The following is a 40,975-nucleotide window of genomic DNA, read 5'->3' as shown; positions in this document are numbered from 1 at the left end:
CTGCCATTTTAAAAGATGATTTCAAGGGGGTGGTGCTTTTAAAAGGCGTTGTGGGGAGCGGTAAAACGACTTTGGTTCAAGCGTGCTTGAAACGCTTGGGTTTAGACATTCAAGCGACTTCACCCACCTTTAGCTTGATGCATGCTTATAGCGAGAGCGTGTTCCATTACGATTTTTACATGCGCGATTTAGAGGCTTGCTTGGAGCTTGGCATGTTAGAGTGCTTGTTAGAAAAGGGGATCCATTTTGTGGAATGGGGCGATGAAAAATTAGAAAAAATTTTAAAAAAATACGATTTAGCTATTAAGGTTGTGGAAATTAAAACCGAATCAACCAGCCGTTTTTATACAATAAAGATCGCTTAAAGGGTCGTTTGGATGGATATTTTAAAAGCAGAGCATTTAAACAAACAGATTAAAAAAACCAAAATCGTTTCAGATGTTTCTTTAGAAGTGAAAAGTGGCGAAGTGGTGGGGCTTTTAGGGCCTAATGGGGCGGGTAAAACCACCACCTTTTATATGATATGTGGGCTTTTAGAGCCTAGCGGGGGGAGCGTTTATTTAAACGATGTGGATTTGGCTAAATACCCCTTACACAAGCGCTCTAACTTAGGCATAGGCTACTTGCCCCAAGAATCCAGCATTTTTAAAGAATTGAGCGTGGAAGAAAATCTAGCCCTAGCAGGGGAGAGCACTTTTAAAAACTCTAAAGAGAGCGAAGAAAAAATGGAAAGCTTGCTAGACGCTTTTAATATCCAAGCCATAAGAGAGCGCAAGGGCATGAGCTTGAGCGGGGGAGAAAGAAGGCGCGTAGAAATCGCTAGGGCTTTAATGAAAAACCCTAAATTCGTGCTATTAGATGAGCCTTTTGCGGGCGTGGATCCGATTGCGGTGATTGACATTCAAAAAATCATTCAAAGCTTGATTGAATTAAACATCGGCGTGTTGATCACTGATCACAATGTGCGAGAGACTTTGAGCGTGTGCCACAGGGCGTATGTGATTAAAAGCGGCACGCTTTTAGCGAGCGGGAACGCTAATGAAATTTATGAAAACGCTTTGGTGCGTAAGTATTATTTAGGGGAAAATTTTAAGGTATAAACATGGCGGTTTTACGTGCAAATCTTAGCCCTAAAAACAAATTAAACGCCACCTTAAAAGGGTGGCTCCCCATTTTACAAAGCGAGCTTGAAGATTTAGAAGAAGTGTTGAAACAAAATGCCCTGGATAACCCCTTAATCAAAATTGAAAACAAACGCATCAAAAATTTTAGCGATCGTTTTAGCGCTAAAAACAGCAGCGATCATTTAGAAAATTTCGCAACCGCCTCTAAAAGCCTTTTTGAAACATTAGAAGCTCAAATCATTCCCCCCCTCTTTCCTACTGAAACCTCTCAAAAAATCGCTATGGATATTATCAGCGGGTTAAATAGTGAAGGGTATTTTGAAGAAAATATTGAAGAAAGGGCTAGAATTTTAGGGGTAGAGAGCGAAGTTTATGAAAAAGTGCGCAAGCGTTTTAGTTACCTTAATCCCGCTGGCATTGGCGCTAAAGACGTGAAAGAGAGCTTTTTATTCCAGTTAGAGAGTAGGGAATTAGACGATAATGAGCTTTATGAAGAAGCGCGAAAAATTATTTTAAATTTAGAAAAACACCATGAATTTTCTAAAGATTTTTATTACGAAAAGGCTTTAAAGATTTTGAAATCCTTTAAAAACCCCCCAGCCATTGAGTTTTTAGAAAAAGAAATAGAAGTCATTCCTGAACTTTTTATTGTAGAAGTGGATGATGAAATCATCGTGCGTTTGAATGATGAGAGCTACCCGACGATCAGTTTGGAAGAAAATCGCTTTGAGAATAGCGGCTATTTAAAAGAAAAATTAAAAGAGGCTAAAGATTTGATTGATGCACTAAATTTGAGAAAAGCCACGATTTATAAAATCGGTCTCATGCTTTTAGAGTATCAATACGATTTTTTTAAGGGTAAAAAATTGCGCCCTTTAAAACTATTAGATTTAGCCAATGAGTTTAACCACTCTGTAAGCACGATTTCAAGGGCTATTTCTAATAAATATTTGGCATGCGAAAGGGGGGTTTTCCCTATTAAGTATTTCTTTAGCACCGCCTTAGACAATAGCGAGACTTCAAACGCTGTGATTAAAGACTATCTTTTAGAATTGATCAAAAATGAAGACAAAAAAGAGCCTTTGAGCGACGCTAAGATTTTAGAACTCATTGAAGAAAAATTCCATTTGAAAATGGTAAGAAGAACGATCACCAAATACCGCCAACTGCTCAACATCGCTTCTTCAAGCGAAAGGAAAAAGCTCTATTTGATGCGTGCTTGAAAAACACCAATCAAACGATTTTGCTCTCATTGAGCGTAAATGATAAAATTAAAATACTTTTAAGCATTTTTTTATATTTTATAACCAATACGCTATTCAATAGATCTATAAATCACTTAAAATCCCTAAACAATTTCCCTAAATCCAAATCAAGCAGTTCTGTTTGGGATCGCAATTCTAAAAGGTTTTGAGCCCCTTTAATCAAATCGTTACTAGAAATCCCATGAGAAAGAGAGATTTGAGCTTCTAAAAACGCGCTCAAATGATCGCACACCTTCAAAAGCTCCCCGCAAACCCCAAGATATTCATCGCTGTTATAAAGCGTGAACAATTCTTCAGCGTCTTTAGTGAAAACGATTTTGTGGGACTTGTCTTTGTAGCGGTTTTTAAACTCGTTTTCGGTGAAATATTTCAAATCTTCTTGAACGCCCAAAGAAACAAAAGAATAGACTTTGTTTTGCATTTCCTTTTTTTCAATCTCTTTAATGCAGTTATCAAGCCCCGCAACGCTTTGTTTGATGGGCGTGATAATGTCTCGGGTTAAAATCTCGGGCAAATCATGGAAAAGCCCGCCCAAAAAATGATTGATCCGCATGCTTTTACAAGCTTTTAAATCAAAGCTCAATAAATACCCCATAATCGCCACGCATAAGGTATGCCCTAGGACACTCGTTTGCGGCACTCTTGGGGTTTGGCTCCAGCGCTTTTGGAAACGCAACTGCCCAAACATGCTCACCAATTTTTTCAGATCTTCTTTTTCCCCAAAAAGCCCTTCAAACAAATGCTCGTTATTGTGGAGTTGCTTGTCAATTTTATCTTTAATTTCTTTCACGCCATACATGTTGGGGTTAAAATGATAAATAATATCAAACTCCCACTTAGACGCATAAAAATGCGCGCTCTCTAAAATTTGAGTTTCTAAAATTTGGGGCCTGTGGCTTAAATACTCTTTTAATTCCTCTAAAGAAAAATACGCGCTGATTTCATCTTGCAAACTTTGCGCGACATAGGAGGCTAATTCTTGACTGTGCGTTTGTTGGAGGGCGTAAAAAATAGGGGGTTTAATATCGGTTAAAACCAAGCGTTCTAAAAATTCAAAGCAAAAATACTTGATTAAAAGATCTAAATCCAAGTCATTACCCCTGTCTTTTAAATCTTTAGCGAGCAAATACGCAATCATCGCTTTATGGGCTTGCTTGTCTAATTCCACAAATTCCAAAGGGCATGCCTGGTCATTCCAACGCCTAATAGATGCGCCCACAAACACACGCCTCAAAAATTTAGTTTTGAGTTTAGGGGCTTTTAGGGGTTTAATAGGATGAGCCGCATACATAACTTTCCTTTTTATACTATTTTGAATATTAAAGCTATGATCTTAGATTGAAAAACCTTAACGCACCACTATCAATACTAACTTAAATCTTATTATACGGAAAAAAAGACAAAAATAAGGCTTTTATTTAAAAAAATATTTATTTATTTCTATCAATTCATTTCACGCTCAAAACACCCACCCGTAATTAAAAAACACCTTAAAATGGCTAGCCCCTTCATTGAAAACAAGAGAGTTTGTGTAACCATCACCGCTAGAAACAATGCTGGCTTTTCTTTGGATTAAAGGAATGCTAATCCCTACAGAATATTTAGAATGCTTATAGCGGTAGTTCAATCCAGTAGTCGCATCTAAATTGCCGCTTCCTTTGACTTTATTGAGCGCATAATAGCTGTTATACAGGCCCCTTAACCCCCCAAAGATACCAAAAGATGAAGAAAAGTTCCTTCTGGTTTGGATGCCTGTAGGGTTATTTTTATTGGAGTAAGTGGTGATGAAATCCACTAACAAATCTATCCCCCCACCATAGCTTAGTTGCTGGACTTTCTCGCTGCTCGCTTTAGCGTAATTGTATTTGATGATGCCATAATAAGCCAACCCTATGAAATCATTGAAGTAGTTTTGATAGCCTATTTTCACATTAACGCCCAATAAAGGGGATCTGAAGCGTTGCGAACTCTTTGAATGGTGATAAGAAGTCGTTGTTGTCGTGGAAGTGGTCGTCAGGGTTTTTTGAATGGTGCCAATCACAGAATTAGCCATATCTTGCGTGTTCAAACTAGCGTTTAGGTTGTAGTTTGTTTGGCTATTGAGATTAGCGAAATTGATCGGTAAAGCGTTTTGATTGATGAGCTGCTGCCAAACCGCTGCTGTTACCCCTAGAAAGCCAGCTGGGACATCCGCGCAATTGTGGTAGATAGAATTAGGGTAGTTGCTAGGGAAAGCGCTTTGACCTTGACCCCCATAAAGCGAACACACATTATAGGGGAGGCCATCAGAATCTTTTGGCTTGCCATTATTATCTTTTTCCACTTGACCATCTTTCATCACCGGCACTCTTTGATAAGTCATGTTCCCATTGTGGGTGTAGCCCTTGGTGTGGCTGAATTCATGCAAGATGGCTCTTAAATCCTCTAAATTGATAGTCTTAAGGTTGTTGCCAAAGAGTTTTTGGGGGTTTAGAGCCGAAGCGACTACGGCTAATTGACCGTAATTCTTGCCATCATCATTATTTGTGGGAGTAGTATTAGAACCTAGCCCATCAACCCCAGCTCCATTCAAAAGACTCACATCAAGATCCGTTTTGCCTCTGAAATTATTGACGATGCTTTGTTTGTTTAACACATAACTTTTATTTTGAGGATTGACAAGCCCGTTTGTCCCAGGATTTACGCATTCGTTCTCTTTGCTCGTATCGCATTCCCCTCCTCCGCCTTTATTAGTGAATTCAAAAGGAGCGTTTAAAATCGCATCACCCCAAGACTGAGAGTCTAAGACAGCGATCATGTTCAACATTAAATTAGTGAATTCTTCGGCGGTTTTAGCGGTGAATTTTTCCGTCTTATCTTTGGCGCTTTCAAAATTATTTGTATCGCTGTATTTCATGACCAAATTGGTGTTGATTTTACTGAGCGTTTCAAACACCCTTTGCGTGTTAGGATCAGAATGTGGCGTGCTCAAGATTTCGAAAGTGGGGAAAGTGAAGCTAGGCTCACGCTTGGTTTCACTAACACTGCTAGTTGTTTTATTTTTCCTGCGTTCAGCTTCTTTTTCATAGTACTTCTTCTGCTCCTCCATAATATTATCAAAAACCTGTTTGGTTTCATTGAATTGTTGGTAAGATAAAACGATTTTAGATTGCTTAGGGAGCGTTTCAATCACGCCCAGATCGATCACATTGCCTTGAGCGTCTGTAAAACTAAGCTTAACATTATTTAAATTATAAGGCAAAAAGTTTTCTATCGTTAAATGACCACTCAAATCCAAACTCGCCCTAACAGGTCTTAAAGAGGAAAACGATAATTTGGATATATCCGCATCCTTAAACAGATTAGTTGCTCTTTGTAAAATGGAGTTTAGTGGTAAATAATTGTAATTGTTCATGGTGGTTTTTGTGGTCGTTTGAGTCGTGGTGTGTCTTTTTTCTTGCGTTTGAACGCCTTCTAACAGCCCGGTTTCAAACCCGGCTTCTATGAAAAAGCCGTTTTTCTCATTCGCTTCTAAAGCGCTGAACAATAAAAATGGAATGAATAGTTTTCTCATGGTTATCTCTTTTTGGTTTATAGTGTCTTTATTATACAATTCAAGGGGGTTGTTTGTTTGTTTTTTGGAATTTAAAGTTTTTACAAGAGATTAAAATTTCATATTGAAACAAAATTTTAAAAACAAGCGTTTGTTTTGGGGCTAATTTAGCATGAATTAGGTTGTGTTAATGAAAGTTTGATAGTTAAAATCTTTAACTCCCCCTTAATTTTTCTCAAAAGCGCTTTACTTAGCGCACTTCTTTATATCAATATTCCAGTCAGCACCGGATTTAATTTGATATTTTTGCGCGAAATTACCCATATTTAGCGCCACAGAAACATTCAACAAGCTGTTTAGATAGACCAACGGCTGGCCTTCTAAAACACCGCCAAAGCTCGCAACATACGGCATTTTCCCTTCGTATTTTTTCTTGGAACCTTTAGAAATAGTTACACACAATATATCGTTGCGTTTGATTTTTGCTTGATTAAGCAGTTTATCACTGATATTGCTCCAAACATTGCCGTATTGGATATCAAGAACTGGGATATTACCCTTCACCTCCCCTTTTGTCGCTTTCGCTTTTTGGTAAGGAATTTCAACAACTTTTGCGGGAAGCTCTGGCCCGACCTGCTCGAATGTGATCGCCCCAGAAGCCAAGCGCGCCCCAGTGTAAGCATACACATCACGACCATGGAAAGTATAGGATTTTTCAGAACCTTTCAAGCGGTTAGCTTTTTCATCAATTTCACGCACGCTATCAATCCCCAAAGTTTGCGCCACCAAAGTCAGCGTGCCGTTATCCGGCGAGACGAAATACTGGCCGTTTTTAGTTTTCAATACCACCGATTTACGCTTAGTGCCTACGCCCGGATCAACTACGCTCACAAAGACCGAACCTTGCGGCCAATAACTAGCGGTCTGATACAAGCGGTAAGCGCCTTCCCAGATGTTATACGGGGGGATTTCGTGCGTTAAATCAAAGATTTTAAGATTGGAATTAACGCTGAAAGCGACGCCTTTCATCGCCGAGACAGCCCCATCTTTTAGGCTAAAATCGGTTTGTAAAATCAAAGCGTTATCTGCATGAACAGACGATAACCCTATGCACGCTGATAAAAACAACGCTGAAATCGTTTTTTTCATCTATGCTATTTCCCAAATAACAAAAGTGGAGTGGATCGTTTTCTCATGGTTATCCTTTGTTGGCTTAAAGTGTTTTTATTATACAATTTAAGGGGATTGTTTGTTGGTTTTTCAAAATTTAAAGTTTTTACAAGGGATTAAAATTTCGTATTGAAACAAAATTTTAAAAACAAGCGTTTGTTTTAGGGCTAATTTAGCAGTAATTAGGCTCTCTTAAGGGGATAGGGGGTTTTTCACTTAAAACGCAATATCGCCAATATTTTCACTATTCTCTATATAGTATTTAAAACGCTCTTTTTCTAATTCGTTTTTCAGGATTTGTTGTTCTTCTAAAAGCAGGCGTTTTTGATCTTCTAGGGTGTTGATTTTACGGCTAATATAATAGATATTATTGCTTAAATAGATTTTAGGCGCTAACAGAGCTAAAAACGCACCCCCAAAAACCAATACCCCTATTAAAGCCATTAAAGAAAGACCATGCGGATTTTCATTTGCAGTTCCAGAAAATAATTCTTTCTTTTCGTTCTCTTCTATGCGCACAAAGCGTTCTTTTTCATTTGAAGAATGGTTTTTTATACTCATGGCTTACTCATATGACTTATTTAAGGTTTGAATTGAAACACCCTCATTTTAGCGCTTCGTGAACGCCTGTTGTTTTTAATTTCTTCTGGGCTTGGGGTGATGGGCTTTTTGGTTAAAATTTCGCCTAAAGCGTGATTGTTAGAGCAGGCACATTGGAAACTTAAAGGATCGCAAATGCAATTTTTAGCGTAATCTTTAAAAGCGTTTTTCACTAATTTATCTTCTAAAGAATGAAAAGAAATCACGCACAAAATCGCTCCCTTAAGGTTTCTAGCGCATTGTAAAAACTCTTTTAACTCTTCTAATTCGCTATTGACTTCTATGCGAACGGCTTGAAACACCAAAGTCGCTGGATGGATTTTTTTATTTTTAGAAAGAGAGCTTAAAAAATCGCTCAAATCCTTAGCGTCTTTAAAGGGTTTTTTAGCGCGCCTTTCTGCAATTTTATGGGCGATTTTTTTGTATTCTTTGATTTCGCCATAATCTCTAAAGATTTTTTCTAACGCCATTACAGAATAAGAGTTGATGACTTTTTGAGCGTTCAAATCGCTCTCTAAATCCATGCGCATATCCAGAGTGTGCGAGTGGAAATTAAACCCTCTGCTATCATCATCAAGTTGCAAAGAGCTCACCCCTAAATCCACTAAAACCCCTTTAATTTCCTTGTTATGCGTTTCTAGGGCTTCTTTAAAGCGTTTGGCAAACCCCCCGCTTAAGAAATTGTAACGCCCTTCAAAGGCTTTCAATCGTTCTTTAGCGATTTCTTGAGCGAACTTATCTTTATCAATGCCAATGAGTTTCAGGTGCGGTTTTTGGGATAGAAGGGCTTTAGAATGCCCTCCTAACCCTAAAGTGCAATCAATCAAAACCCCTTCTTCTAAAGGCGTGAACGCTTGCAAAACTTCTTGCAACAAAACGCTTTGGTGCAAACCCTCTATCTCTTGCAAACAATCCCCTTAAAACCCCTAGATGAATTTTCCAAATACCCACTCAATGGTATTGGTTTTGTTGGTTACGCTCAAAAGTTTCTTTATAATCAATCTTAGCTTTTTAAGATGCGAAAACCCAAACTAAAATCCTTTTTATAAAGACTAGAAAGGGCTTAAAGATACCCCCTTTTAAAGGGTTTAAAAAGTGTAGTTATACCCTAAATAAAGCGAATAATCCCGTTTCAAATGGTAATAAAGATTGGTAGCGTTAGGACCCGCACTCAAAAACTTGTTAATGAGTAGCGGCACTCTCACGCCAAACTCTACGCCATTATGCTTATAGATATTGGCTCTCACCCCAAAATTCAACCACACCTGAAAAGCGACGGTGGAAGTGTTGGTGCTATAAGGAGCGTTAGGGTTGCAATAAGTAGGGGTACAAACATCAGGCCCTTTAGCTTCAATGATTTGCTCTTTCCAATAGTTTGCCGCTGAGCTTTTCCAAGTGTTACCACCGATAGCGACCCCACCAAAAATACCAAAAGAAGCGTTGTCTTTATCAATAATATCGGCTAACAAATCGCTCCCCACACCCCAAGAAACCATATCCAACTGGATTTTATTAGGTGCATAAACCTGCTTACCTAAATCGGCATGCCCATAATCAAAAAGCCCATACACTCTAAAACCAAACCACTTGCTTGTCATATCTAACGACTTGAACTGGAAGAACTTCTTATAACCCACATTCAACCCAAGACCATTCAAAGCCCCATTAGCGTATTTAGCATGCCAGTTGATATTGGTGTGTCCTGGATTATACTTATTAGCGGTAAGACCTGGGGGGCAACCTACAACACTCCCTGTGCAATCCCCTGTGTTATAAATATTACTATTCAAACGGGCTTGTCCAAGCTGATAATTAGTCCCTATATAAACACCATCACCTTCGGCTAACAACGAAGAGCTTAAAACTGCGGATAGAAGCCCTAAAGCTACAAACTTTTTCATAAATTCCATTCCTTTACATTCCTATCTTTAAAATTGTCTCATAAAATAATAGCATGTTTATCCTTAATCAAGCAAATATTTTTAACTCTTATGAATAAGAAATGATAATAAAACCATTCTTTTTTGAAGTATAATAGCTCCTTTTAATCCATTTTCTTATTTTAAGGAAACTCTTGCAACATAAAACCATTATGGATAAGATCATTATTCAAGGGGCTAGGGAAAATAATCTCAAAAATATCTTTTTAGAAATCCCTAAAAACCAATTTGTTGTTTTTACCGGATTAAGCGGTTCGGGTAAATCCACTCTGGCGTTTGACACTTTATACGCTGAAGGCCAAAGACGCTATTTAGAGAGTTTGTCCAGCTATGCTAGGCAATTTTTAGACAAAGTGGGTAAGCCTAATGTGGATAAAATTGAAGGCCTAACCCCTGCGATCGCTATTGATCAAAAAACCACTTCTAAAAACCCTAGATCCACTGTGGGGACGATCACTGAGATTTATGATTATTTAAGGTTGCTGTTTGCAAGGGTTGGGGAGCAATTTTGCCCCACATGTTTAGAACCCATTAGTTCTATGAGCGCGAGCGATATTATTTCTCAAATCTGTCATTTAGAAGAAAATTCTAAAATCATCATTCTAGCCCCCATTATTAAAGATAAAAAAGGTTCGTTTAACGATAAATTAGAGAGCTTGCGTTTAAAGGGGTATGTGAGGGCTTTTGTTGATGGGGTGATGGTGCGTTTAGATGAAGAAATCCATTTGCACAAAACCAAAAAACACACCATTGAAGCGGTGGTAGATAGGGTGGTTATTAATAGCGAAAACGCTTCACGGATCGCTAGCGCAGTAGAAAAAGCCCTTAAAGAAAGCTATGGGGAATTAGAAGTGGAAATCTTGCAAGACAACGCCCCAAGCATCAGAAAGCATTACAGCGAGCATAAGGCATGTTTTAAATGCAAGATGAGTTTTGAAGAATTAGAGCCTTTGAGTTTTTCTTTTAATTCGCCTAAAGGGGCGTGCGAGAGCTGTTTGGGTTTGGGGACAAAATTTAGCTTAGACATTAGTAAGATTTTAGATCCTAACACGCCTTTAAATCAAGGAGCGATTAAAGTGATTTTTGGGTATAACCGCAGTTATTACGCTCAAATGTTTGAAGGCTTTTGCGGATATAATGGCATTGACAGCACGCTTTGTTTTAACGAATTGAATAAAGAGCAACAGGACGCTCTTTTGTATGGGAATGGCACTGAAATCAGCTTTCATTTTAAAAACAGCTCTTTAAAACGCCCTTGGAAAGGCATTATCCAAATCGCTTATGACATGTTCAAAGAGCAAAAGGATTTGAGCGATTACATGAGCGAAAAAACCTGTTCTTCGTGCGAGGGGCATCGTTTGAAAGCCTCCAGTTTGAGCGTTCAAGTCGCTGGCTTGAAAATGGCGGATTTTTTAACTAAGCCCATTGAAGAGGTCTATCACTTTTTTAACGATCCCACGCATTTTAGCTATCTTAACGAGCAGGAAAAAAAGATCGCTGAACCCATTTTAAAAGAGATTTTAGAAAGGGTGTTTTTTTTATACGATGTGGGGTTAGGGTATTTGACTTTAGGGAGGGATGCGCGAACGATTAGCGGAGGGGAGAGCCAAAGGATACGAATCGCTAGCCAAATCGGAAGTGGTTTGACAGGGGTCTTGTATGTTTTAGACGAGCCTAGCATTGGTTTGCATGAAAAGGACACGCTCAAACTCATCAACACCCTTAGGAATTTACAAAAAAAGGGGAACACGCTCATTGTCGTAGAGCATGATAAAGAGACGATTAAGCATGCGGATTTTGTTGTGGATATTGGGCCAAAGGCTGGAAGGCATGGGGGTGAAGTGGTTTTTAGCGGGAGCGTAAAAGATTTGTTGCAAAATAACCATTCTACCGCCTTGTATCTCAACGGCACTAAAAAGATTGAGCGCCCTAAATTTGAACCCCCTAAAGAAAAACATTTTTTAGAAATTAAAAATGTCAATATCAATAACATTAAGAATTTGAGCGTTCAAATCCCTTTAAAACAATTGGTGTGCATTACTGGGGTGAGCGGGAGCGGTAAAAGCTCGCTGATTTTACAAACCCTTTTACCCACCGCTCAAACCCTTTTAAACCATGCTAAAAAAATTCAAAGCTTGAATGGGGTGGAGATTGTAGGGTTGGAGCATTTGGATAAAGTGATTTATTTAGACCAAGCCCCCATAGGCAAAACCCCACGAAGCAACCCTGCCACTTATACAGGAGTGATGGATGAGATTAGGATTTTATTTGCCGAGCAAAAAGAAGCTAAAATTTTAGGCTATAGCGCGAGCCGTTTTAGCTTTAATGTTAAAGGGGGGCGGTGCGAGAAATGCCAAGGCGATGGGGATATTAAAATAGAAATGCACTTTTTGCCTGATGTGTTAGTCCAATGCGATAGCTGTAAGGGCGCTAAATACAACCCCCAAACTTTAGAAATCAAGGTGAAAGGCAAATCCATTGCCGATGTGTTGAACATGAGCGTAGAAGAAGCCTATGAATTTTTTGCTAAATTCCCTAAAATCGCTGTGAAGTTAAAAACGCTTATAGATGTGGGCTTAGGCTATATCACTTTAGGGCAAAACGCTACGACTTTAAGTGGGGGGGAGGCTCAAAGGATCAAATTGGCTAAAGAATTGAGTAAAAAAGACACAGGCAAAACCCTTTATATTTTAGATGAGCCTACCACCGGTTTGCATTTTGAAGACGTGAATCACCTTTTACAAGTCTTGCATTCTTTAGTGGCGTTAGGCAATTCCATGCTGGTGATTGAGCATAATTTAGACATTATCAAAAACGCTGACTACATTATAGACATGGGGCCTGATGGGGGGGATAAGGGCGGGAAAGTCATTGCGAGCGGCACGCCTTTAGAGGTGGCAAAAAATTGCGAAAAAACCCAAAGCTATACGGGAAAATTTTTAGCTTTGGAATTGAAATAGCTTGGTTTGTTTGTTAAAACGATGTGAGGCTGAATAAAATAAAGATAGCTAAATATTAGAGATTAGAAACATTAGCGTCATTGTCTTAAAATCACAAGGCTAGTGGCAATAATAGCCACTTGATCATGCAAGAGTTAGCAAAGAAGCCATGCCTTTAAAATCATCGCATGAAAGTTTGAAAGATGAGAAAGCATTAAGGAAAATAGAAACCAAGCCGACACTCTCTAACCATTACAGAAACGGCTATTATCATTAAGTGTTGATCATAAATTATAAAAAATGCTAAAAAACATTTTTTATAATCAATAGTAAAGAGCTTGATTTTAATGGGGCAATAATTTTTGTAGCACGGTCTTAGGGGTTAAAAAATGACTTTTAATTTAAAAAAATAAGAAGATTAAGACCCAACAAGATTTTATTTATTATTGTTTTCCTTCCGCATGATAATCGCTTGAATGGGATCTTTACCGAGAAGGTTGCCAATAAAGGCCCCTTCAACAGCTCGTAAAACACCTGGCTTGTCATTCTAACGGCTGTCTTCTTTGAGTCTTTAAGATATTTGGGGAATTGCATTTTAACTTCTCTATCAATCATAGACCCCCACTTTTTATAGCGGAATTTGATCATAAATTCCGTTCCTTATATCCGCTCTACCTTGTAACTCCTAAACCCAACCCCCAAATACTTCCTCATCAACCACTCAATGTTGTAAGGCCCTCTATCCAAAAAACGCCTGATATTTGCAGAAAACCCTAAACACTCATTAACCACTAATTCCTTAACGATAAACAATCTGCAATTGATAAAATCACCATCCTTATCGTTAAGAACATCAATGATTTTATAAGAGCTACCATTAATAGAACGAGTTAGGTTTCTGTGGTTCTTTATTAGCCTTTAATTCATTAAATTCATCAAAAATATCCGCCATGAAACCATCATCATTTACAGAATGTAAAAAAATCATCCGCTAACATAAAAACTCCCCATTAATTGAACCCCAATCTTTAAACCCTTTTAAGCAAAAATCCCAAATTAAGCGTTTCTGATAAATGCTTTTTCTAATAACTCCATGAAATTATAGTGTGATCACTAAAACTTATTAAACTTATCTGGTTGCAGATGGTTTATAAAGAAGCTCTACAAACTACCTTTCCAAAAACAAATCTTTCTCTTGGATTTCTGATCCTTCGCTTAAAATCGCCGCTCTCTCCACGACGCCTAAAAGCTCTCGCACATTCCCATGCCAAGAGTATTCTAAAAGGCGTTTAGCGGCGTTTTTTGAAAAAGATTTTGGCCCCAAATGATACGCATCGCACACTTCTTTAAGTTTGATTTCAGCAATGGGTAAAATCTCTTCAACCCTCTCCCTCAAAGGCGCGATAGTTATAGGCACAATCTGCAAGCGGAAAAACAGATCCTCTCTGAATTCTTTCGTAGCGATTTTTTCTTTCATGTTAGCGTTGGTAGCGGAAATGAAACGAACATCAATTTTAACGCTCTTATTATCCCCAAGGCGCGTGATTTCTTTTTCTTGAACCACTCTTAAAAGTTTGCTTTGCAATTGAAAGGGCATTTCAGCGATTTCATCTAAAAAGATCGTGCCTTTATTCGCGCTCTCAAAAAGCCCCATTTTAGGAGCTGTGGCGTCCGTGAACGCCCCTTTTTGATACCCAAAAAGCTCGCTTTCTAATAAATGCTCTGGGATTGCGGACATGTTGATCGCTATAAAAGGGTGTTTAGAGCGTTGCGAATGCTCGTGGATAAAATGAGCAAAAACTTCCTTACCCACCCCGCTTTCGCCTAATAGCATGACATTAGCGTCCGTGCTTGCGACTTTTAAGGCTTGCCGTTTGCTCTCTTCTAACGCTTTTGAAGTGGCTAAAAAGCTGTGTTTGTGTGGTTTTTTTAAAGGTTTTTCTAAAGGGTGTTTTTTTTGAAATTCTAAAACTTTTTTAGTGCGATAGATGGATTCTAAAAGCAATTCTGGTTTAAAAGGCTTTTGGAAAAAGTCTTTCACGCCTAAACGAATGGAATCAATGGCTTTATTCAAGGTCGCATTACCGGTAATCACAATGGATTCATACTTGCCTTCTAAAAGGCGTAAAAATTCCAAGCCGTCCATATGGGGCATGTTAATATCCGTGATGACCAAATCAAAGCTTTCATCTAACTTCACTAAAGCGTCTTTAGGGTTTTTAAAACTCACAATCTCTAAATCGTCTTGAAGCTCAAAAAAAAGCTCCAGGCTTTTACGCATGTTAATATCATCTTCTACAATGGCGATTTTCATTCTTCTTCCTTTCTAAAAATATCTAAAAACAGCGCATCTCCCACTAAACTCGCTCTAACGCTTAAGGCTTTGAGGTTAAGAATGCTTGTGGTAGTGGTGCCGTTTTTATAGCTATGATCATAATGCGTGATAGCGACTTGGCTTTTTAAAAGGCAGTCTATGACTCGCTCTTTTTCTTTTTTTAACGCTATTTCTAAAAGGAAGCGTTCTAGTTTGGTTTGGAGCAAGGGGTTTTTCAAATTGGGTAAGTTACGAGTGATGATGGAGCAATGATAGTCTAAAACATAGGGGGCTGTTTTGATGCGGCTAACGATAGGCTTAGAGACAGAATACTCTTCGCCCATCACTCTAGAATCGACGATTTTCAAGCGATACGAAATTAAAAATTCTTGATCTTCTAGGGGGCTTAGGGCATGCAAAGAAACCCCTAAAAAATACAATAAAAAATAACAGAATAAAAAGAAACGCATCACTCAAATAATTGTGCAGGAGGGTTTTCTAAATTTTCTGGCTCTTCTTCTTTAGGGCAAGAATTGACATACATGACTTTATCGGCGGTGTTTATGAGCTTTACCCCACTAGCGTTTCTTCCGGTTTCTCTAATGTCTTTAATGGAAACTCTAATCATTTTCGCGCTCGCAGTAAGGATCATCAAATCTAGGTTCTCATCATCTACGCTGATAACGCCCACTAGATTGCCGGTTTTTTGAGTGAGCTTCATGCCAATGACCCCCTTACCTCCACGAGATTGCTCTCTATACGCTTCGGCTAAAGTTTGCTTGCCAAGCCCGTTTTCACTCACGCTCAAAAGCTTGTTGCCATCATCGTTAATAACGACCGCACCGACAACAAAATCGTTTTCATTCAGCCTAATCCCTATAACCCCACGAGTAGTTCTTCCGATCTCGCGCACATCTTCTAAAGGGAATTTAATGAAAATACCCAAATGCGATGCGATGAGCAAATGCTTAGCGTTTTTATCCACAACTTTTGCACTCACTAATTCATCGCCTTCATCTAAAACAATCGCTCTGATACCACAACTCCTGTTGCTTTCAAATTCGCTCAAATTGGTGCGCTTCACCACGCCATTTTTCGTGAAGAAAGCTAAAGAGCGTTCATCGCTAAAGTCTTTGGTGCTTAGAGTCGCCATGATCTTTTCATCCGGAGCGAGCGAGATTAAATTCACAACGGCTTTACCCATAGCGATCCGGCTCGCTTCTGGAATTTTATAGACTTTCAAATGATACAATTGCCCCTTATTGGTGATAAAGAGCAAAATATCATGCGTGTTAGCCACAAAAAAGTTTTCAATGAAATCGTCTTCATAAGTGCTGCCTGAAAGCTTGCCTTTACCACCACGATTTTGCTTTTCATAAGCTTTTAAATCCACTCTTTTCACATAGCCTTTATAGCTCATGCTCACCACCATAGGCTCATTAGCGATCAAATCTTCTATGTCAATATTTTCATAAGATTCTTGAATTTCAGTGCGCCTTGGAGAAGAAAATTGCTCTTTGACTTCTAAAAGTTCTGTTTTGACAACTTCATTCAAGCGATCTTCGCTCTTTAAAATGCCATTGAGATCATCAATAAGCTCTAGCAGGTTTTGGTATTCTTCTTTGATCTTATCCCTTTCAAGGCCTGTTAAGCGTTGCAAACGCATTTCTAAAATGGCTTTGCTTTGGATTTCGCTCAAAGTGAAACGCTCCATTAAGGCGTTTTTAGCCGCTTCTGGGCTTTGGCTTGTTTTAATGAGCTGCACGATTTCATCAATATTGTCCAAGGCGATCAAATAGCCCTCTAAAATATGCACTCTGGCCTTAGCCTTTTCTAATTCAAAAATCGTGCGTCTTATAATAATGGTTTTTCTGTGGTTTAAGAAAAGGTGCAACAACTCTAAAAGCGTGAAAATCTTAGGCTCTTTATTGTAAATAGCGAGTAGAATGATGCTAAAAGTGGTTTCCATAGTGGTGAGTTTGTAGAGATGGTTTAAGACAATTTCACTCATCGCGTCTCTTTTTAATTCAATCACCACTCTAATGCCCTCTCTATCGCTCTCATCGCGAACTTCGCTAATGCCTTCAATTTGTTTTTCTCGCGCTAAATCGCTGATTTGTTCCACTAATTTGGCTTTATTGGTTTGAAAAGGCATTTCATCTAAAACGATGATTTCTTTATTTTTCGTCTTTTCCACATGCACTTTAGCCCGCACTTTCACGCGCCCTCGCCCCGTTTTATAGGCTTCAACAATCCCCGCCTTGCCATAAATGATCCCACCAGTGGGAAAGTCAGGCCCTTTGACAAATTCCAAAATTTCATCTAATTCAGCGTTAGGGTTTTCTAAGACATGCACTAAAGCGTCTATGATTTCATCAATTCTGTGGGGGGGGATAGAAGTCGCCATTCCTACGGCGATCCCATTAGCCCCATTGACTAAAAGGTTAGGCAGACGGCTTGGTAGAATATCTGGCTCTTTTAAGGTGTCATCATAATTAGGCACAAAATCAATGGTGTCTTTATCAATATCCCTTAAAATTTCTTCACTCGCCTTAGTCATTCTGGCTTCAGTGTAACGCATCGCTGCAGCGTTATCGCCATCAATAGAGCCAAAGTTGCCCTGCCCATCCACCAATTCCAAACGCATGGAAAAATCTTGCGCCATTCTCACTAGCGCATCATAAACCGCGTTATCGCCATGGGGGTGGTATTTACCAATCACATCACCCACGATCCTAGCGCTTTTTTTGTAAGCGACTTTGGAAGTAAGGCCTAATTCATGCATCGCATACAAAATGCGCCTATGCACAGGCTTTAAGCCATCTCTAGCGTCCGGTAAAGCGCGCCCTATGATCACGCTCATTGAATAAGCTAAATAGCTCTCTTCAATAGAAGAATCAATCCCCACTTCTACAATATTTTTTGTTTCATTGACTGAATTATCTTGGACTGAATTATCTTGCATGTGTCTCCCTAAAATTTAATTAAAATAAAGCGTTAAAAGATAACGCCCCCAAATAAAAGCCCAAAAAATAAGCCCTATCAGTTGGGCTGCACTGGCCATGTCTTTAGCTTTTTTGGCTAAGGGGTGGAACTCTTTACTGGTAAAATCCACAGCCTTTTCAATAGAGCTGTTGATGAGTTCAACCACCACCGATAAAAAACAAGGTGCAATCAATAGCCCCCATTCTAAAAAATCTTTGGCTAAATAGCTCGCTAGAACGATACAAAAAAGAGCCAAGATGGCAATTTGCCTGAACGCACTCTCTTCAGCCCATGCGCATTTAAGCCCGTCTTTAGAATAAAAAAGGGCTTTAAAAAGGCGTTTAAACCCTTTAGCTTTGGGGGGGACTTTGAAATCACTCATGGCTTATTTTGTAAGATTGAAAGAAATTCACGCTAAGGCTATCTAACAAGGCGTTAAAAGTTAGCTTGGTGTTGTCTTTAGCTTGGGCATTAAGAACGATTTGGGATTGTTTGTCTTTAGCCATAGAAACAAAGGCTTGCAACAATCCTTTAAAATTTTGTTGGAGTGCTGTATTGTCTTTAAAACGGGATTGGAACAAGGCTATAAAATAGTTTTCTAAAGAAGCTAACGCGCTTTCATAAGAGACGCTAGGGGTTTGAGATCGCAAACTAAAATAAGGGGAAAAAAAGCCCAAACTCTCTTTATGTTGGTGGTAAAAGGCTTCCAAAAGGTTTTTAAGATGGTGCGCTTGGATAGAAACGCCCAACTTTGGTGCTGAAAAACGCAGTTTGTCTTGCAACTCTTCTATGGCTTTAGCGTCTTTAGAACTCAAGGTTTTAAAAATATTTTTAAGGGATAGATTTTCTTGAGTCTCCATTAAACCCTCTTGAAAAAAAGTGTAAGCAAGGATATTTTCCGCATTAGTCAAATCGCATTTTAAGTTGTCGTTTAAGGTTTTTTCATCTAGAGCGTTGAATGTTAAAGAGCAATTCAAGCGCGTGGGTTTCATTTTTTCTAATAAGGTATTCAAATCTTTTAGGGGGATTTGGCTGATTTTTTGCTGAATATCTTGTTCTAAAATAGGGGATTTGATTTGAGAATGGACAGAAAGAGTAAGAGAGCTTTTATCTAAAGAATTGAGCTTAATACTCAAATTTTTAAAATCCATAATAGGGGAGTTTTGAGGATCTAAAAAACTGATCTCTTTAGAAGTGCATGCAATTTTAAAAAACCCTTCGCATTCAAAAGGAGCGCCTACAATCCCCATGCCCTTAATATGGGGGCGTTGATCCAAATAAGCGTTAAGATAAGCGGTTAAAGATTTTTTAACCGACATGCTGGTAAAGAAGATAAACACCCCTAAAAGCACGCAAATTAAAGCCCCAATAACCACCATCCAAGACATGAATTTTTTAGTCAAAAACACCCTTTATTTTATTGAAAGCGTAGTGATAGAACACATAAAATGCGTTTTCTTATTTTGAGAAATACTGACAATATCTTGCAGTAATTTTCCACAATTTTCTTCTTCCCAAGTGTGGTTTCGCTGGTGTACAAGGACAGAAAACATCGTGTTTGTTAGGGCAAAAAAGTCGTTAGCAATGCCTTGTGTTATTTTCATAGCTTTTCCTTGTTAGATGGAATTAAAATTATACCTAGTATTAAATCAAAAAAAAAGAAAAAGAGCTTAAAATTTTGAAAAAGTCCTAATTTGTGGCTGAATTTGTTGGGATTGAAAGAATTTGCTTGAGTTGAATTAACCCAAGCTTTTTATAAGTGTGCCAAAGAGGCATAAAGCCTCTTTATAAAAAAGGATTGAGCACTCTTAGCGTCTTTCTGGGGGCTGTATGCCTAGCCAATCTTTATAAAACACCTCTATATCAGGCTCAAAATCATGGATCACAGGATACCAAGGAGTTGGGGCTTCAACATCTAAAAGGATGCCGCAATCCGGGCAAATATACTCCCGATACACCTGCCAGTTAGTATCACTGGCTAAGAGTTTAGGATACACCTCTTCCATTTTTTCTGCTGTATCGCGCACATAGATGTTTGCATGCAATTTCCAATTCTCCTCTGGAGCGCAAAACGCATGACCGCATGAACACTTAATAACCCACTTCTTTTGAGGATCTTGCACCACAAACAAATGCGGCCCCAAGGGTAAGACGATTTTATCATCAAAATCTACCTTATCTTGCAACACCTTCAAATACATTTGAAACCTTTCATGATCTTTAGGCATGCTAAGCATTTTTAAGACAGTGTTCCAATCCAAGTTCCCCTCTACCAAATTTTTAATTTGTTCTTGTGTGTATTTTGACATGACCATTCTCCTTTCTTTATTTCTCATCAACCAACAGAACTGTGCGCACATCAGGCAATTTGCTCAAATCCATCCTGTATTTAGATCCATAGGTGAATACGCCAAGCTCATCTTCTTTCACGCTCCAGCTCTTTGGCAAGTTCCAAAATGTTTTAAAATCGTTTAAAAACTTGGGCGAGAGATCAAAGCTAGTCGCATACATGTGCTTAACCTGTTTGGAAGCCTCTTTTTCAAGAATAGCGTTTCTTTCTTGCTCCATCCATTCTTTTACAGGGATGGATCTAGCCTTTCTGTTTTCAAGAATTTCTTTTCTTCTGGCTTTCGTTTTGGCTTCATCGCCGACCCACACGCCGTCTTTATTTTGGCTCACAATCGCACCATAAACCTTGTAAGCGTATTCTGGCAATAGCTGTTTGCTGTTGAGATCTTCTAAAATCGCATTCAAATCCCTTTCAATCGGATCGCCAAATCCAGGACCGCCTTTGATGTAGTTCAAATACAAGTCATAATTGTCAAAACAGTTCTCGGTGGTGATGCATTGCTTATCCCTTTTGACTTGAGACGCATGAGAAATGTGCTTTTCATAATCGCGATCCGTTGGGTTAAAATCGCCCCCCAAAGGCAAGCTGGCGTTATTTTTAATCCTGTTTTTCAAGTCGGTGTTGTGCGCTTCAAACCTATAGCCACTAGCCGCTGGATAGCCCCCCATCATACCCCAATCGCTATTCATATAGCCATTACCCATAAAGAACATGGTCCAATCATGCGCACCCCACACCATTCTTAAGGTTTCAAACCCGTTACCGCCTCGATATTTCCCATACCCACCGGTATTGGCTTTGACATTCCTGCCTAGATAAAGAAGAGGCTCTGCCATTTCCCAAATTTCAACATCGCCCATATCGCCCTCTGGGTTCCAAATAGCCGCTGCGTGATTTAGGCCGTCTTTTATCGCGCAAGCTCCAGTCCCACAAGAACTCGTCTCAAAGCTATTCACCGCATGGATTTCTCCATCCTGGTTGATACCACCGCCTTGCAACCAATTGGAAGTATTAGCGTTCCCGGAATTGACCTCTTCTAAATACCCTCGGCTGTAATACGCTTGAGACAAACCTCTCCACAAAGCGCTCCAGCCTGATACCAAGAAATGCCACGCATAAGCATGCCCGGTGCGCCTGTCATCTGGATTCATCCAAGTCCCTTTTTTGAGTCTGAATTGAGTCGCAAAATAAGCGCCATCATTGATGCGAGAAGTGGGTATCAGCGTTTGAGTCATCATCACCCAAATACCGCTAGTAAAAGACACTTGGTTGCAATTAAAAGAGTGCCATCCCCACCTAGACGCGCCATCAAAATCTAATTTCCATGTAGCGTCTTTATTAATAGTGATCTCCACAGGAGAGTGCATGATTGTGTCTAGCTTAGCAAATTCAGAGCACACGCCAATATCTTTATGCGCATAAGGCACATCCACAAACGCTACCTTCCTGTACTTGCCTGGTATGGTCATGGATTTGATCCTAGAGATAAGGCCTCTCCTCCCCTCTTCAATCACCTCATCAATAAATCGCATGTAAGAATCAATGCCGTCTTCTTTAATGACTTCCATCACTAAATCCCTAATCATATGGCATCCTGCAATCCTAGTCCTTTCATCCAAAATCCAATATTTAGGCGTTCTTACCGATCTTTGAGATTCATGCAACCAATCTTTAAAGCTCTCATCATTCGCTCCCGTCTTACGGCAAGTGATCATGTATCCATCCCCAAATCTTTGAACCTGCCCAGTGCTCATCGATCCTGGAGTAACTGATCCGGTATCAATCACATGCGTAACGCCACCTACCCATCCGATCAATTTTTCATCGTGGAAAATAGGCACAAGAGTCATAATATCGCATGGGTGCACATTCCCAATCGCGCAGTCGTTATTGGTGAAAATATCCTTGTCATTGATGCCTGGGTTATCTTCCCAATTATTCTCTACCATGTATTTGATAGCTGATCCCATAGTGCCTACATGGATAATGATACCCGTAGAAGTCAGCACGCTATCGCCCACAGCGTTATAAAGCGTGAAGCACAACTCACCCTCTTGCTCAACAATAGGGCTTGCCGCAATCCTTTTAGCTGTTTCTCTGGCATGCACGATACCGCCTCTTAATTTAGAGAACATCTTCTCATAACCGATCGGATCTCTTTCTTTAAACTCTAGTTTTTTGAGACCATTGTAATGCCCTGTTTTTTCTGTCCTGGCTAGGATTTCATCTCTAGCTTGTTTTAAAGTTTTGCCGTTTTTCAATAAATTTGCCATTTTGAACTCCTTTATTTAATTTCTTTCAAGTGGAACAATCGGTGTTTGTCTAGTCTTGTCGCAAAGCCTCTAGGTATCACGAATGTGGTCGCATCTGATTCCACGATCGCAGGCCCTATCACTTCATTTCCAGGCAGTAATTTTTCCATTTGCCACACATCTGCATCCACCCATTTTTTATGACGATAGAATTTTCTAACGCCTATTTTGGCTTCTTTTGGAGGCGTAGCGCCATGCTCTTTTTCAACCGGAATCACAGGTTTTTGCGTAGCCACAACACCACGCATGATCACGCCAGTCACGCTAAAACCAAGCTCTGGAGAACACGCTGATTCAGAATAAACGCGAGCGTAGGTTTTTTCATATTCTTTGACAATCTCTTCCCAATCAGCCACGCTTGCAGCTTTTGACACAGGAGAAGTGATCTCTAAATCATTCAATTGCCCCATATACTGCATCCTGTATCCAGGTCTTAAAATCACATCTTTTTCAGAGAATCCATTGATCTTGAACTCTTCAATCACTTTGAGAGTCAATTCATCCCATGCGTCTTGAATGATTTTGCATGCTTCTATTTTGGACTTGTCTGAAGAATACTGCGGAATGGCAATATCCACGCTCTTATCGTATCTGTATTCAAAATCAGCGCAAGCACAACCAAAAGCGCTAAATCCAGCCGCCCACGCAGGCACTACCACATCCTTAAACCCTAAGCCTTCTGTATAACCATAGGTATGCACAGGCCCTGCGCCACCATATGAAAAGCACACAAAATCAGACGGGCTATACCCTTTAGCGCTAATATTGGATCGCAAGTATTCTTTAAGATCCAAATCAAGCAACTCAATCACACCTGCAGCCGCATCTTCTACGCTAATGCCTAGCGGATCAGCAATTTGCTCTTTAATGTGTTTTTTAGCCCTATCCACATCTAATTTGATCAAACCGCCTAAGAAATTATCCGGGTTCAAATATCCTAAAACAATGTGGCAATCGGTTACTGAAACCGTATCTAATCCGCTGTCTTTCCAACAAGTGCCAACTCTATACCCCGCGCTGTCAGGCCCTAGTTTAACCGATTGGCTGTGCGGATCAATGCGCACAAAACTCCCCGCACCAGCACCAACAGAATCCATAGCCACAAGCGGTAAGGATAAAACAAGGCGTGCCATATCAGGGTCAGAAGCGATGTTAAAATTGCTTTTAACGATAAGCGCCATATCAAAGCTCGTGCCGCCAATATCGCTGCATGCAATATTGTCATAACCAAGCGTTTCGCCTAATAATTTAGATCCAATCACGCCTCCAATAGGGCCACTCACGATCGTTCTAGCGAGCTCTTTAGCTTTCCAGCTAATGGTGCCTCCATGCGTTGCCATCACACGAAGATCAAATTTAGCACCATGCTCTTTGAAGCGGTTGCTGACTTTAGAGAGGGTTTGTCTGCTTGGCTCAGCCGCATAAGCTTCCAAAATAGTGGTGTTCATTCTGTGGCTTTCTTTTCTTTGAGGGTAGTAATCCACAGAAGCGAATACAGGAATATTTTTACCCAATTTTTCAATCTCTTTTAACGCTATATCTCTAACGATCCGCTCGCTTTCAGCGTTTTTATGAGATTGCAACAAGCAAATCACAATGGCTTTCGCGCCTGCTTCTAAAAGCTCCTTAACAGCAACTTTAACCTCTTCTTGACGCACTGGGATAACCACTTGCCCCTTGACATCGGTTCTTTCTGTAACGCCTCTAATCCTTTTTAAAGGAATCAGCGGATCATCATACTTGTGCGTGTTGATATGCAACCTTTCTTCTAGCGCATACCCCAAGTAGGATTGCAACGCTCTGCCCATAGAATGCATTTGCTCAAAACCCTTATTGCAAATCAGGCCCACTTCCATCCCGCGCCTTTGGACGACCCGATTGAGCATCGCCGTGCCTGAATACACGCAAGTGACCAACTCTGGATAAACCTTACTGACATCTGATTTCCAATGCGATAAAGCGTCTTGCGAGCTATTATAAATAGCTAAACTCTCATCTTCTGGGTTGCTTTGGGCTTTACCAACTACGAAACTGCCATTTTCTTTCACAAAAAATGTGTCCGTCATGGTGCCACCGGCATCAATACCCATCACTTGAACTCTTGCGTCTTTCATTTTTTAGACTCCTTGTATTAAAGTGTTGCTCGAGGTAACCTATCAAGGTAACCTATTCAAATTGTAGGACTGATTTTTAAATGGAAATCGTTTATTTCAAAGTTGTTTGTAATAAGGGAAAATTTGGTGTAATAAAGTGAAAAGTAGTAACAAATTCATTTAAAACGCTACTGATATTCATCTTAAATTGCCCAAAAATATCATATAAATATCATATAGGAAGAAAAATATTAAACTGATATTAAATCAAAAGGCGAAATTCAATTCTAAAGTGCCGATTTGATGGTGCTTAGGCTGGGATTGAAAGGTTTTACTAATATCAGTGATCGTAAAAGCCACCCTGAGGCTACGCCACATCATAGCCGCTCCTATTTCACTGGCATAAACAAAGTATTCCAAATTAGCAATGCCCCTAGTTTCAGGGCTATTGCCCTGAATGAATATGTTAAGGGGTTGGAAGCGCCCAAAAGCTCCTACAAAAAAATAGATGGAAAACTTATCGCTATAAGGCATGCCTCCATCAAAAGCGGTATTGACCTTATTGACACCATAATCAGCGTCCAAGTTATACCCAGCCCTAAAGAGCGAGCCGAGTTGGAAATAATCCCTCGCATTACCCAATTCCACATTAAACCCGGGCATCAACTCCATAGAAAAAAAACGAGTCTTTAAAAGGGGGACTTTTTTGAGCAATTGGTAGTGCAATTCAAAGATAAATTCGTTTTTGAGCTGCGTGTTCCAGCCATAAAATTGGGGGTCATGACCCCATTTATGAATGAGACGCTGCGTTTGAGCGGCCAAAGAATCCTGCCCTGTCGTGCCTAAAGAAAGCGTGAATAATTCCATAAAAGTTTGATGGCGGTTATACACATTCAAATTCACCCGTAAATACCCCCCATAAGGGTGGTTGTCATGCAAATGCACCAGTTTTCTGTTTTTAAGTGAGGGGGTATACATGTCTTGGGCGAGAGAAATACCAAAACGAGTAACCCTAGGGCTTTTATTGAAAAACCCTAAATACGAAGACCATTTCATCGCTTTATTTTTAGAAAAATCAAACTCTTTAGTAGAAAAGCCTATTTGATTGCCTGCTGTGTAATATTCATCAATGTAAGGGTTGATATAACCATCATTTTCAGTCATCAAATTGATAGAATAGCGTTTAGAGGGCGTTAATGGGGTAGGAATATCCTCTTTTGCCCATGCAAACACTCCTAATAATAAACATAAAATAAATTTAAAAAACAAAACACTTCCTTAGGTTATTATGGGGGTTATTGTAACGAAATAAGGCTTAATTACAAGAGCGTTTAAGGGGTAAAAAGAGAAAACTTTACCCATTGAAAAGAGCATGGTTTTAGGCATAAAAAACTCACACTAAAAAATAAAACACCCCACACACGACTAAGCCTACAAAAATTAAAGTCAAAACGCAATAGCCCATAATATCTTTAGCGCCCAAACCCGCAATGGCTAAAGCGGGCAAAGCCCAAAAAGGCTGTATCATATTCGTCCAAGCGTCTCCCCAAGCGATAGCCATAGAAACCACGCCCGGATCCACCCCTAAGCTCTGCCCAGCCGGGAGCATGATAGGAGCTTGAATCGCCCATTGCCCTCCGCCAGACGGAATAAAAATATTGACAATCCCCGCGCTCAAAAAAGTCATGAGCGCGAAAGTTTTTTCATTAGCGATGTGCGTGAAGGCTAAAGAAAGCATTTGCGCTAAAGAATGACCCCCCACGCTATGGCTTGCCATCATCCCCATAATCCCGGCATAAAAAGGGAATTGCAATAAAATCCCAGCCACGCTCCTAGCAGAATAATTGATCGCTTTCACGTAAGCTAAAGGGGTTCTATGGAGCAAAATCCCTAAAAAAAGGAAAATCGTATTGACGATGTTTAAACCAAGCCCTCCTCCCTTAAAAAAATAAATACCCAGATACCCAAAACCCAAAAAAACCAAAAGATAAGAAAGCAAAGCGCTGTTTTCCAAAAAATGCGCGATCGTTTTGTCTTGTTGGTGGTCAATGAGTTCTGTTTCCTTGTATTCGTCTTTTAAAAGCTTGGCGTCAATCTCAACGATTTCTTCTTTTTTAGGGTGGATTACTGCCATTAAAAAGGGTAACCCTACAAGAATGATCCCTATAATGATTAAATTATAAGAAGAAAAAATCGTCTGACTGATAGGAATAGCTTTTTCAATCACCCCAGCGCTTATTTTGGATAGACTTTCATTTTGAGTGGCAACGCTTAAAGGGATAGAGCCTGATAAACCCCCATGCCAGATGACAAAACCCGAATAAGCGCTAGCAATAAGCAGTCTGTAATCCACCCCTTTAACATTTTTGGCGATCTCTTTTGCAAAAATCGTGCTAATCACCAAGCCAAAACCCCAGTTGATCCAATTAGCGATTAACGATAAAAAAGTAACTAGCAATAAAGCCGTATAATACCCTTTAGGCAAAGACGCTAGATATTTTAAAAGTTTTTGGACTAATTGAGCGCTAGCTAGAGCCTGACCCAACACCAAAATAAGAGCCATTTGCATAGAAAAACCTAAAAGCGTCCAAGCACCATTCCCCCAACTAGCAATGACAGAAAAAGCGTCTTGCCCTGTCAAAGAATAAACAAGAACAAACACGATAAACGATAAAAGAGCGACCAAGACAAAGGAGTCCGGCAAACATTTAGACGCTAAAAACACGCACGCTGAAGTCAAATGCCTTAATAAAAACATCAACACCCCTTTTATAAGCTATAGGTGCACTTCAAATTCAGCTTCTGTTTTTTCTCTCACTTGATCAAGGCTGACATCCTCTTGCAATTCCACTAATTTCATGGCGTTATGGGAAAACTCAAACACCGCTAAATCCGTTATCAATTGATGCACCACGCCTTTTCCTGTTAAGGGTAAGGAGCATTCTTTTTTCACTTTAGACTCCCCATATTTGTTGCAATGCTCCATGATGACTATCACTTTTTTAGCGCCATGCACCAGATCCATAGCCCCTCCCATGCCTTTTATGAGCTTTTTAGGGATCATCCAATTAGCCAAATCCCCATTTTGTGAGACTTCCATCCCTCCTAAAATCGCTAAATCAATATGCCCCCCACGAATCATCGCAAACGAATCCGCACTGTTGAAAAACGAAGCGCCCGGCACCACAGTTACGGTTTCCTTTCCTGCATTAATGAGATCCGCATCAACGCTCCCCTCTAAAGGGTAAGTGCCAATCCCTAACAGCCCGTTCTCGCTCTGGAAAACGATATTCATCCCGCTCACTTCATTAGCCACCAGCGTGGGCAAGCCTATCCCTAAATTCACATACATGCCCTCTTTTAATTCCTTTGCCGCTCTTTTAATGATAGCCTCTCTCATTTCGCGCTCCTTGTGGTGATTTTTTCTATCCGTTTTTCAAATTTCTCGCCCTTATAGATGTGTTGCACATAGATTCCTGGCAAGTGTATTTCATCTGGGTCTAATTCCCCGGCCGGGACAATTTCTTCCACTTCAGCGACGCATATTTTTGCCGCCATCGCGCACAAGGGATTAAAGTTTCTAGCCGTTTTTCTGAACACCAAATTCCCTAAAGTATCGCTTTTATAGGCTTTAACAAGCCCGTAATCGCCTGTAATCGCTCTTTCTAAAATATACTCCTTGCCGTTAAATTCCCTTGATTCTTTGCCTTGAGCGATCAAAGTCCCAACACCGGTTGGGGTGTAGTAAGCGGGTATCCCAGCCCCTCCAGCGCGCAAGTTTTCAGCCAGCGTGCCTTGCGGTGTCAAAACGACTTCAATTTCTCCGTTCAGCATTTGCGATTCAAAAATCTTATTCTCCCCCACATACGAAGCGATAATCTTTTTAATCTGCTTTTTTTCTAAAAGAACGCCAAGCCCAAAGTCATCAACGCCACAATTATTGCTCACGACAATCAAATCCTTGATGCCTTTCTTATAAATGTAATCAATGGCGTATTCGGGTATCCCGCACAGCCCAAAACCGCCCACTAAAATAGTATCCCCGTCTTTTAACCCACTCAACGCTTTGTCTAAATCGGTTATAACCTTGTTCATCTCATTCTCCTTATTTTTGTTCAACTACCACTGATAGACCTTGCCCGCCGCCCACACATAATGACGCGCAGCCCACGCCATGACCGCTACGCTTCATCTCGTGTAAGAGAGTAACCAATATCCTAGCGCCACTCGCACCAATAGGGTGGCCAATGGCTATCGCGCCTCCATTCACATTCACGATATTGGGGTTTAATTCAAGCTCTTTTAACACGGCTAGGCTTTGCACGGCGAAGGCTTCATTGAGTTCAAAAAGATTGATGTCGTTGAGATTCATTTTGGCATTTTCAAGGTTGTTTTTAATAGCGATGCTAGGGCATATACCCATTATATCCGGACTGCAACCACCCAAACCAAACCCCTTGATAGTTGCCATGGCTTTTAACCCCAATGTTTGCGCTTTTTTAGCGCTACATAAAATGATAATACTCGCGCCATCATTGATCCCTGATGAATTCCCTGCCGTTACCGATCCGTCTTTTTTGAAAGCGGGTTTGAGCTTTGCAAGGGATTCTAGAGTCGTGTCTCTAGGGTATTCGTCTTCTTTAAAAACAACCACACCTTTTTTATTCGCTATTTCAATAGGCGTGATTTCTTCTTGGAATTTCCCTGCATCAATGGCGGCTCTTGCTTTGAGTTGCGATTGGAGCGCGAAAACATCTTGTTCTTCTCGGCTTATATGGTATGCTTGAGCGACATTATCAGCGGTGATCCCCATGTGGTAATCGTTGAACGCATCCCACAATCCATCATGGATCATGGAGTCTATCATGTTCGCATTCCCCATTCTTTTCCCGTCTCGCATGTCAAACGACAGATAAGGCGCTGCGCTCATGTTCTCCACGCCACCGCACACCACCACCTCATCGCGCCCAAGCATGATGGCATCATGCGCTAATTGAATGGCTTTCATAGACGATCCACAAACCATATTGACGCTAAAAGCATTCCTGTCATTAGGGATGCCGGCGTCTAGTTGGATCTGCCTGGCGATATTTTGACCCAAACCAGCGCCTAAAACATTGCCTAAAATGACAGAATCCACATCGCTAGGCTTAAGAGCGCTCGCATTCAAAGCGTCTTTCAGCACGCTAACACCCATTTCTCTAGCGCCCACGCTCTTTAGAGAGCCTAAAAAACTCCCCACAGCACTCCGTTTTGCTGCCACTATAACCACTTCATTCATGTCTTTGCCTTTAAGTTGATTTATTGACCATAGTATCACTTTTAGGTGATTGACACCCTAACAGGTTTGATTTTATTTTAGGTTTTGTTTTAGATTGAGGGCGATCCGTTTATTTTTTTCACAAAAATATTATTCTTATCGTTCAATGGTTATTGCATAATATAGCTTCAAGTGGGGGATCTAAAATCGAGCAGATACGCGCTTTAGGCTCATCTCTAACGCTTTAAAAAATTTCTTTCTAAGCAGTCTTTACCTGGTTTCAGGGTTTTAATAGGGTTTTAAGCAAACTCTTTAATCTCTTTTTCTAAAGCGTTAATAAAAACGCTTGAATAGGATTTTTCCTTAGGGAATTTTTCTAAAAAAACGCTCAATAGCCCAAGGTATTGCTCTTTATTTAAAGCCCCTTTTAGCACTTCGTATTTCAAAAAAAGCCAGTAAGTGTTAAGCACATCGCTTTGGCAATAGCTGTCAATAACGCCTTTTTTCTCCTTTTGGCTTAAATGGGGGTTATAATAAATCGCATGCACTAAATCCCCGCTCACATCAAATTTACCAGGAATATTCGTCATGGAGCAAACGCCATTGAGATTCAACCCTCTAACGGATCCATAATGGCTCAAGCTATCCATTAAATCCAAATGGAACTGCTCGCTATAGCGCGCGCGGTAATTTTCCCATTTGTTTTCTTGGTTGTAAAAAGCGTCTAAAGTCAAATTGTATTTAAGGGCTTTGAGCGTGAGTAGGGGCATATCAAAACCTCTGCCATTAAAACTTATCAAGCGCGGTTGCTTTTCGTTAAAGTATTTGAAAAAGTCCTCTAAAAGCTCTTTTTCGCTTGTAAAATCCTCTCTATTCTCATGTTTTTGACCAAAATTCCCCACTTTGACAAATTGCCCGTAATCATCGCCAATGACTGCTGCAATAGAGATGATTTCATGCAAATAAAGAGGCAAAAACTCGCTCCCGCTTTTTTCTTTTTGCTTTTCAAAACTCCATTCACAGATTTTTAGCGCATCATTTTCTTCTAATTGAAAATGCTCTTTACACAAGCTCACGCTAGGAATGGTTTCTATATCAAACACGCACAACATTACACGCTCCTTTCGCATTTTAACATTCTTGTCTCGCTTTTATTATATAACAATTAGTCTTATAGCGCTATAGTGCTAACTTTTAAATCAAAACGATATAGCCAAAAATTAAAAAACTTTAATGTGGAGCATTCAAACCAAATGAAAGAAATCATTGTCGCTCTTGTGGGCCAACCTAATGTGGGGAAATCGTCCCTCATCAACGCTTTGAGCAACGCCCATTTGAAAGTGGGGAATTTTGCTGGGGTTACCGTGGATAAAATGGAAGTGGATTTAATTCATAAAGAGCATCAAATCACTATCATTGATCTCCCTGGCACTTACGCGCTCAATGACTTCACCACTGAAGAAAAGGTTACTAAAGATTTTTTAGAAAAAGGGCAATACGATCTCATTCTTAATGTGGTGGATTCCACCAATTTAGAGCGTAATTTAGCCTTAAGCGCACAGCTGTTAGACACGAATAAAAAAATGCTTCTCGCGCTCAACATGTGGGATGAGGCGCAAAAAGAAGGTATTAAAATTAATACAGAAAAGCTTTCTAAAGAATTAGGGGTTGTGTGCGTGCCTACAAGCGCAAGATCCAAAGAAGATCGCTTGAATACAGAGCTTTTATTAGATGAAATTGTCAGGCTTTATTCTCAAAATACTACAAACAATGAAAACATAAAAGTCCCATCTCAAAGTTTTAAGGAGTCTTTAAAATACAGCCAGAGCGCTCAAAGAATCGCTCAATTAGTGATCAGTGAAAACCAACAAAACGCGAGCTTTGAACACACTTATAAGATTGATAAGATTTTAATGCACAAGCGTTATGGGATTTTCATTTTTTTAGGGTTTATGTTTATCATTTTTTCCTTGAGCTTTTTAATAGGGGGGGGAGCGCAAAAAGCGCTTGAAGCAGGGTTTAAATTTTTGAGCGATAGCGTTAAAGAAAATGTGGCTAATGAAGATTTAGCGTCTTTGGTGGGCGATGGCATTATTGGGGGAGTGGGAGCGACGGTTTCATTCTTGCCTTTAATTGTGGTGTTGTATTTTGGGATTTCTTTACTAGAAACGACAGGCTATATGAGTAGGGTAGCGTTTTTATTAGATGGGATCTTGCATAAATTTGGCTTGCATGGGAAGAGCTTTATCCCTTTAATCACCGGTTTTGGCTGTTCTGTGCCCGCTTACATGGCGACAAGAACCTTACAAAATTATAACGAACGATTGATCACGCTTTTTGTGATCGGCTTTATGAGCTGCTCGGCAAGACTCCCTATTTATGTGCTGTTTGTAGGCTCGTTTTTCCCTTCTTCAAGCGCGGGTTTTGTGCTGTTTTGCATTTATATTTTGGGGGCGGTTGTGGCGTTAGTGATGGCAAAATTACTCAAATTAAGCGTGTTTAAAGGACAGACCGAATCCTTTATCATGGAAATGCCTAAATACCGCTTTCCCAGTTGGAGAATGGTCTATTTCAGTATCTATACCAAATCGCTTTCTTACCTTAAAAAGGCCGGGACTTATATTTTAGTGGGAGCGATTTTAATCTGGTTTATGTCTCAATACCCTAAAAGCGATGCGGCTATGAAAACTTATAAACAAGAAAGCTTGTTAGTGGATAAGGATACCACTCTTTCAAGCGAAGCTAAAGAAGAAAAACTAAAAGAATTAAAAACCAAATTGGATAAAAAGAATTTAAAAAACAGCATTGTAGGAAGAGGTGGGGCGTATTTAGAAAAAGTCTTTAGCCCTATGGATTTTGATTGGCGTTTGAGCGTTTCGCTTGTAACCGGATTTATGGCTAAAGAGGTGGTGGTTTCTACTTTGGGGGTGTTGTTTTCTTTAGGGGATCAAAATGAAAAATCGGACGCTTTCAGAGAAATCTTAAGAAAAGAAGTCAGCATGCCTAGCGGGATCGCTTTTATCGTGTTTGTGATGTTTTATATCCCTTGTTTTGCAGCGACCATTACTTTTGGTAGGGAAGCTGGGGGGATAAAGTTTGTAGCGTATTTATTCGTCTTCACAACCGTTGTAGCGTATGCGTTTTCCTTGATAGCTTTTTATGCAACTCAAATTTTGGTTTAAAGGCCAGCCATAAAAGGGTTTTTAAACCCTGTATTTGTTTAAAATTCCCCCCATTAGAAATATTAAAAAATTTTTATTTTTCTTTATATCCCAATCTTTTTATAAACATTCGCATTAATCGGCATTTTTGACAAAAAAAGCTATTAATTTAATTTAAATAATAATTATCTCAAAATTTAAGTTACAACTAATAAGAGTTATTATAAACTTCGCCGTATTGTAAAAGGGAACATTTTTCATAAAAGGTGGTAAATGAAAAGAATTTTGGTCTCTTTGGTTGTTTTAAGTCATAGCGCGCATGCTATGAAAACTCATAATTTGGAAAGGGTGGAAGCTTCAGGGGTGGCTAACGATAAAGAAGCGCCTTTAAGCTGGAGGAGCAAGGAAGTCAGAAACTATATGGGTTCTCGCACGGTGATTTCTAACAAGCAGCTCACTAAAAGCGCGAATCAGAGCATTGAAGAAGCTTTGCAAAATGTGCCAGGCGTGCATATTAGAAACTCTACCGGTATTGGAGCTGTGCCTAGCATTTCCATTAGGGGGTTTGGTGCGGGAGGCCCAGGGCATTCTAATACGGGAATGATTCTAGTCAATGGGATTCCTATTTATGTCGCGCCCTATGTTGAAATTGGCACGGTTATTTTTCCTGTAACCTTTCAATCTGTGGATAGAATCAGCGTAACTAAAGGTGGGGAGAGCGTGCGTTATGGCCCTAACGCTTTTGGCGGTGTGATCAACATTATCACCAAAGGCATTCCTACCAAGTGGGAAAGTCAAGTGAGCGAGAGGACCACTTTTTGGGGCAAATCTGAAAATGGGGGGTTTTTCAATCAAAATTCTAAAAACATTGATAAAAGCTTAGTTAATAACATGCTTTTTAACACCTATTTAAGAACGGGGGGTATGATGAATAAGCATTTTGGAATCCAAGCTCAAGTCAATTGGCTCAAAGGGCAAGGGTTTAGATACAACAGCCCCACAAACATTCAAAACTACTTGTTAGATTCGTTGTATCAAATCAATGATAGCAACAAGATCACCGCTTTTTTTCAATATTACAGCTATTTTTTAACAGACCCTGGGTCTTTAGGTATAGCTGCCTATAATGAAAATCGTTTTCAAAATAACCGCCCTAATAACGATAAAAGCGGGAGAGCGAAGCGATGGGGAGCTGTGTATCAAAACTTTTTTGGGGACACGGATAGGGTAGGGGGGGATTTCACTTTCAGTTACTATGGGCATGACATGTCAAGGGATTTTAAATTTGATTCTAACTATTTAAATGTCAATACCAATCCTAAATTAGGCCCTGTTTATACCGATCAAAATTATCCAGGATTTTTTATTTTTGATCATTTAAGGCGTTATGTGATGAACGCTTTTGAGCCTAATTTGAACTTAGTTGTTAATACCAATAAAGTTAAGCAAACTTTTAATGTGGGCATGCGTTTTATGACGATGGACATGTTCATTAGATCCGATCAAAGCACATGCGAAAAATCAGATATTATTGATGGGGTGTGCCGTATGCCCCCATATGTTCTTTCTAAAAAGCCTAGTAACAATCAAGAAATGTTTAACAACTATACAGCGGTATGGTTGAGCGATAAAATAGAACTTTTTGATTCTAAATTGGTGGTAACTCCAGGGCTTAGATACACCTTTTTAAACTACGATAACAAAGAGCCAGAAAAGCATGATTTTTCCGTATGGACCAGTAAAAAACAGCGTCAAAACGAATGGAGTCCCGCCCTTAACATTGGCTATAAACCTATGGAAAATTGGATATGGTATGCAAACTACCGCCGCAGTTTTATCCCCCCACAACACACAATGGTAGGCATTACTAGGACTAATTACAACCAAATTTTCAATGAAATTGAAGTGGGGCAACGCTATAGTTATAAAAATCTATTGAGCTTTAATACCAATTATTTTGTGATTTTTGCCAATCGTTACTATGCGGGAGGCTATAGCCCACAGCCTGTGAATGCTAGGAGCCAAGGGGTGGAATTGGAATTGTATTACGCGCCGATTAGGGGTTTGCAATTCCATGTGGCTTACACTTACATTGATGCGCGTATCACTTCTAACGCTGATGATATTGCTTATTATTTTACAGGCATTGTCAATAAACCCTTTGACATTAAAGGGAAGCGTTTGCCTTATGTGAGTCCTAACCAATTCATATTTGACATGATGTATACTTACAAGCACACGACCTTTGGTATTAGTAGCTATTTTTATAGCCGCGCCTATAGTTCTATGCTCAATCAAGCCAAAAGCCAAACCGTGTGCTTGCCCTTAAATCCAGAATACACAGGGGGGCTAGAGTATGGTTGTAATTCAGTGGGGTTATTGCCCTTGTATTTTGTGTTGAACGTTCAAGTAAGCTCAGTTTTATGGCAAAGCGGTAGGCATAAAATCACAGGAAGCTTGCAAATCAATAACCTTTTCAACATGAAGTATTATTTCAGGGGAATTGGCACAAGCCCTACAGGAAGAGAGCCAGCACCAGGGAGATCCATTACAGCGTATTTGAATTATGAGTTTTAAATTAATTTCAAGCTTTTATAGCTTGAATGCTTGTTGATCTCAAACCATTTTAAAACTCGCCACTAAATTTTCGGTCAATAAATTAAACCCATCTACCAGAATAAACACTAAAATTTTAAAAGGCAGAGAAATCATTACAGGCGGGAGCATCATCATGCCCATCGCCATTAAAATAGAGCTGATAACCATATCAATCACCAAAAAAGGCAAGTAAAGTAAAAAGCCGATTTGAAACGCTGTTTTCAACTCGCTTATCATAAATGCCGGGATTAAAACGCTCAAACTCACATCATCAGGGGTTTTAGGGTTAGGGAGGTTTCTGATCCTAAAAAAAAGCGCTAGATCCTTTTCTCGTGTGTTTTTAAGCATGAATTCCTTGAAAGGCAGAGCGCTTTTTTCAAACGCTTCGGTGTAAGAAATCTTTTTATCCATATAAGGCTTAATCCCTGTATCATAAGCCTTTTTTAGGCTCGGTTCCATGATGAAAAAAGTCAATATCAAAGAGAGCGAGACTAAAATTTGAGTGGGTGGGGTTTGTTGCGTGCCTAAAGCGGTCCTTAAAAAAGAAAACACCACGATCAAACGGGTGAAACTCGTCATCACTAAGATCAATGACGGGGCTAAAACTAAAAGCGTGAGCAGGGCGATAACATTAAGGGTGGTTACAAGCTGTTTAGGATCATTAGGAGCGTTTAAAGAGAGATTGACGCTGGGCAATGCGCTATCAGCGCTCATTAAAGGGCATATTAAAGGGCAAATGAGGATTAAAAAAATGAAAAAACGCAAAATTCTAGCCTTAAATCTTTGATGAAAAACGAAGTCAAATTATAAGATAAGGCATGTTAAAATTCCCTAAAAAAAGGATTTTAATGCTTTCTGTCATCATACTGGCCGCTGGTAAAGGCACTCGCATGCGTTCTAGCCTGCCTAAAACTTTACACACGATTTGCGGGGAGCCTATGTTGTTTCACATTTTAGAGACGGCTTCTTCAATCAGCGATGATGTGCATCTTATCTTACACCACCAACAAGAACGCATTAAAGAAGCGGTGTTGGAGCGTTTTAAGGGCGTAATTTTTCACACTCAAATCGTGGAAAAATATTCAGGGACAGGTGGGGCCATCATGCAAGAAGATAAAACGCCTATTCCCACAAAACATGAGCGGGTTTTGATTTTGAATGCGGACATGCCCTTAATCACTAAAGACGCTCTCGCCCCCTTATTAAAAAGCCACAATAACGCTATAGGCTTACTCCATTTAGCTGACCCTAAAGGTTATGGGCGCGTTGTTTTAGAAAACTATCAGGTTAAAAAGATTGTAGAAGAAAAGGACGCTAATGATGAAGAAAAAGAAATTAAAAGCGTGAATGCTGGCGTGTATGGGTTTGAAAGAAAGTTTTTAGAAAAATACTTACCCAAGCTCCATGACCAAAACGCCCAAAAAGAATACTACCTCACGGATTTAATCGCTCTAGGAATTAATGAAAACGAAACAATTAACGCTATTTTCTTAAAAGAAGAGTGTTTTTTAGGGGTGAACAGCCAAACAGAAAGGGCGAAGGCTGAAGAAATCATGCTAGAAAGACTGCGAAAAAACGCCATGAACTTGGGGGTAGTGATGCAATTGCCTGGTAGCATTTATTTAGAAAAAGGCGTGAATTTTAAGGGGGAGTGCGTTTTAGAGCAAGGGGTGCGTTTGATTGGGAATTGCTTGATAGAAAACGCGCATATTAAGGCTTATAGCGTGGTAGAAGAGAGCCAAATTGTCAATAGCAGTGTGGGGCCGTTTGCCCATGCGCGCCCTAAAAGCGTGATTTGTAACAGCCATGTGGGGAATTTTGTAGAGACTAAAAACGCCAAACTTCAAGGCGCTAAAGCAGGGCATTTGAGCTATTTAGGGGATTGTGAGATAGGGAAAAACACAAATGTAGGGGCTGGCGTGATCACTTGCAATTACGATGGTAAAAACAAACACCAAACGATCATCGGTGAAAATGTCTTTATAGGGAGCGATAGCCAGCTAGTCGCCCCCATAAATATCGGCTCTAATGTCTTAATCGGCAGCGGCACCACCATCACTAAAGACATTCCTAGCGGTTCGTTGAGCCTTTCACGCGCCCCTCAAACCAACATTGAAAACGGGTATTTTAAGTTTTTTAAGAAACCTTAATTTGTTTAAATAATGAAAAATCCTAAAATATTATAATCATTTACTTTAATCCTATAATTTGAGTAGAAACAAAACACTTATTGGGATTTTTGTGATATTTTACTGATTTGTAACAATGATTTTAAATAGGGTTGTGGTATAAATATCTCATCAAGGTGTGCAAAACATGCCTTGAATCTCAATTGATGAAAGGATTTGTTATGAATGGATTAAGAACATTCAGTTGTGTAGTGGTTTTATGCGGTGCAATGGCTAATACGGCTATAGCTAGTCCTAAAATAGAGGCAAGGGGTCAGCTTGGCAGAGATATAGGAGGAGATATTGGTTCAGCAATGGGAGCTGCCAGAGGTCCAGCAGGAGCTGCGATTGGGGGTCAGCTTGGTCGGGAAATAGGCGATAGGGTAGAAGATCTTATCCGTGATTTCATAGACAGAGAGCCTCAAACTAAAGAGCCACAAGCCCCAAGAGAACCTATCCGTGATCTTTATGATTACGGCTATAGTTTTGGGCATGCTTGGTAATCTTAAATGAGCCAAGGTGATGGGGGGAAAGGAAATAGCATGGATACTACAAAAGAGAACTTGAATGGCTCAAAAGAGCGTTTGAATCATACTGAATACAGTGTGGCAACGGTTTTGGTTATTATAATTTGTTACTCCATAGTTTTTAGAACAGCTCTTTATCGCTCAGATGTTGGTGATCCGATTTTCAACCCTAAAGATAGTTACTATGTGTGGCTAACGATTCTAATAGCGGCTTTGTTGTCTAACCTCTTGTTCAACCCAAAAGGCAGGTCATCAGGTTATTTCATTATTGAAGCTTGGCAAGGATTCCCCAAGTTTTTTAAAGCCATTTTTAAGGCTAGGTTTTTTGGCGCGTTTTATGACGCTGTGTTAGGGGCAAGACTAAGGGATTTCTATATGGTGCTTTTAACGATACCTTTTGGTATCGCTATGCATGAAATTTCGGCGTATTGCGGGCATCCTAGCAACTTCTTTGTAGAGGGTTTGGTCATTTTGGGGTTTCAAGGTTTTCTTAAGCTTTGCGCTAAATGGGGGTGGTGATTTAACCCAAATGCCATTAAATGGAGGGGGTATAAAAAAATTAAAAAACTTTAAAACCCATTTTTATTATTGAAAACGGATATTTTAAGTTTTTTAAGAAACCTTAATTTGCTTCAATAATGAAAAATCCTAAAATATTATAATCATTTACTTTAATCCTGTAATTTATGTAGAAATAAAACACTTATTGGGATTTTTGTGATATTTAGCTGATTTGTAACAATGCTTTTAATAGGGTTGTGGTATAAATATTCTTATCAAGGTGTGCCAAACATGCCTTGAATCTCAATTTTATGAAAGGATTTGTTATGAGTGGATTGAAAACATTTAGTTGTGTAGTGGTTTTATGCGGTGCAATGGCTAATACGGCTATAGCTGGTCCTAGAATAGAGGCAAGGGGTGAGTTTGGCAGATTTTGGGGGGGAGCTGTTGGTGGTGCAATTGGGGGTGGTGTTGGTGGTGCAGTGGGGGGAGCTGTTGGTGGTCCTGCGGTTGGTTGGGCTGGCAGATTAGTTGGTGGTTCTGTGGGGAGAGAGTTTGGCAGAGAAATAGGCGATAGGGTAGAAGATTTTATCCGTGGCGTTGATAGAGAGCCACAAGCCCCAAGAGAACCCACCTATGATCGTCATTTCGTGTATGATAGGTAGCTTTGGGCAAGAAAGGAGAGAGCATGAATGTCAAAAATCGTTTGAGCGATTGGGAATATCAATGGGCAGTGGCTCTAGTCTATACGATATGTATCTCCATAAACGCTAGGATTTTTTATGACATAGATGGTTCAGCTAGCGATTCGATTTTTGACCCTAAAAATAGCTATTATATGTGGCTAGTGGGTCTAATAGCGGCTTTGTTGTCTAACCTTTTATTTGACCCACGAGGCAGGGATTGTTATAAATCTTTCCAAGTAAGATACCCTAGGTTTCTCAAAGCCATTTTTAAGGCTAGGTTTTTTGGCGCGTTTCATGACGCTGTGTTAGGAGCGAGACTGAGGGATTTTTATATGGCACTTTTAACGATGCCCTTTATTGCCGCTATCCATGAAATTTCAGCGTATTGCGGGCATCCTAGCAACTTCCTTGTAGAGGGTTTGGTCATTCTTGGCCTTGTGTGTGTTTTTGGGATTTGTTCTAGGCTTTGCGCTAAATTAGGGTGGTGATTTAACTAAAATACAGCCAAAAAAAGCACTTCTTAAGGGGTTTAGTTGGGGGTTGTAAGGGGGGTTATATTTCAAAATACCCCCATCCCCTTAAGAGTTTTATTTTTAAACTTCTCTCTTTCTTAGGTTTCATTTGTATGATACAATGCTGAATTTAAAAAGCAATGATTTGATTTAAAGGAAAAATTTTGATTACGGTGGTTAAACGAAACGGGCGCATTGAGCCTTTGGACATTACAAAAATCCAAAAATACACTAAGGACGCTACGGACAATTTAGAGGGCGTGAGCCAAAGTGAGCTGGAAGTGGATGCGAGGTTGCAATTCAGGGACAAGATCACTACTGAAGAAATCCAACAAACTTTGATTAAAACCGCTGTGGATAAAATAGATATTGACACGCCTAATTGGAGCTTTGTCGCCTCAAGGCTTTTTTTGTATGATTTATACCATAAAGTAAGTGGTTTTACAGGGTATAGGCATTTGAAAGAGTATTTTGAAAACGCTGAAGAAAAAGGCCGCATCCTTAAGGGCTTTAAGGAAAAATTTGATTTAGAGTTTTTAAATAGCCAGATCAAGCCTGAAAGGGATTTCCAATTCAATTATTTAGGGATTAAAACCTTGTATGATCGCTATTTGTTAAAAGACGCTAACAACAACCCTATTGAATTGCCCCAACACATGTTTATGAGCATTGCGATGTTTTTAGCGCAAAACGAACAAGAACCCAATAAAATCGCTTTAGAATTTTATGAAGTTTTAAGCAAGTTTGAAGCGATGTGCGCGACCCCCACTCTAGCGAACGCCCGCACCACCAAACACCAGCTAAGCTCATGCTATATTGGCAGCACGCCGGATAATATTGAGGGGATTTTTGACAGCTATAAGGAAATGGCGCTATTGTCCAAATACGGCGGAGGGATCGGCTGGGATTTTTCTTTGGTGCGCTCTATTGGGAGTTAT

The 40,975-nt window shown here is 39.8% G+C and carries 34 protein-coding genes and 1 pseudogene (1 of these 35 running past the window's edge); 12 read left to right on the top strand and 23 right to left on the bottom strand.

Going from position 1 to position 40,975, the window contains the following annotated elements:
• From tsaE to DV63_RS15420, 3 genes are all read left to right on the top strand, one after another.
• On the top strand, positions 1 to 365 hold a 365-nt coding region (gene tsaE / locus DV63_RS15430; protein WP_020982462.1), incomplete at its 5' end, for a tRNA (adenosine(37)-N6)-threonylcarbamoyltransferase complex ATPase subunit type 1 TsaE.
• A gap of 12 nt (positions 366 to 377) precedes the next feature.
• Positions 378 to 1,100, top strand: coding sequence for an LPS export ABC transporter ATP-binding protein (lptB, locus tag DV63_RS15425; protein WP_000353233.1), 723 nt, complete (start codon positions 378 to 380; stop codon positions 1,098 to 1,100).
• A gap of 2 nt (positions 1,101 to 1,102) precedes the next feature.
• Positions 1,103 to 2,347, top strand: coding sequence for an RNA polymerase factor sigma-54 (locus tag DV63_RS15420; protein WP_000279768.1), 1,245 nt, complete (start codon positions 1,103 to 1,105; stop codon positions 2,345 to 2,347).
• Positions 2,348 to 2,459: 112 nt separating this feature from the next.
• Here the strand turns inward: DV63_RS15420 and DV63_RS15415 are convergent, their stop codons facing one another.
• From DV63_RS15415 to hopE, 6 genes are all read right to left on the bottom strand, one after another.
• Positions 2,460 to 3,680 carry an HD domain-containing protein gene (locus DV63_RS15415; protein WP_000270615.1) on the bottom strand — a complete coding sequence of 407 codons (1,221 nt, stop codon included), beginning with the start codon at positions 3,678 to 3,680 and terminating at the stop codon, positions 2,460 to 2,462.
• A 168-nt stretch (positions 3,681 to 3,848) separates the two neighbouring features.
• Positions 3,849 to 5,942: a porin family protein gene (locus tag DV63_RS15410; protein WP_020982461.1), complete on the bottom strand. Its 2,094-nt coding sequence runs from the start codon at positions 5,940 to 5,942 to the stop codon at positions 3,849 to 3,851.
• 225 nt (positions 5,943 to 6,167) lie between these two features.
• The gene (locus DV63_RS15405; protein ID WP_000751289.1) at positions 6,168 to 7,070 is read right to left on the bottom strand and encodes an SAM hydrolase/SAM-dependent halogenase family protein; all 903 of its coding nucleotides are present in this window, start codon (positions 7,068 to 7,070) and stop codon (positions 6,168 to 6,170) included.
• Positions 7,071 to 7,307: 237 nt separating this feature from the next.
• A complete protein-coding gene (locus DV63_RS15400) occupies positions 7,308 to 7,652 on the bottom strand; it encodes a hypothetical protein (RefSeq protein ID WP_000023617.1) in 345 nt (114 codons plus the stop codon).
• A gap of 20 nt (positions 7,653 to 7,672) precedes the next feature.
• Positions 7,673 to 8,599 (bottom strand): 16S rRNA (cytosine(1402)-N(4))-methyltransferase RsmH, encoded by a 927-nt coding sequence (gene rsmH, locus DV63_RS15395; protein ID WP_001155382.1) that lies wholly within the window; start codon positions 8,597 to 8,599, stop codon positions 7,673 to 7,675.
• Positions 8,600 to 8,779: 180 nt separating this feature from the next.
• Complete coding sequence (gene hopE / locus DV63_RS15390) at positions 8,780 to 9,601, bottom strand: Hop family outer membrane protein HopE (protein ID WP_000395406.1); 822 nt, start codon at positions 9,599 to 9,601, stop codon at positions 8,780 to 8,782.
• Positions 9,602 to 9,765: 164 nt separating this feature from the next.
• Between hopE and uvrA the strand changes: the two genes are divergently transcribed.
• Positions 9,766 to 12,591, top strand: a complete 2,826-nt coding sequence (gene uvrA, locus DV63_RS15385; protein WP_001164030.1) for an excinuclease ABC subunit UvrA — start codon at positions 9,766 to 9,768, stop codon at positions 12,589 to 12,591.
• A 415-nt stretch (positions 12,592 to 13,006) separates the two neighbouring features.
• Here uvrA and DV63_RS18565 read toward each other — a convergent pair.
• The 16 genes and pseudogenes from DV63_RS18565 to DV63_RS15305 form a co-directional block, all read right to left on the bottom strand.
• A pseudogene (locus tag DV63_RS18565) lies at positions 13,007 to 13,383 on the bottom strand (hypothetical protein).
• A 355-nt stretch (positions 13,384 to 13,738) separates the two neighbouring features.
• Positions 13,739 to 14,884 (bottom strand): transcriptional activator FlgR, encoded by a 1,146-nt coding sequence (flgR, locus tag DV63_RS15375; RefSeq protein ID WP_000684556.1) that lies wholly within the window; start codon positions 14,882 to 14,884, stop codon positions 13,739 to 13,741.
• The gene (locus DV63_RS15370) at positions 14,881 to 15,354 is read right to left on the bottom strand and encodes a hypothetical protein (RefSeq protein ID WP_017179821.1); all 474 of its coding nucleotides are present in this window, start codon (positions 15,352 to 15,354) and stop codon (positions 14,881 to 14,883) included. The genes flgR and DV63_RS15370 overlap by 4 nt, the downstream gene beginning before the upstream one ends.
• Positions 15,354 to 17,849, bottom strand: coding sequence for a DNA topoisomerase (ATP-hydrolyzing) subunit A (gene gyrA / locus DV63_RS15365; RefSeq protein ID WP_001153770.1), 2,496 nt, complete (start codon positions 17,847 to 17,849; stop codon positions 15,354 to 15,356). The genes DV63_RS15370 and gyrA overlap by 1 nt, the downstream gene beginning before the upstream one ends.
• 15 nt (positions 17,850 to 17,864) lie before the next feature.
• Positions 17,865 to 18,251: a diacylglycerol kinase gene (locus tag DV63_RS15360; protein WP_001279174.1), complete on the bottom strand. Its 387-nt coding sequence runs from the start codon at positions 18,249 to 18,251 to the stop codon at positions 17,865 to 17,867.
• Positions 18,244 to 19,257 (bottom strand): hypothetical protein, encoded by a 1,014-nt coding sequence (locus DV63_RS15355; protein ID WP_050583103.1) that lies wholly within the window; start codon positions 19,255 to 19,257, stop codon positions 18,244 to 18,246. The genes DV63_RS15360 and DV63_RS15355 overlap by 8 nt, the downstream gene beginning before the upstream one ends.
• 24 nt (positions 19,258 to 19,281) lie before the next feature.
• Positions 19,282 to 19,473, bottom strand: a complete 192-nt coding sequence (locus DV63_RS15350; protein WP_000705440.1) for a DUF262 domain-containing protein — start codon at positions 19,471 to 19,473, stop codon at positions 19,282 to 19,284.
• A 204-nt stretch (positions 19,474 to 19,677) separates the two neighbouring features.
• Positions 19,678 to 20,178, bottom strand: a complete 501-nt coding sequence (locus DV63_RS15345; RefSeq protein ID WP_001885650.1) for an acetone carboxylase subunit gamma — start codon at positions 20,176 to 20,178, stop codon at positions 19,678 to 19,680.
• A 16-nt stretch (positions 20,179 to 20,194) separates the two neighbouring features.
• Positions 20,195 to 22,492, bottom strand: a complete 2,298-nt coding sequence (locus tag DV63_RS15340) for a hydantoinase B/oxoprolinase family protein (protein WP_001285071.1) — start codon at positions 22,490 to 22,492, stop codon at positions 20,195 to 20,197.
• 11 nt (positions 22,493 to 22,503) lie between these two features.
• A complete protein-coding gene (locus DV63_RS15335; RefSeq protein WP_000650635.1) occupies positions 22,504 to 24,645 on the bottom strand; it encodes a hydantoinase/oxoprolinase family protein in 2,142 nt (713 codons plus the stop codon).
• A gap of 246 nt (positions 24,646 to 24,891) precedes the next feature.
• Complete coding sequence (locus tag DV63_RS15330; protein WP_000465227.1) at positions 24,892 to 25,893, bottom strand: lipid A deacylase LpxR family protein; 1,002 nt, start codon at positions 25,891 to 25,893, stop codon at positions 24,892 to 24,894.
• Between the two features lie 124 nt (positions 25,894 to 26,017).
• The gene (locus tag DV63_RS15325) at positions 26,018 to 27,382 is read right to left on the bottom strand and encodes a TIGR00366 family protein (RefSeq protein WP_000479404.1); all 1,365 of its coding nucleotides are present in this window, start codon (positions 27,380 to 27,382) and stop codon (positions 26,018 to 26,020) included.
• Positions 27,383 to 27,400: 18 nt separating this feature from the next.
• Positions 27,401 to 28,024 carry a 3-oxoacid CoA-transferase subunit B gene (locus DV63_RS15320; RefSeq protein ID WP_001206278.1) on the bottom strand — a complete coding sequence of 208 codons (624 nt, stop codon included), beginning with the start codon at positions 28,022 to 28,024 and terminating at the stop codon, positions 27,401 to 27,403.
• Entirely contained in the window at positions 28,021 to 28,719 is a 699-nt protein-coding gene (locus DV63_RS15315) for a CoA transferase subunit A (protein ID WP_001045191.1), read from the bottom strand. The genes DV63_RS15320 and DV63_RS15315 overlap by 4 nt, the downstream gene beginning before the upstream one ends.
• A gap of 10 nt (positions 28,720 to 28,729) precedes the next feature.
• A complete protein-coding gene (locus tag DV63_RS15310; protein ID WP_001006842.1) occupies positions 28,730 to 29,905 on the bottom strand; it encodes an acetyl-CoA C-acetyltransferase in 1,176 nt (391 codons plus the stop codon).
• 278 nt (positions 29,906 to 30,183) lie between these two features.
• Positions 30,184 to 30,996 carry a 3'-5' exonuclease gene (locus tag DV63_RS15305; protein ID WP_000882762.1) on the bottom strand — a complete coding sequence of 271 codons (813 nt, stop codon included), beginning with the start codon at positions 30,994 to 30,996 and terminating at the stop codon, positions 30,184 to 30,186.
• A gap of 141 nt (positions 30,997 to 31,137) precedes the next feature.
• On the opposite strand from DV63_RS15305, the gene feoB reads away from it, so the two are divergent.
• Both feoB and DV63_RS15295 read left to right on the top strand, forming a co-directional pair.
• Positions 31,138 to 33,066 (top strand): ferrous iron transport protein B, encoded by a 1,929-nt coding sequence (gene feoB, locus DV63_RS15300; protein ID WP_031202625.1) that lies wholly within the window; start codon positions 31,138 to 31,140, stop codon positions 33,064 to 33,066.
• A 252-nt stretch (positions 33,067 to 33,318) separates the two neighbouring features.
• Entirely contained in the window at positions 33,319 to 35,622 is a 2,304-nt protein-coding gene (locus DV63_RS15295; protein WP_000822108.1) for a TonB-dependent receptor family protein, read from the top strand.
• Positions 35,623 to 35,661: 39 nt separating this feature from the next.
• On the opposite strand, the gene fliP is transcribed toward DV63_RS15295, so the two are convergent.
• Positions 35,662 to 36,408 carry a flagellar type III secretion system pore protein FliP gene (fliP, locus tag DV63_RS15290; RefSeq protein ID WP_001210284.1) on the bottom strand — a complete coding sequence of 249 codons (747 nt, stop codon included), beginning with the start codon at positions 36,406 to 36,408 and terminating at the stop codon, positions 35,662 to 35,664.
• 83 nt (positions 36,409 to 36,491) lie between these two features.
• Between fliP and glmU the strand changes: the two genes are divergently transcribed.
• The 6 genes from glmU to DV63_RS15260 all read left to right on the top strand — a co-directional run.
• Entirely contained in the window at positions 36,492 to 37,793 is a 1,302-nt protein-coding gene (gene glmU / locus DV63_RS15285) for a bifunctional UDP-N-acetylglucosamine diphosphorylase/glucosamine-1-phosphate N-acetyltransferase GlmU (RefSeq protein ID WP_031202623.1), read from the top strand.
• A gap of 200 nt (positions 37,794 to 37,993) precedes the next feature.
• Positions 37,994 to 38,314 (top strand): hypothetical protein, encoded by a 321-nt coding sequence (locus tag DV63_RS15280; protein ID WP_001013844.1) that lies wholly within the window; start codon positions 37,994 to 37,996, stop codon positions 38,312 to 38,314.
• 39 nt (positions 38,315 to 38,353) lie between these two features.
• Positions 38,354 to 38,857: a hypothetical protein gene (locus DV63_RS15275; RefSeq protein WP_000381648.1), complete on the top strand. Its 504-nt coding sequence runs from the start codon at positions 38,354 to 38,356 to the stop codon at positions 38,855 to 38,857.
• Positions 38,858 to 39,150: 293 nt separating this feature from the next.
• The gene (locus DV63_RS15270; protein ID WP_080220057.1) at positions 39,151 to 39,504 is read left to right on the top strand and encodes a pantothenate kinase; all 354 of its coding nucleotides are present in this window, start codon (positions 39,151 to 39,153) and stop codon (positions 39,502 to 39,504) included.
• 23 nt (positions 39,505 to 39,527) lie between these two features.
• Entirely contained in the window at positions 39,528 to 40,013 is a 486-nt protein-coding gene (locus DV63_RS15265; protein WP_001101317.1) for a hypothetical protein, read from the top strand.
• A gap of 188 nt (positions 40,014 to 40,201) precedes the next feature.
• Positions 40,202 to 40,975, top strand: the 5' end (the start) of a protein-coding gene (locus tag DV63_RS15260) for a ribonucleoside-diphosphate reductase subunit alpha (protein ID WP_000634011.1). Its footprint extends 1,593 nt past the window's final position; only the first 774 of its 2,367 coding nucleotides appear in the window; it begins with the start codon at positions 40,202 to 40,204; its stop codon lies off the right edge, out of view.

Origin of the sequence: Helicobacter pylori FD535 (genome assembly GCF_000296015.2) — a bacterium.
In the GTDB taxonomy this organism is placed as follows: Bacteria; Campylobacterota; Campylobacteria; order Campylobacterales; family Helicobacteraceae; genus Helicobacter; species Helicobacter pylori_CT.
This window is presented reverse-complemented; position numbering and strand designations above follow the sequence as displayed.

What these genes read in the sequence shown, in the direction of transcription:
- DV63_RS15340 (WP_001285071.1), bottom strand. Translation starts at nt 22,492, where the DNA reads ATGGCAAATTTATTGAAAAACGGCAAAACTTTAAAACAAGCTAGAGAT.
- lptB (WP_000353233.1), top strand. Translation starts at nt 378, where the DNA reads ATGGATATTTTAAAAGCAGAGCATTTAAACAAACAGATTAAAAAAACC.
- DV63_RS15270 (WP_080220057.1), top strand. Translation starts at nt 39,151, where the DNA reads ATGAAAGGATTTGTTATGAGTGGATTGAAAACATTTAGTTGTGTAGTG.
- DV63_RS15305 (WP_000882762.1), bottom strand. Translation starts at nt 30,996, where the DNA reads ATGTTGTGCGTGTTTGATATAGAAACCATTCCTAGCGTGAGCTTGTGT.
- DV63_RS15265 (WP_001101317.1), top strand. Translation starts at nt 39,528, where the DNA reads ATGAATGTCAAAAATCGTTTGAGCGATTGGGAATATCAATGGGCAGTG.
- DV63_RS15280 (WP_001013844.1), top strand. Translation starts at nt 37,994, where the DNA reads ATGAATGGATTAAGAACATTCAGTTGTGTAGTGGTTTTATGCGGTGCA.
- DV63_RS15415 (WP_000270615.1), bottom strand. Translation starts at nt 3,680, where the DNA reads ATGTATGCGGCTCATCCTATTAAACCCCTAAAAGCCCCTAAACTCAAA.
- flgR (WP_000684556.1), bottom strand. Translation starts at nt 14,884, where the DNA reads ATGAAAATCGCCATTGTAGAAGATGATATTAACATGCGTAAAAGCCTG.
- DV63_RS15420 (WP_000279768.1), top strand. Translation starts at nt 1,103, where the DNA reads ATGGCGGTTTTACGTGCAAATCTTAGCCCTAAAAACAAATTAAACGCC.
- DV63_RS15325 (WP_000479404.1), bottom strand. Translation starts at nt 27,382, where the DNA reads ATGTTTTTATTAAGGCATTTGACTTCAGCGTGCGTGTTTTTAGCGTCT.
- DV63_RS15355 (WP_050583103.1), bottom strand. Translation starts at nt 19,257, where the DNA reads ATGTCTTGGATGGTGGTTATTGGGGCTTTAATTTGCGTGCTTTTAGGG.
- DV63_RS15345 (WP_001885650.1), bottom strand. Translation starts at nt 20,178, where the DNA reads ATGTCAAAATACACACAAGAACAAATTAAAAATTTGGTAGAGGGGAAC.
- DV63_RS15360 (WP_001279174.1), bottom strand. Translation starts at nt 18,251, where the DNA reads ATGAGTGATTTCAAAGTCCCCCCCAAAGCTAAAGGGTTTAAACGCCTT.
- DV63_RS15400 (WP_000023617.1), bottom strand. Translation starts at nt 7,652, where the DNA reads ATGAGTATAAAAAACCATTCTTCAAATGAAAAAGAACGCTTTGTGCGC.
- glmU (WP_031202623.1), top strand. Translation starts at nt 36,492, where the DNA reads ATGCTTTCTGTCATCATACTGGCCGCTGGTAAAGGCACTCGCATGCGT.
- DV63_RS15335 (WP_000650635.1), bottom strand. Translation starts at nt 24,645, where the DNA reads ATGAAAGACGCAAGAGTTCAAGTGATGGGTATTGATGCCGGTGGCACC.
- gyrA (WP_001153770.1), bottom strand. Translation starts at nt 17,849, where the DNA reads ATGCAAGATAATTCAGTCCAAGATAATTCAGTCAATGAAACAAAAAAT.
- DV63_RS15275 (WP_000381648.1), top strand. Translation starts at nt 38,354, where the DNA reads ATGGATACTACAAAAGAGAACTTGAATGGCTCAAAAGAGCGTTTGAAT.
- DV63_RS15315 (WP_001045191.1), bottom strand. Translation starts at nt 28,719, where the DNA reads ATGAACAAGGTTATAACCGATTTAGACAAAGCGTTGAGTGGGTTAAAA.
- DV63_RS15310 (WP_001006842.1), bottom strand. Translation starts at nt 29,905, where the DNA reads ATGAATGAAGTGGTTATAGTGGCAGCAAAACGGAGTGCTGTGGGGAGT.
- DV63_RS15405 (WP_000751289.1), bottom strand. Translation starts at nt 7,070, where the DNA reads ATGAAAAAAACGATTTCAGCGTTGTTTTTATCAGCGTGCATAGGGTTA.
- DV63_RS15350 (WP_000705440.1), bottom strand. Translation starts at nt 19,473, where the DNA reads ATGAAAATAACACAAGGCATTGCTAACGACTTTTTTGCCCTAACAAAC.
- DV63_RS15410 (WP_020982461.1), bottom strand. Translation starts at nt 5,942, where the DNA reads ATGAGAAAACTATTCATTCCATTTTTATTGTTCAGCGCTTTAGAAGCG.
- feoB (WP_031202625.1), top strand. Translation starts at nt 31,138, where the DNA reads ATGAAAGAAATCATTGTCGCTCTTGTGGGCCAACCTAATGTGGGGAAA.
- hopE (WP_000395406.1), bottom strand. Translation starts at nt 9,601, where the DNA reads ATGGAATTTATGAAAAAGTTTGTAGCTTTAGGGCTTCTATCCGCAGTT.
- DV63_RS15370 (WP_017179821.1), bottom strand. Translation starts at nt 15,354, where the DNA reads ATGCGTTTCTTTTTATTCTGTTATTTTTTATTGTATTTTTTAGGGGTT.
- DV63_RS15320 (WP_001206278.1), bottom strand. Translation starts at nt 28,024, where the DNA reads ATGAGAGAGGCTATCATTAAAAGAGCGGCAAAGGAATTAAAAGAGGGC.
- DV63_RS15295 (WP_000822108.1), top strand. Translation starts at nt 33,319, where the DNA reads ATGAAAAGAATTTTGGTCTCTTTGGTTGTTTTAAGTCATAGCGCGCAT.